The organism is Candidatus Zixiibacteriota bacterium, assembly GCA_036480375.1.
GTDB lineage: Bacteria > Zixibacteria > MSB-5A5 > GN15 > JAAZOE01 > JAZGGI01.
On sequence record JAZGGI010000034.1, the window covers coordinates 57,672 to 115,342 of the forward strand.

At 44.3% G+C, this 57,671-nt stretch carries 36 protein-coding genes (2 of these 36 cut by a window edge); 10 read left to right on the forward strand and 26 right to left on the reverse strand.

From position 1 onward, the window contains the following. Positions 1–1,733: the 5' portion of an Ig-like domain-containing protein gene (locus tag V3V99_11025; GenBank protein MEE9443183.1), read on the reverse strand. Its footprint begins 424 nt before the window's first position; 1,733 of the gene's 2,157 nt are visible here — the first part of the coding sequence; it begins with the start codon at positions 1,731–1,733; its stop codon lies beyond the left edge, outside the window. Between the two features lie 64 nt (positions 1,734–1,797). Next, positions 1,798–1,926, reverse strand: a complete 129-nt coding sequence (locus V3V99_11030) for a hypothetical protein (GenBank protein MEE9443184.1) — start codon at positions 1,924–1,926, stop codon at positions 1,798–1,800. A gap of 182 nt (positions 1,927–2,108) precedes the next feature. Between V3V99_11030 and V3V99_11035 the strand changes: the two genes are divergently transcribed. After that, positions 2,109–2,744: a leucine zipper domain-containing protein gene (locus V3V99_11035; GenBank protein ID MEE9443185.1), complete on the forward strand. Its 636-nt coding sequence runs from the start codon at positions 2,109–2,111 to the stop codon at positions 2,742–2,744. Between the two features lie 505 nt (positions 2,745–3,249). Here V3V99_11035 and V3V99_11040 read toward each other — a convergent pair. From V3V99_11040 to V3V99_11060, 5 genes are all read right to left on the reverse strand, one after another. Then, on the reverse strand, positions 3,250–3,423 hold the full coding sequence (locus tag V3V99_11040) for a hypothetical protein (GenBank protein ID MEE9443186.1): 174 nt from the start codon (positions 3,421–3,423) through the stop codon (positions 3,250–3,252). 154 nt (positions 3,424–3,577) lie between these two features. Beyond that, the gene (locus V3V99_11045; protein MEE9443187.1) at positions 3,578–5,473 is read right to left on the reverse strand and encodes a S9 family peptidase; all 1,896 of its coding nucleotides are present in this window, start codon (positions 5,471–5,473) and stop codon (positions 3,578–3,580) included. A gap of 148 nt (positions 5,474–5,621) precedes the next feature. Then, positions 5,622–13,922: a PKD domain-containing protein gene (locus tag V3V99_11050; GenBank protein ID MEE9443188.1), complete on the reverse strand. Its 8,301-nt coding sequence runs from the start codon at positions 13,920–13,922 to the stop codon at positions 5,622–5,624. A 12-nt stretch (positions 13,923–13,934) separates the two neighbouring features. Beyond that, positions 13,935–16,499, reverse strand: a complete 2,565-nt coding sequence (locus V3V99_11055; GenBank protein MEE9443189.1) for a hypothetical protein — start codon at positions 16,497–16,499, stop codon at positions 13,935–13,937. 555 nt (positions 16,500–17,054) lie between these two features. After that, positions 17,055–19,319, reverse strand: coding sequence for an inorganic phosphate transporter (locus V3V99_11060; protein MEE9443190.1), 2,265 nt, complete (start codon positions 19,317–19,319; stop codon positions 17,055–17,057). Positions 19,320–19,715: 396 nt separating this feature from the next. Here V3V99_11060 and V3V99_11065 point away from each other — a divergent pair, with 396 nt between their 5' ends. From V3V99_11065 to V3V99_11105, 9 genes are all read left to right on the forward strand, one after another. Continuing rightward, the gene (locus tag V3V99_11065) at positions 19,716–20,843 is read left to right on the forward strand and encodes a putative porin (GenBank protein MEE9443191.1); all 1,128 of its coding nucleotides are present in this window, start codon (positions 19,716–19,718) and stop codon (positions 20,841–20,843) included. A gap of 534 nt (positions 20,844–21,377) precedes the next feature. Continuing rightward, a complete protein-coding gene (locus V3V99_11070) occupies positions 21,378–22,637 on the forward strand; it encodes an FAD-dependent oxidoreductase (GenBank protein ID MEE9443192.1) in 1,260 nt (419 codons plus the stop codon). 6 nt (positions 22,638–22,643) lie between these two features. Next, a complete protein-coding gene (locus V3V99_11075) occupies positions 22,644–24,905 on the forward strand; it encodes an FAD-dependent oxidoreductase (protein MEE9443193.1) in 2,262 nt (753 codons plus the stop codon). 61 nt (positions 24,906–24,966) lie between these two features. Next, positions 24,967–26,292: a quinone-interacting membrane-bound oxidoreductase complex subunit QmoC gene (gene qmoC / locus V3V99_11080; GenBank protein ID MEE9443194.1), complete on the forward strand. Its 1,326-nt coding sequence runs from the start codon at positions 24,967–24,969 to the stop codon at positions 26,290–26,292. After that, positions 26,289–26,663: a hypothetical protein gene (locus tag V3V99_11085; GenBank protein ID MEE9443195.1), complete on the forward strand. Its 375-nt coding sequence runs from the start codon at positions 26,289–26,291 to the stop codon at positions 26,661–26,663. Before qmoC ends, V3V99_11085 begins: the two co-directional genes overlap by 4 nt. Before the next feature lie 31 nt (positions 26,664–26,694). After that, positions 26,695–27,432, forward strand: a complete 738-nt coding sequence (locus tag V3V99_11090) for a 4Fe-4S dicluster domain-containing protein (GenBank protein MEE9443196.1) — start codon at positions 26,695–26,697, stop codon at positions 27,430–27,432. 22 nt (positions 27,433–27,454) lie between these two features. Continuing rightward, the gene (nrfD, locus tag V3V99_11095) at positions 27,455–28,669 is read left to right on the forward strand and encodes an NrfD/PsrC family molybdoenzyme membrane anchor subunit (GenBank protein ID MEE9443197.1); all 1,215 of its coding nucleotides are present in this window, start codon (positions 27,455–27,457) and stop codon (positions 28,667–28,669) included. Between the two features lie 100 nt (positions 28,670–28,769). After that, positions 28,770–30,215: an ATP-binding protein gene (locus V3V99_11100; protein ID MEE9443198.1), complete on the forward strand. Its 1,446-nt coding sequence runs from the start codon at positions 28,770–28,772 to the stop codon at positions 30,213–30,215. After that, on the forward strand, positions 30,187–30,639 hold the full coding sequence (locus V3V99_11105) for a response regulator (GenBank protein MEE9443199.1): 453 nt from the start codon (positions 30,187–30,189) through the stop codon (positions 30,637–30,639). The genes V3V99_11100 and V3V99_11105 overlap by 29 nt, the downstream gene beginning before the upstream one ends. Positions 30,640–30,761: 122 nt before the next feature. Here V3V99_11105 and V3V99_11110 read toward each other — a convergent pair whose 3' ends face one another. From V3V99_11110 to V3V99_11200, 19 genes are all read right to left on the reverse strand, one after another. Further along, positions 30,762–31,217: a hypothetical protein gene (locus tag V3V99_11110; GenBank protein MEE9443200.1), complete on the reverse strand. Its 456-nt coding sequence runs from the start codon at positions 31,215–31,217 to the stop codon at positions 30,762–30,764. A gap of 220 nt (positions 31,218–31,437) precedes the next feature. After that, positions 31,438–34,341, reverse strand: a complete 2,904-nt coding sequence (locus V3V99_11115) for an ankyrin repeat domain-containing protein (protein MEE9443201.1) — start codon at positions 34,339–34,341, stop codon at positions 31,438–31,440. A 558-nt stretch (positions 34,342–34,899) separates the two neighbouring features. Further along, a complete protein-coding gene (locus V3V99_11120) occupies positions 34,900–35,556 on the reverse strand; it encodes a hypothetical protein (protein ID MEE9443202.1) in 657 nt (218 codons plus the stop codon). Next, the gene (locus V3V99_11125; GenBank protein MEE9443203.1) at positions 35,553–36,455 is read right to left on the reverse strand and encodes a nucleotidyltransferase; all 903 of its coding nucleotides are present in this window, start codon (positions 36,453–36,455) and stop codon (positions 35,553–35,555) included. Before V3V99_11125 ends, V3V99_11120 begins: the two co-directional genes overlap by 4 nt. A 26-nt stretch (positions 36,456–36,481) precedes the next feature. Continuing rightward, positions 36,482–37,465 (reverse strand): hypothetical protein, encoded by a 984-nt coding sequence (locus V3V99_11130; protein ID MEE9443204.1) that lies wholly within the window; start codon positions 37,463–37,465, stop codon positions 36,482–36,484. Positions 37,466–37,842: 377 nt separating this feature from the next. Further along, positions 37,843–39,270 (reverse strand): tetratricopeptide repeat protein, encoded by a 1,428-nt coding sequence (locus V3V99_11135; protein ID MEE9443205.1) that lies wholly within the window; start codon positions 39,268–39,270, stop codon positions 37,843–37,845. A gap of 444 nt (positions 39,271–39,714) precedes the next feature. Then, a complete protein-coding gene (locus tag V3V99_11140; GenBank protein ID MEE9443206.1) occupies positions 39,715–40,413 on the reverse strand; it encodes a hypothetical protein in 699 nt (232 codons plus the stop codon). A gap of 60 nt (positions 40,414–40,473) precedes the next feature. After that, positions 40,474–41,424: a hypothetical protein gene (locus V3V99_11145; GenBank protein ID MEE9443207.1), complete on the reverse strand. Its 951-nt coding sequence runs from the start codon at positions 41,422–41,424 to the stop codon at positions 40,474–40,476. A 27-nt stretch (positions 41,425–41,451) separates the two neighbouring features. Next, entirely contained in the window at positions 41,452–43,020 is a 1,569-nt protein-coding gene (locus tag V3V99_11150) for an APC family permease (GenBank protein MEE9443208.1), read from the reverse strand. 50 nt (positions 43,021–43,070) lie between these two features. After that, the gene (locus V3V99_11155) at positions 43,071–45,566 is read right to left on the reverse strand and encodes a protein kinase (GenBank protein ID MEE9443209.1); all 2,496 of its coding nucleotides are present in this window, start codon (positions 45,564–45,566) and stop codon (positions 43,071–43,073) included. A 192-nt stretch (positions 45,567–45,758) separates the two neighbouring features. Beyond that, positions 45,759–47,354, reverse strand: coding sequence for a radical SAM protein (locus V3V99_11160; protein MEE9443210.1), 1,596 nt, complete (start codon positions 47,352–47,354; stop codon positions 45,759–45,761). A 250-nt stretch (positions 47,355–47,604) separates the two neighbouring features. Further along, the gene (locus tag V3V99_11165; protein MEE9443211.1) at positions 47,605–47,958 is read right to left on the reverse strand and encodes a hypothetical protein; all 354 of its coding nucleotides are present in this window, start codon (positions 47,956–47,958) and stop codon (positions 47,605–47,607) included. Further along, the gene (locus V3V99_11170; protein ID MEE9443212.1) at positions 47,955–48,857 is read right to left on the reverse strand and encodes a class I SAM-dependent methyltransferase; all 903 of its coding nucleotides are present in this window, start codon (positions 48,855–48,857) and stop codon (positions 47,955–47,957) included. Before V3V99_11170 ends, V3V99_11165 begins: the two co-directional genes overlap by 4 nt. A 5-nt stretch (positions 48,858–48,862) precedes the next feature. Then, positions 48,863–49,123, reverse strand: coding sequence for a hypothetical protein (locus V3V99_11175; GenBank protein MEE9443213.1), 261 nt, complete (start codon positions 49,121–49,123; stop codon positions 48,863–48,865). Continuing rightward, positions 49,113–49,352 (reverse strand): hypothetical protein, encoded by a 240-nt coding sequence (locus V3V99_11180; GenBank protein ID MEE9443214.1) that lies wholly within the window; start codon positions 49,350–49,352, stop codon positions 49,113–49,115. The genes V3V99_11175 and V3V99_11180 overlap by 11 nt, the downstream gene beginning before the upstream one ends. Positions 49,353–49,996: 644 nt before the next feature. After that, entirely contained in the window at positions 49,997–53,137 is a 3,141-nt protein-coding gene (locus V3V99_11185) for a type I restriction endonuclease subunit R (protein ID MEE9443215.1), read from the reverse strand. Beyond that, positions 53,134–55,248 carry a DUF262 domain-containing protein gene (locus tag V3V99_11190; protein ID MEE9443216.1) on the reverse strand — a complete coding sequence of 705 codons (2,115 nt, stop codon included), beginning with the start codon at positions 55,246–55,248 and terminating at the stop codon, positions 53,134–53,136. The genes V3V99_11185 and V3V99_11190 overlap by 4 nt, the downstream gene beginning before the upstream one ends. Further along, entirely contained in the window at positions 55,245–56,555 is a 1,311-nt protein-coding gene (locus V3V99_11195; GenBank protein MEE9443217.1) for a restriction endonuclease subunit S, read from the reverse strand. The genes V3V99_11190 and V3V99_11195 overlap by 4 nt, the downstream gene beginning before the upstream one ends. Beyond that, positions 56,552–57,671, reverse strand: partial view of a class I SAM-dependent DNA methyltransferase gene (locus tag V3V99_11200; GenBank protein MEE9443218.1) — the 3' portion only. It continues 434 nt past the right edge of the window; only the last 1,120 of its 1,554 coding nucleotides appear in the window; its start codon lies beyond the right edge, outside the window — the gene reads right to left on this strand; its stop codon occupies positions 56,552–56,554. Before V3V99_11200 ends, V3V99_11195 begins: the two co-directional genes overlap by 4 nt.

Consider the following 57,671-nt stretch of genomic DNA (forward strand, 5'->3'; position numbering starts at 1 on the left):
GAGGGTATTTGAGATTGCCCTCCAATACATTCTTCGAGAAATATTGGATTCATTATATTCTCCGGTGTGACGACACCCCAGAGCCATCCTTCAGATTTTACACTACTAACCCCAAAGTAATATTCAAACCATGGCGACATTTGAGATACTTGGCCCTCTTCCCCCTCCGGTAAATTACCCATATTTCTTGACATAAGTAGAACCGGTATTCCCGCTTCCAACGCCAGCATCGTTGGTTCAAGAAATTCTATTTTATCATAATCCTGTACCCCATACCCGTCATCACAGTATAGAATCAATGACTTATAAGATAACACCTTGGTCATAGAAGGTATTCTTGGAGTGACAATATCACGAATAGCAGGACTTTTAAAATGAGTATTAAAATAATAATCAGATGCGGTATCGAATTCATTAATTCCTGCTCCATGAATCAGACTGTTTAATCCAGCCTTAACTGTATCCAAACTCTTTGGGTGGTACCTCCCGTCGGTTATCATATACCCCGTTTCATCCAATACCGCGATTTCATTTTCATATTTGGGTTCAAAGACATAAATCGCGACTGCCATAGGAATCGTGTCAATCATGTGTTGATCGTCTCTTGCCCTGATCCAGAATATAAATCGGTATCCAAATGTAGTATCTGATTCAATCTCTGAAAATACATCATAGATAATCTCACTTGTATCTCTCACCCAAACATCAGTAGTATCAAATGCGAAGTTATCCCCCTTTGAGCGTTTAATCGGCTGATTTATACCATTTACGGGATCCTGTAATTCCGATAAATTTACTGTCGGGAATATATAATTGCCTTCCGTTACAGTATATATTGGAGGAGGAACATTAGTTTCATAAGGTCCATATAAACGCCATTCGAATTCCATATTGGGATTATTTGCTCCCCAATCAAGCGAATCGGAACCGAACCACATAAAATAGATACCAGGCAATTGTGATTCCGGTCCTGGAGAATTGATATATTTAATCCAACCATACAAAAATGTCTGCGGCGCGTGATTCTCATCAAGAATATAGACGAAAATCATTTCGGACCAGCCTTGGTTGCCGGAGCTATCAACGGCAACCGCCTGGATATTATGCCGACTGCCCGGCGTAACACCACCGGCATCCCAAAAGCTCTCCCATGGAGCGATTGAATCATTTGAGTTTATTACTCCATCAAGATAGAAGATTACTTCAGCCACCTCAAAATTATCCCAGGCGTCTGCCTTTATTGTCACTGAATCGGTAACCGAACCTTCATCATAAGGATAGGTAATAACCGCCGTTGGATTGACATTATCAATTTCGGCACAGGTAGTAAAACTCCAGGTGGGAGAACTGACCTCATGATCGTGATTGTCTTTGGCAACCACACCCCAGAAATAAGTGGTTAAATATTCCAGAGAATCCGGAGTATAATTCGTCGATGTAATATTGCTATCTATATGCGGCGGAATGCTATCCAAGCCTAAATATATATCACAGACCAGACTATCCCCGTCCGGATCAGTGCACGTCCATTTCAATTGCGGAATAAGCGATTGATCAATCGCGCCGTCAGCCGGAGATCCTCCGGATGAATCTATTTCAGGTATTACCGGAGGCCGATTTACAGGCGGAACACTTTCCGGATCAGCAGATTTACTGCACTGCAATAGATTGATTAATGCGAGTGCGGAAATTAACACAACATACTTTAAACTTGAATGAAAATACTTAGACATAATAGATAATCCCCAATTTATATTTTTCTAATCTTTTATAATATAGAGAATAATCTCTCCATTTTCAAGCATTATTTATCCAACCGGTGACCCGTCTTACGGCGTCAGCCGGTTGATTAGTTTCCACATGGAGCAGACGCAAATTCCCAACAAATTCCCCGCTATTTCTGATATCGTCTGCCTTTAGTGACATGAAAGATTTCTATAAAAGTAACAATTGCCGGGTAGCAGCGCGATTTCCGCGCCCGCGCGGATATATTAACTATATTTTTTTGCGGGCGTGGAAACTGTAAAGTATCAGGAGATGTTTAACAGTTTGTATCATGACATGCGTTACAGATTTGGTTATTCTCTTTTCTATAAGGAGGAGAGAAGATGCCTTGGAGAACGACAAGTGTTATGGATGAGCGGATCAAATTCGTGATTGAAGCATCTAAAGATGAATCTACGATGAGCCAATTGTGCCGTGATTTTGGAATCAGCCGTCCGACTGGTTATCGTTGGTTGTCTCGATATCGAGAATTCGGTAGCGTTTTATCTTTGTTTGATCGTTCCCGTCGTCCTCATCATAGTCCGACTCGTACCAGTCAGAAGATTGAGGGCCACGTTTTGGTATTGCGTCGGTGGTATGGTTGGGGTGCGAGGAAGTTGCGGGAGTTGTTATTGCGTGAGGGAATCGAAGTTAAGGTTTCCACCATCAACCGGATATTGAAACGTAACGGTTTAATTGAGCAGAAGAAGCGCTGTTATTCGGCCACCGGTCGATTTGAGCGATCCAATCCGAACGAGTTATGGCAGATGGATTTCAAGGGTGAATTCACGATGTCTCAGGGTAAATGTTTTCCCTTAACGCTGGTTGACGATCATAGTCGTTTTGCTCTTGGGGTCTTTGCTCTGCCCAGCATTCATGGCGACGGGTGTGCAACGCTCGTTGCAGCGTTCATTTGGCTCCTATGGTCTCCCAGAGGCGATACTTATGGACCACGGTTCTCCTTGGTGGAGTACGACTAATGCCTACGGATTGACGACTTTGTCGGTTTGGCTGATTAAACATGGGATTCGCCTTCTGATGAGCGGTCTTCGGCATCCCCAGACGCAGGGCAAGGTTGAGCGCTTTCACCGGACGCTCAAGGATGATGTTTTGCACCATGGACGTCCCGAGACACTTACCGGCTGGCAATCTGCTTTTGATCGATTCCGTAACCGGTATAATCATATCCGACCGCATGAGAGTCTGGATATGGCCGTGCCGGCTGATCGATATATGGCTAGTTCTCGTCGTTATCAACCACGCCCTCCCGAGTGGCATTACCCCGAGGGAGCGAACTTGAAAAAATTGAGTTCACATGGTTGCCTGCCTTATGGCGGACGCTATTACTTTGTCTGTGAGGCTTTGAAATGTGAGTGGGTGCGTAAGAAACTCTGCCCGGTCGGCTCCTTATAAGCTACCGCCATATGTATATCAGGGAAATTAACCTTGACACAAAGACAACTAAACCATTGGTTACACCTGTGTCTAAAATGACACACCTGTAAAGGATGTCATGATACAATGTGTAACACATGTCATGGTACCGTACATCGCGACGAGCGCTACGGGAAAATAGATTTTTACCAATTCCTCACTGGCAACCATTTCTGTGCGGGATGTGAAAAATACCTGGTTGGGGTGATCAGGTGTTTTGATCATTTAAAATCCTTCAATGTCAATGGTACATACTTATTATTGATAATAATTCGATGAGTAATTTCCATCCACTAAAACCTTTTGGCACTGCCTCTGGACATCCGTCATGCACAAAAATATTAATTTAGGTTCAGCCTATCAATCCGGGCTCTCATAATTATTGTAAATTCTTCAAATTCTTATCAAGAAAACCTAAGATCGCTTCCCAGCCTTCTATATTATTGGCTCTTTTGGAAAAGCCGTGCCCCTCATCTTCAAATACTATGTATTCCACCAAAACTCCATTTTTCTTTACTGCTTCAACAATTTCGTCAGATTCAACCTGAAGAACTCGCGGGTCATTGGCGCCCTGTAAAATAATGAGTGGTTTCTTTATTTTTTCGGCATGAAAGAGCGGCGATATACTGCGGAGATAATCTTCTTGGGTTTCCGGATTTCCAAGTTCTTTATATAATGCCTCCTTAAAATCTTCCCACCATGCGGGAATACTTTTAAGAGTCCTTACCCAATTGGAGACGCCAAAGATATCCACCCCGACATCAAATTCATCTGGCCTGAACGCCATGGCGGCCAGGACCATATACCCGCCATAACTGCCGCCGAGAATTCCAACCCGGCTGGTATCGACGAATCCGGTTGAGGCAAAATATTCTTTGGCCATGACACAATCATCTAAATCTCCTTTGCCATGATTCAAATCGTCGAGCTTATAAAATGTTTTGCCATATCCTCTGCTTCCGCGATTATTTATGGCCAAAACGACATAACCATGATTTACCAAATATTGCGTTGTCGAATTATATCCGACCCGGGATTGTCCGCCCGGACCACCGTGGACCCAAACCAACGCCGGGGCCATTTCGCCAGGTTTGAGATGGGGCTTATATAATATTCCCGGTATTTCCAAACCATCAAATGATTTAAACCTGACCACCTCCGCATCGACGAGGTCCTGGGGGTCAATTTCAGGATTCATAGAATTTGTCAGGCGATTATACTCTCCTGTTTCAAGATTATATATATAAAGATCACTCGGGGACCGGGAACCACTCATATAAAAAGTCATGTACTTCTCGCTTCTCGAAAATCCCACGGATGTTATATCGGCATCCGGTAAATCCGGCGGATTAATAAGTTCCCCTGTTTCTGTATTGAGTATTTCTATTTCTGTTTTGGCATCATTGTTAACTCCGATAACTCTGTATTTGCCTTTATAAGAAAAATAGGAATACATAATATCCCAATCCGCAGTTTTTACAGCATCGGAAATCCCGCTTGAAATATCATATCTCGCCAAATACTTAAATTCGCTATTTTCGTCTGTTAGATAATAGAGATATTTCGAATCGACGCTAAATCCTCTCGGAGCAAAATCTATTTCACCCTCATGCGGAGTAATATGTTTCATCTCACCGGCTATATTATCATAAAGATATATATCCGCATCATGCATCGTCCTGGATTTGGAAAATACAATATATCGCTTATCATTGGAAATATCGCCAAATGTATAACCCCGGTCATTCTGATAAATCATTTGACTCGTCATTGTTCCCAGTTCCATCTCATAGATATCCATAAACCGGGGGTCGCGCCGATTGCATTCATAAAAGAATGATTTCAAATCATGGCTCCAACCCGCAAAAGTAGCCCGCGCTTCCGGCTCATCAATCAAATCAATGACGCTGCCATCTTCGTTTCGTACGTATAGATGGTAAACTTCATTTCCACCCTGATCGCTGTCAAAGATTATACGATTATCAAAGGGAAAAAATGAAACCGCGTATATCGAGTTTGAATCCGAATGTGTGAGGGCTTGAGCATCGCCTCCTGTCATGGGGACAGTATAAGCATTATAGACTCCGGATATATTACTGGTAAAGAGTATTTTTGTTTCATCATGCGACAATGATGCGCCAAATAGTGAAGTAGTATTGAGAAATTGCTCAATCGTATATTTCTTAACCTCATGATAATTATTCTGACTACATCCTGACGCTAAAAACGCGCAAATCACAGCCACGCAAACCATAGAATTTTTAAGATATTTCATAAATACCCCTTTTGAGAAAATAAGGATAACTGAAAAATAAGAAAGAGAGATTGGTGAAATAAATCAATATATTTTTGGCGTGGCGTGTATAAAAAAAACTCCCCTCATGGCAATCCATGAGGGGAGTAAAGATAGTATATCTAATTATCTATTTGAAGCGGACTTCGTTGGAAGTCTGAATAACTGGTTGATTATTCGAAGTTTTCATTTCAATAGAAGCCGCGCCGCCGCCGGATGGGGTAGCGCCTTCTATCGCGCGAATCCGATAACGGAATTCCAACTTCTGTGACGGATCAATTCGGTCTATTGAAATTAGCAGCTTCTGACCTTCGACTGTAACCGAAACATTGTTTCCGTTCAGAGTTGCGCTGTTGTCTAAATACTCCGCGCCGTCGGGAATGATATCGGTTAGGATCGTATTTTCGGCCGCAATCGCGCCGGTGTTCTCAATTGTTAAAATGACTTCCCAGGTATCATCGAGACCGGTTTCTAACACCGCTTGAGATGCTTCAAAAACGGTATCAAATGTAATCGGATTTAAGGTCATGGAAGTCGTCTTTTCCCAGCCGCCGGCGGGGATAGCGCTCGGAGCCATGAAGCCTCCAATTCTGGTTTTGATAATTACTTCCGTGCGCCGGTTGGGCTGCAGCAATTCGGAAGTATGCACGTTTTCGATAATTGGACGAGTGGCCGCGAAGCTCTCGAAAGAAAGTCGGTCGCGATCAACATTACGATTTACCGCCAGCCAATCCACTACCGCTTTAGCGCGGGCCTCACCCAATTCCCAGTTGGACGGGAATTCGGGCGTGTTGATCTTGCGGTAATCGCAGTGACCCTCGACTTTGATATCGGCATCAGCGTATTTCATTATCGAGTCGGCTGCAGCTTCGAGCTGAGGAATAGCCGGTTCCAGTAAATCCGCTTTACTGGTGATAAACAGCGCCGGGGTCAAAGTAATCTGGACATCCTGAGGCGGAGCCAACAGGAATGGTCCGACGGCAACTTCGACCGGTTCGGATGTTACGGTTTCTACAGCTTGTCCGGTTTTTTCAATATCGCCTTCAAGGAAGACCTTGTTCGTCAAGAACTGGCGCATACCGGGCTCTAAATCTCTAAGAGAATAGAGGATCGATTTTTGCATCCGTTCCTGAGCCGCGGTCACTTCATAGATCAACTGGTTGCCGTCTTCCTGAGGTATCAGCTCCTGCGATTCATTCAGTATCAAATTCATACTCTCGGGGAATGAATCGACGACGCGGACCCTGGTAGGATCAGCCAGACCGTTCGATTTTATATCGATTTCATAATCTATCAGAACGCCAAGGTTATCGACAATTTGCTCCGGATTCAAACTTGCCTTTTTGGTTAACTTAATCGTAGGAACAATCGAAGCCTTCTTCTCGATATTGAGACGCGCGTATTCCGGACAGATTCTGAATAGTATATATGATTCACCGGTTTCATGCACATGAGCGAAGACCGAAGCCTGAGCGTCGTCCGGTATATAGTAACCATCCAAATCTCGCTCATCGAGCATGACAACTCTCTCGCCCGGTCGAACGGTACTGAAATAGAACATTCCTTTTTCGTTAGCCTGCGATTGAGAGCCGTCATCCAGATAAATATCAATCGGGGATGGGATCGAATCCATATCGGCTACGCCGTCTCCATCGCAATCGACAATAACTCGACCGCGAATTGATCCGGAGAGGCTATGGCTGAGGATATAAACCCTGGCAACGGCACGATTGGAAGCGGTTGGAACACCGGCTTGCATTGCCTGAGCTCGAGCGACGTTTTCATGCATACCCGGTTGTGCTGAGGCGCTTACCAAACTTGTATATTCAAGTGTTATGGTTTCGCTGGCCTGCAAATCTCCCAGAGCCCAGATATAAGGATTGTCGCCGGTAGGATCACCTGAACCGGAACCATTAAGTAGAGATGTTCCACCGATATAGAAGATTCCATTAGGCATGGTATCGGTCAGTTGAACATCGGTAAATAGCTGATCAGTGAAATTCTGGACTTGAATCGTGAAACGCATCAGATCGCCGATCATGCCGCTTGGAGTACTTGTAGTTTTGGTGATGACAATCGGAACCGTACTGACAGCGGTAATGACTTCGTTACTCTGATCGCTGCCCAGCGAACTCTGAACGAGAGCCGTATTCGGGATTTTTATATTTTCAGTGATACCCGAGTTAACAGTCACCTGGAACGATACCATTCTCGATTCGAATGGATTTAATGTACCCAGTTGCCATTCGAGGCTATCGGTAGCAGAAGTGTAGACACCGCCGCTGCTGATTGAGCCGTTAACGTAAGTCGTCGAATCCGGAATGGCGTCAAAGATAGTGACATTATTAGCGGCATCGCGGTCATTGGCGACTGTAATGGTATAAGTCAGAACATCTCCCCGTGATGCTAACGTCGCGCTGACAGCTTTGAAGATACCCAGTTCACCGCCGGTAGGTTGGTCAACTTCGGTTTCGACAATATTACTGTAATAAACCTGAGCGCTGGCGCTCTTGGATTCGGTTCCGATATAAGCTATCGCCTGGTTATAAACCATGGTTGGGAAAGTCGTAAACGGTCCATCAAGATTAACCATAAACGATACTGTCTCTTCGGCGCCGGGGCTTACGACCGGTATATACCAGGAGACCATGTCCAGATTTGGATCATAGATACCATTTCCGGAAATACTGTTTATAAGACATCCGGTTGAATCCGGAATAGTATCAGTCACCAAGACATTACTGGCAGGTTCCTGAGAGTTGTTGCGAATCGTCACCGTATAGAGGAGATCATCACCCATACGGGCAAAGCCTTTATCAACAGACTTAGTGACAGAAATTGAAGGAGTCACGATTATTTCGCCGTGGGTCGTATCGGCACCGCATTCGTTATTCACGATAAGCGATACATTATAAGTACCATCGGCGGTATATATATGGCTCGGATTTTGGAGTATCGATACGTTGTCGCCGCTGGTCGGATCGCCAAAGTTCCATTCCCAGGAATAAATAGCCAGACCACTTGTGGACTTATCGGTAAAATTGACCAGTAATGGCGCCGTCCCTTGAGTTGGTGTGGCATCAAAAGCGGCGTTGGGACCGCCGTGAATCGTGATGAAATTAGTTTTTGCGACAATAATCGAATCTTCATCATTGACAGCCGTCATGGTAACGGTATAAGTTCCGTCCAACCGGTATCTATGCTGAACAATCCGCCCCGATGCGGTATTCTGGCCGCCGCTGGCCGGATCGCCGAAATTCCACAACCAAGCGACAATATTACAATCGCCGGTTGCGTCGCCATTGAAATAGACAGTCGTTTCGACGCATCCTTCAGTCGGCTCGGCGAAGAAATCAACGGCGCAGGTATCGATCACATTGATGTATTCTATCTTCGTTTCATTATCATCACCGCAATCATCGGTTACAGTCAGGGATACGGTATAGGTTCCCGGAGCGGTATATATATGCGTCGGGGTTTGATCGCCTGACGTACCGCCATCACCGAAATTCCAGTCCCAGGAATTAATAACCAAATCACTGGTTGAAAGATCAGTGAAATCGACCGTCATGGGTGAGTTGCCCGAAATCGGCGTGGCGCTGAAATCGGCCGTTGGTCCGGCAATGACCGTGACATAATTCACTTTGGTCTCGGTATCATCACCACAGGAGTTGTAAGCCGTCAGGCTGATTGTATAAACACCGGCCGCGGAATAAGTATGCATTGGATTCAGATCCTGCGAGGTCGTACCGTCTCCGAAATTCCATAAATATGAATCGGCATTCTGGGATGCATTGTAGAAATATACAGTCTCGCCGAGGCATCCTTCGGTCACTTCAGTATTGAAATCTGCAATAGGTCCAGGCGTGACGGTAATAAATTCTTCTTTAGTTTCAATATCATCACCGCAGGCATTGGTCACTGTCAGAGTAACCGTATATACTCCTCCGGCCGTATAAGAATGCGAGGGATATTGATCGGTTGAAGTGGCGCCATCACCGAAGTTCCAGGACCAGATCGTCGCGTACTGAGACATATCGATAAAGTAAACTTCCGCGCCAGTACAAACATCTCGGATTTCAGTATCGAAATCGGCCACAGGGTCGGACCATATAGTTATGTATTCGATTTTAGTTTCAGTTCTCGAACCGCAATCATTGGAAACCGTCAAAGCCACAGTATATGTGCCCGGTGTCGTATAGGTATGAGTCGGGTTTTGAGCGATTGAAGTCCCACCGTCGCCAAAATTCCACGACCATGTATCAGCCCTGGTCGATAAATCTGTAAATGAAATCGATGTATTGACACAGGTTTCGGTCTTATCTGATGTGAATTCAGCCAATGGTCCTTCGCCAACGGTAATATATGCTATTTTCGTTTCCGTATCTTCTCCACAGGCATTGGTAACCGTCAGGGACACGGTATAAACTCCCGGACTGGTATAAGTATGCTGTGGATTTGGATTCTGGCCGGATGATGTTCCACCGTCGCCGAAATCCCAGTACCAGGTGTCGGCGTTGGTCGAGCGGTCCATGAAGTAAACATCATCAAGAGTGCATACGTTATTGACTTCAACAGTAAAATCGGCCACCGGAGCGGGAGATACGGTTATGAATTCTTCTTTGATTTCAGTATCATCGCCGCATTCATTGGTGACCAATAATGAGACGTTGTAAGTTCCGGCTATAGAATAGGAATGAGTCGGGTTTTGATCGTTGGAAGTTGTCCCATCACCAAAATTCCAACTCCAGGAATCGGCATCGGTTGACATATCTGTAAAGGTTACTGTGGCACCGGTACAAACCTGATTCTTATCAGATGTGAAGTCAGCTATCGGTATTGGATAAATAGTGATGTATTCAACTTTTTCCATGAAATCTGTACCGCATTCATTGGAAACTGTCAATTTGACAGTATAAGTTCCAGCTACCGTATAAGTGTGTTGAGCGTCATATTGGTTTGACTGTGTACCGTCACCAAAATCCCAGGTTACTGACTTGGCATTTTGTGATACGTTTGTGAAATCAATTGTTTCACCAACGCAATATTCAATCGTTGAAGTACTGAAATCGGCATATGGCGGGGCTGTGACAGTGATGAACTCAGTTTTATATTCACTATCATCGCCACAATAATTGGATACCGTCAATCCGACATCGTATTTGCCCGGAGTCGCGTAAGTATGAACCGGATTCTGAACATTTGAATAATTCCCATCACCGAAATCCCAGTACCAGTCGTCAGCATTAGTTGACTGATCGATAAACGAGACTGGTTCATTCACACACACAGTCGTAATATCTGCAGTAAAGTCTGCGTGAGGCATCGGATGCACACGAATATATTCAACTTTTGTTTCAGTATCATCAGCGCAAGGATTTGATGCGGTTAGAGTAACCGTATATACCCCGGCAGTATTATAATAATGATCTGGCGATTCATCGGATGAAGTCGATCCATCACCGAAATCCCAGTGATAGTCCGTGGCATATGACGAGAGATTTGAGAAATGAACGATTAAACCAACGCAACCTTCACTATAATCGGCTTCGAATTCGGCTTCCGGGAGAGGATCGACATCGATGTAATACATTTTATTTTCGTAATTCGTACCACAATCGTTGGTTACAACCAATGTTACATCATATTCCCCTTGATGATGATAAGTATGCGTTGGATTCTGCAGGGGTGAAGTAGTTCCATCTCCAAAATCCCATTCCCAGGATGTAGCATATTGAGACAAATCTGTGAAAGATACTGTTTCACCTTCACAGATATAATTCTTATCGGATGTAAAATCAGGTATGGGCTTTGGATGAACGGTTATTATATCAATTTTGGTTTCGTGATCATCACCGCACATATTACCGACGTTGAGAGTGACCGTGTAAGTTCCCGGTTTATCATAAGTATGAGTCGCGTCATATGTATTGTCAGAATTTCCATCTCCAAAATCCCAATGTTGTCCGTCAATATGTGTCGATAGGTTGGTGAACTCAACCGTCAGGGGTTCACAGCCTTCGCCGGGATCGTATGAAAATTCCGCAACCGGCAGATGCGCAATATAGATATAATCTACTTTGGTTTCCTTAGAATCACCGCATTCATTAGAGGCTGTCAACGATACGGTATAATAACCCTCAGTGGTATATCTGTGAGTCGGGCTGTATTCGGTTGAAGTCGTTCCGTCGCCGAAATCCCACAAATAGCTATTAGAATACTGAGAATTATTGTTAAATTTAATGTCCGTATTAGCACATGCCTGCTCTTTGTCGGCGGTGAATAATGCCCATGGTCTCCATATGACATGAATAATATTTTCAAGATATTCGTCATCGCTGCCGCAGTCATTTGTTGCTGTCAATCTTACCGAGAAGTCACCCTCTTGTGTATAAGTATGAACCGGGTTTTGCTCGGTTGAGGTATTGCCGTCGCCGAAATCCCAGAGCCAGGATGTGGCGCTGGCTGACTGATCGTAGAAATTTACAGTCATCGGAGCGCAATTGCCACTGGCTTCAATAGTGAAACCGGCTACTGGAATATCGTGGACGATGACATACTCTTGCCTGTAATCGGTATCCTCACCGCAGGCGTTTCTAACGGTCAACCGGACATCGAAATATCCAAAATGATCATAGCGATGTATTGGATTTTGCTCGTTTGATGTTCCACCGTCTCCAAAATCCCATTCCCACGATGTTGCATCAGTAGACATATCTGTAAAGTGAACATCTTCGTGTGCACAAATTTCAGTATCGCTTGCCCGGAAATTGGCCACTGGGGCCTGGCCAACCGTAATATAATTGTCGCGGTATTCACTATCGGATCCGCAATCATTTTCCACTCTGAGAGATACATCAAAATCTCCTACAGAGGTATAGGTATGACTCGGATTTTGGTCAGTGGAGGTAGTGCCATCACCGAAATCCCAGTACCATGAATCGGCGTTGGACGATAAATCGGTAAAATTAACCGTTTCCCCGGCGCATATGTCAGTTTCGTCGGCTGTAAAATCAGGTGTCGGGAGAGCATAAATTATGATATACGCTTCTTTTATTTCTGTATCTTCACCGCACTCGTTGGCTACCGTCAGAGTTACTGTATAGGTTCCGGTTGCGCCATAAGAATGCATCGGGTGTTGATCGGTTGAAGTATGGCCATCTCCAAACTCCCAGTACCAGGAATTTGCGTCGGTTGAAAGATCGATAAACGAAATTGGATACCCGATACAACCTTCGACATTATCTGCCGAGAAATCAGCGATCGGAGCTTTCCCAATCAAAATATCGACTTCACGCTGTTCAGTATCTTCGCCGCATTCATTTGTTACGGTCAATGAAACCATATAAGTTCCTGATGCGGAATAGACATAAGTCGGGTGTTGTTCGATTGACGTATTACCGTCTCCGAAATCCCAGAACCAGCTTGAAGCGTTGATTGATCTATCTGTAAATATAACCGTGCCGTCGGAACATCCTTCGGATACATCATAGATAAAATCAGCAATCGGTCCGGGATGTATAGTGATATATTCGAGTTTCGTCTCGGTATCCCGGCCGCATAGGTTAGTCACTGTAAGGGAAACTGCATATGTTCCGGCAATCGTATAAGTATGTGTCGGATTTTGATCGGTTGACGTCGCGCCATCACCAAAATCCCATTCCCATGTATCGGCGTACATAGATTGGTCGGTAAACGAAATCGTCGCACCCTCGCATCCTTCAGTAATGTCCGATGTAAAATCCGCTATCGGTTCGGTATCGGCAGTAATGATAACTTCGCGAATCTTATAATCTATACCGCATGAATTCATGACTTTCAGTGTTACGATATAGGTTCCTGCCGCCGCATAGGTATGGGTCGGATTCTGGTCATTAGATTCGGTACCATCGCCAAAATCCCAACGCCAATATATTGAGTAGGATGATTTGTCGGTAAAATCCACCGTAGCGGGAAGGCAACCCGGCCGAATACTAAAATCAAAATCAGCCGTCGGCATTGTTCTGATTATGACATAATTAGTATATGTGTTAGTCGATTTACCACCGCATCCGGTAACCGTTAAAGATACGGTATAAAATCCGGGTGAATCATAAAAGTGAGTCGGATATTCCTCATCGGAAGTATTACCGTCACCGAAATCCCACTCCCATGTATCGATATACCCATATGAATAATCAACGAAATTTACAGTTAATGTATCACAACCACTCCGAGGACAGGCGCAAAAATGTGCCTGCGGAGGAGGACACAAACTATCATGCAAATCAGCCGGCTTGGTATGTATTTCGTTTATTGCGGGACCACCACAAATCAATTCGCAATCATTGCCCGCCGTTGCCGGCAGAGTCCCAAAACTCAGTAAAATCATTGTCAGCAGGAACGCTAACGCTACGTGCCTGCCACTGCTCATATAATCTTTGATAATCATAACGGCACGCTCCTACATTTTACCCGTGAAACGAACAAAGACGCCCTGGGCGGTGTAATTCCGATCCGTCCGGAGGTCTAGGTCTACGTCGCTCTCGATTCGTTCATATCCCAAAGAGACCCGGAACCAGCTATGGCTGTCATAGCCGGCCTCCAGTCTCGTAATTGTCTTTTTATCATCAAATCCATCGCTTAAAGGATTGGCGTCAGGAATATCTTTGAGCAGAATCTCCTTGACCGATCCCCGCGCGAAGAAGTTTTCCATGAAAGAAACCGAACCGCTGAAAAGCAGGATGTAGGAAGTTGAAACAATTTCATTGAGAGGCTGAAATTCATTCGACTGCCATCGCCTGATTAATCCGGCGGTCAGTTCATTCAACCGATCTCTATTCCAGTTGACGCGCAGTCCCAAATCCCAGATTTTGCTGAAACTATCCTTGCTGTAATATTTGGCCATGCGGCGATATTCATTTTCGATGTTGAACGACAGATGATGAGTATGGAAATAAGTCAACTGTCCCTGGATAAAGTCATTAGTCACCCGAGTCGTCGAATCGGCATACCATCGTTCCGAATCATGGCGCCCGATTTTACCTATCGCCTTAATCTTGTCCAGCGGAATATATTCGGCGGCGAAGGTCCCGGCCTTGTCGATGCGATTCGCATCGTCCTGCCAGAAACTGACGCTGTTGCCCGGAATAGTATATCTTTTGTATTCGGCTGTTGTCAGTGTTTTGAAATTATCGCCCGGCATGAATTGAATATTAGCGAACAGAGCGTCCTGCCGATCGTCATATAAATCAAGTTCGCGGTCATTTTTGATAGAAACCCGCTGAGTGAGTTTGATAATCGCTCGTTCACTCGGCTGACTCTTTAGAGTCAATGCCAGTTGGTTGGTGTTAGCGTCATGAACGCCGAGCTGGATATTATTGCGGAACAATATCATTTCATAATTGGCCGCATAGTCCAGCTTACCCAGAAAGCCAACTTCTTCAAAAGTACCGGCCAGATCTATTATAGCCCGGTTTTGATAAGTGTCTTCATGACCGGAATTGAGTCGGTCTTCCTTTTCCCGACGCTCTGCTTTAATCGCAAACCTGAATGCGTCAATCCAGTCATTCTTGTATCCGAGCTTATAGATATCCTGATTCAAAATTCCGGGATAAGGATTATTCAAGCCATTTCGTTCCAATCCCCGTAAATTCACGAAAGAGGCCGCGGCAGATTGTTTTTCGGTTATTTTCATTTTGCCGCCAGCGTTTATTCGTCGCTGATTTTTGTTGGGATTGAGGTCTGAGTTTGTAAATGACCTGAATTTATCATCAATTTCCATATAATCAAAATTCAGTTTCAGGTTACTAATAGCTTCCGATTGGGCGCCTGCCCTTACTGCTGTATATTTGTCATCAATATTGGGGTTTTCACTGCTGGCGATTTCGAAATAACCGGTTGAATGATCCTTAACCTTAAAAGTACCGTCGGCAGAAAGCAAATTCTCCGGTTCATCCTCGCCCATCCCGGAAGCCAGGTCGTCTATGAAACGATGCAGATATGACCCGCTGATTTGGATGTCATCGGTCGGCATGACTCGAGCTCGACCTCCGCCCAGCTCATCGTTGTTTTCCCGCTGATAATCGTAAGTAATCACGATATAAACCGGGTCGGATGATGGCGTTTCGCTGGCGACCGGCTGATGGAGTAAAATTCGGCCGCGGAGATAATCAGCAGTGTAGTCAATGTCGCGCCTGAGAATTTGGGTAGAAAGCACGGTTGTTTCGTCAAATCGGTCCCTGACCTGAATTTTGACTTCTTCGCTCCCTCGCGTAATCGGCGCGTTCGATAAGTCAAATGGCCCGGTCGTCCCGTTGGCCCGGATACCAACCGAAGTTCCCTCTCGGAACGCCTTACCTTCCAGTTTTCCGCCCACAGCCTCGACTCCGAAGCGATCCGTATGCAAATCGGCATAAGCGCCAAAAAGAGACCTTTGATGCAGGCTAAATTTTGTGCCTTTGAAACTGGGCCGAAGCGAGCCGCCCTCAACAACTCCGTATTTCTCCGATTCCAGACGCATCAAGAGCTCGAGGCGAGCCGGCTCCTGGGGTTGGGTCAATAGTCGGGTATCGAGATTTTCCAGCTCCCATTGACGATGAGGGTCATATAATCCCTGTCCCGTGAATCGCCAACCGTCCCAGATAGGTTCGGTGGATTTAACCGACATCCTTAAGCGAAATATGCTGGGATCATAAGTGTAATATTCATCACCTATTCTGGAATCAACGATTGCCACGCCATTTACAAGGAAATTTTTGGTTGTATTGCCGTTGGCAAAAAGCGACAATCGGTAATTTGAAGAAAAATCTTCTTTTAAAGTTAGATTTGCGCCCTCAAAAGCGGATTTGTTTCCGCTGATACTGAGGCCGTGCAAGGTTATTTCACCAAAACCAAGCAATAGCAAATCCTGCTTCCCCTGGGACTGATCATGCCATTTGATTACTTTACCTACCGAGGGACTTGTCCCCAAAAAGATAAAGATAATGGCAATAAGTCCATATCGCAGAATATTAGCATATGGAGTCATAGAAGCCTGCCTTGTGTTTGTATTTATTATTTTCATGTTACCAATTCAATCAGTTTGCCACATTTCCCGAAGCTGCTACAGCGTTGTAATTTCCGGTAAGGCTGAGGGGAAATTCAGTATGTCATCCAATTGATTAACAGCCCCCACCATATTTGGCGAGTAGTAAAAAGATAAAATTTCCACCGATGCCCAAAATCCTGAGCAGGTATCATCCCACGATTGCTATTACTTCGCCCAGAATATTTATAGTCATTTTCAAGATACCTAAATTCTGATTTTTGTCAACAGTTTTGGACATAAATATCCACTAATTACGCTTTAACCTGTTGCAATACACAAGGGTGTAATTTAGGGGCGTGGAAAAATGTTCAAATTCTGAGCAAATCGAGATTGAACATATCCCCATTTATTTGAAAAATCCTTTCAGATTTGACAAAGCTCGAAGCCGGGAGTAGGCGAAACCGGTCTGGGTCTGACGATTGTTAAGTAATTAGCTCGCACAGAGGCAGCATGATCGTCAATAGTATTCTGTCAGGGAGATTTATAAAACCAATACTAATCCAGATCAAATTCGGTTAATTGATCAACCTGGCCGAAAGATTCGTTGTATATTTCAAGAAGTTTCAGGTTTTGCTTGGTCAGCATCATCGCGTTACCGATTATGGAATAATACAATATATTCAATCGGGTTTTAGATTCACCGTTGCGGATACGTTCCAGTTGAACTTCATGGAAGCGTTGAGCAAGCTGTCTTAATTCTTTGGCCTTTGCCTCAATCTTATCTGTTTTTTCCAGCTGCCGGCGGCTTATAATCAGCTCAACTTCCGACAGGATATCAATTAGAATTGCTTTTACCTGTCGGAGCTCCTCAACCTGGACATCGAGCAAACCCTTATGGTGATTATTAATATGGTCATGCGAGCGCATGACAATATCTCGATGCCCGTCAACCAGTTTCTGCAGTCTGCGGATGGTCTGCCCATATTTATATGAAACCTGCATATCTTCTTTTTGCATCAATCGCATCGCTTTAAAAATATTGGCGGTAATGATTTTCGACCATCGCTGAAGTTTGTTTGATTTATTTTTTTCCTCACCCAGAATATGTTTATTCTGCAAAAAGAGTCCTTCCAGCGCTTTATCGAGTGAATCACGAAGAATTCGGATGAGATGACTCATATGTTCGAAAGTCGTGTAAATCGTATCTGAGAGATCGGTTACTTTTTTCAGATTAAAGATATCATCCCCCGCCAGCGATTCTCTTCGTTTGATATGGACTTTACGATTTTTCCGGATAATCAGGGCACCAATAATCAGCAAAGCAAATATGCCTATTGCTTCCCCATAGAAAATAATCACCGTAAAGCATGCCGATATCGTAAAGGCCAAAAGGGCCGTAGTAAACCAACCGCCGATAACAGTAAGCATGCCGGTTACGCGATAAACGGCACTTTCTCTGCCCCAGGCCCTGTCGGCAAAAGAAGCTCCCATCGCAACCATAAACGTAACATAAGTAGTCGAGAGCGGAAGCTTTTGAGAAGTGGCGTATGATATAACAGCGCTGGCGACCATCAGGTTGACAGATGCCCGCAAAAGGTCAAATTTGGGTCGATTTTCCTGATCGGTTTCTGTATCGTAATTTTGGGGAGAAAATCGATTTGTAAACCATGATTGAATTCGACCGGGAGTGTATTTTTCTATCACATCAAAGAAGCTTCTTATAGAAGTTACAATAAACCGAGACATAAATGAGGAATCAAATCTTTCTTCTCCTTCGTCTTGCTGGCCCAGGCTAATCTCAGTTTCAGTTACCGTTCTTGCCTTCCTTGAAATCCATAACGTGACAACCATTACGAAACCTGCGACAAGAAGCAAATACGTTTCAGTCGGAACTTTCTTGCCCAACGCATCCATTGTCACGGTAAGAGGCGCATCGGATGATGTCGCGGCCTGATAGGCGTGAAAACCGGCCATGGGAACGCCAATAAAGTTAACAAGATCGTTAGCCGCGAATGCCATAGCCAAAGCAAAAGTGCCCATCAAAACAATTGGTTTAAAAATATTTATCTTCATCATGAGCAATACTTGTAATATCAAAGCCAGAATCGGAATGATTATTATAAAGATTTGAAACGTATGTGAAATAATCCATTGGGCATTTTCCGGCGAAATTATTGACGAGCCTTTGGCGCCTTTTACTAATATAAAATAAGTAATCATCGACAGAGCAATACTGCCCCAAATGGCCCCGTATCGCCTAATTCTCTTCATATAATCAAAAGTGAAAAGTAAACGACTCAAAAACTGAGCAATCGTACCACAGATAAAGGCAACCGCGACCGAAAATAAAATTCCAAAGATTATGGCAGCGGCTTTACTCGTATTAATGTAATCAATAACTGTTGAAATATCGTTTCCGGCATTTAAAATCTTGATGACCGATGCGGCAACAGCCGCGCCCAAAAGTTCGAATACGATAGAAACAGTGGTTGACGTCGGAAGGCCATAGGTATTGAATAGATCAAGCAGGAGAATATTGGTTAATATTACCGCCAAAAATATGAATGTCAATTCCGGCATGGTAAATAAATGAGGATGGAAAATACCCTTACGAGCCACTTCCATCATGCCGCCCGAAAAAGTTACTCCCGCAAGGATACCGAGGCTGGCGATAATCATAATAATATGACGGGGGGCAACGCGGGAACCGATAGATGAATTCAGGAAATTGGCGGCGTCGTTGCTTACGCCGACGACCAGGTTAAAAACGGTAAAGCATCCCAGCAGGATAACTATTCCAAGGAAAAATTCTATGCCCATAATTCTATGCTTTTGAGGTTAATTTCTTAGCCCTGTAATTCAAATTGCTATGTAAAGTTAACAATCTGCTATCTCAATAGCCATTAAAAGGTTTGAATTGGCGCAATAATATAGGTTAATTTTAAAAAACACAAGAGTAATCTTCAGATAAGTGAATTAAGAAATAATCCGTGATATTTTTTCAATGCGAGCAATAACAAGCGTTTCGAATTCGTATTCCGCACGTCTCGAAGCACAACAAGGCTCGATCCACAACAGACTACACCGCAACAACTTATAAAGTTCACCGAATATTGATTTGTTCTTGACATTTTCTCGACATTCGTGTTACTTCGTCGTTCAAACTATTACACATTATATTGCTTAGAGGAAAACGAATAGGAAGGATATAAAAGAATGATTAATTCGGGTAGGTCTGCGGTTCTCATGGCGGCTGCATTATATCTGGCTTGTTTTTCCGCGCCGACTCAGGCGGGAAACTGGTATGACAATGTTAAGATTAAAGGTGATTTGCGTTACCGCCACGAAATGATAAAAGAAGAAGACAGCAACGCTCGCAACAGACATCGCATTCGAGCCAGGGTTGGTATTAATGCCAAGGCTAATGAAATGTTTGATATTGGTATTCAATTGGCGACCGGTTCCTCAGATCCGGTTTCGACTAATCAGAGTTTGGACGGAGCATTTTCAACAAAAGATATGCGGCTCGATTTGGCTTATTTTGATTTTCATCATGAAAAAGCCCCGGCCTTGAAAATAACAGCCGGTAAATTTAAAAATCCATTTTATAAACCGGGGAGCTCTGAGCTCATCTGGGACTCGGACTGGAATCCTGAAGGTGGCGTGGTTAAGATACATAAGACCGCCGAAATGTACGAAATAAATTTGATAGGCGCTGGGCTGTGGATTGAGGAGCGGTCATCTTCAGATGATTCTTATCTGGCAGCCGGTCAGGGCATGGCCAAATTTAACTTCAATGAAAAGAAATCGAGTGTCGCTTTTGGGGTTGGCTTTTTTAACTATGCCAGCACCCGGGGATTTGAATTGTTTTTTGACCCAAAAGATTCCAAAGGTAACTCGCATGTTGACAAAGACGATGGCGGTGAGACTATCAACGTTTATGCCAACGATTATGAGCTGCTTGAGTTATCCGTAGAAGCAACGCATAATTTTGAATCAACCCGCGTCACTATCATGAGCGACTACGTTACAAACACAGCCGCTGACAGCCTTGACACCGGATGGTTAGTTGGATTACGCATTGGCAAGGCCAAAAAGGCCGGCTCCTGGGCGTTTCGATATATCTACCGCGAGGTGAAGAAAGACGCCGTCCTGGGGATATTTACCGATTCCGATTTTCGAGACGGCGGCACGGATGCCAATGGTCATGAAATCGGAGGAACCTGCCAGTTAGCCACAAACACCGCTTTCAATATCACTTATTTTATCAACGAAATCGGCCTTGAGGAAACTAAAACCAAAGATTTCAAAAAACTGCAGGTTGATCTGCAATTAAAATTTTAGGATGAAGAAAACCTTCATAGTCACTCATTCAATTCATAACTGATTCATATGAGTGATTATTTGGAATTATAAATCATATATTTCGATGCGAGTAGAAACAAATAGTGGATTAATGAATATATTTTACTTGACAATAAGGACAATATTGCCAAATTTATAGTGGGTTCGGGAGGAAGATTTTCATCTTTGCGTGTTACATCTCATTCATCGTGGGCACATCTTAATATTAACGAATGATCTGGCGGTTATAATACATCTCGGTGAAATTAGTCAGGTTTGTATTACTCATGGGCCTCTATACGACCCCAATAGTCGGATATTGCTTCTAAAGCCGGATCGTTGGAAGCTCCTATGTCTGAGAATTGCATGGCATAGTAGCCAGGGCTCCAAATATCAAAATGTGGGAGACAATCATATCGAATGTAATAATCCGCCAACAGGTATGACCCAATTATCAGATTTCCAAAATGACCGACTCTGATTACAACGGGCATGCATCAAAGGCGACACACTATATAAAAGCAAGAGGGAAGGATGAACAAAGACACGAAGCCAATTCTTGTAATTGGAGGCGGCATTTCGGGAATGACGGCGGCAGTGGAAGCTGCCGAAGTCGGGTATCGCGTTATCCTCGTTGAGAAGGAATCTTATCTCGGCGGCCGGGTAATGCGTATGCACCGCTATTTCCCCAAAATGTGCCCTCCCACCTGCGGTTTCGAAATCAATACCCGCAGGATAAAACAAAACCCCAGAATCTCCGTCCATACACTCACCACCGTCGAAGAAATATCAGGCTCCCCCGGTAAATATAAAATCCTTCTCAGGAAAAAACCAAGCTATGTCGTGGCGAGTTCTCTCATCGATGATTCAATTACAAATCAAATATCTTCCGAACGGAACAATGATTTCAATTATGGCATGGATAAAACAAAAGCTCTCTACATTCCTCATGAAATGGCCTATCCTAAAGAATATGTCATAGATTGGGCGGCATTATCGAATGAAGATGCCCGTAAGCTGAGTGAAATCAGTCCCCCTGGCGCTATTGATATGAATATGACTCATGAGGATATAAAGATTGAAGTGGCGGCAATCATAATCGCCACCGGATGGAAACCCTATGACGCGTCGCGACTGGATAATCTGGGATTTGGTAAATATGAAAACGTAATAACCAATATCATGATGGAGCGACTGGCATCTCAGAGTGGTCCTACGCGAGGGAAAATTGTCCGGCCGTCAGACGGTAAAAAGGTTGAGAATGTCGCCTTCGTCCAATGCGCCGGTTCCAGAGATGTCAATCATCTCCCCTACTGCTCGGCGGTCTGCTGTATGGCGGCCATGAAACAGGCCCGTTATATCCGGGAGAAAAACGATAAGGCTAAAGTCACGATTTTTTATATTGATATCAGGGCAATTGGGCGGCACGAAATATTCTATCAGGAAACTCTCGAAGATAAAGGGATTTCATTTATCAAGGGTAAAGTCGCTAATATCGAGGAAGAACCCGGAACTAAGAACATGATTCTTGATGTCGAGGATACGATAGCTCGAGAAAATATGCACCCTTCATTTGATATGGTCGTCCTCTCAACCGGTATCGTTCCCAATACGGAAAATATTAAGATTAATTCAGTCTTGAAAACGGATGAATACGGTTTCGTCGATGAATCCTCCAATGGTAACGCTATTTACGCGGCCGGTTGCGTTAAACAACCGTGCGACGTTTCCCGGGCAACAAAAGATTCAACCGCGGCCGCATTGAAAGCAATTCAATGCCTCAAAAAAGGATAAGCTCTCATGGAAAATAAAATTGGGGTGTTTATTTGCACCGGCTATGGAATCGCCGAAGCTCTCGATATCGAAGCATTATGCAAAGTAGCCGAGGAAGAGTATAAGGTTTCGATTTGCCGTGCGATAGATTCATGCGAAAAAGCGGGATTGGATGAGGTCAATGAAGTTATTAAAACTGAAAATCTGGATAAGATACTAATCGCAGGCATATCTCCCCGCCTTTATACGCACGAAATGTTTCCCGAAAACGTGATCGTCGAAAAAGTGGCTCTTCGCGAGCATGTCGTCTGGTGTCAACCCGCGAATGAGGAAGATACCCAGATGCTCGCTGAAGATTTATTGCGCATGTATATCACCAAATTGCAAAAAATGGAAATACTCGAACCGTTTCAGCCTGAAGAAACTATTGATAAGAGCATTCTCGTTATCGGCGGAGGTATTACCGGAATGACGGCCGCCCTTGAAATGTCAAAGGCCGATTATGCGGTTCATCTCGTTGAAAAAGGCGATAAACTGGGCGGTTGGCTGGGCAGGCAACATAAATCAATTCCAACCAAACCTCCTTTTCGCGATCTGGAAGAAACAAATATTGATTTCCTGATTGACGAAATTGAGAGAATCGAAAATATCCAAATTTATACCCAGGCTATCACCGCTGAAATAACGGGTGCGCCCGGTTTATTCGATGTTAAATTGAAATCATCTAATAACGGAAACGGGGACTCAATAGCGACTTTTCGAGTCGGCGCCATTATACAGGCGACAGGATGGTCTCCGGCAGATAATAGAGACTCTTTACCCTATGGGAATTTAGACGATGTCATCCTGAATGTGGATTTGGAGGAAATGGTCAAATCTTCCGGCAGGATTGTCCGACCGTCGGACGGAAAAGATGCCAAAACTATCGCCTTTATTCAATGTTCGGGCAGGGATAAGGACCAACATTCATATTGCTCTTCAATATGCTGTCTCACCTCGCTCAAGCAAGCCCTATACCTTCGGGAACGAGAGGACACTAAAGCATATATATTCTATGAATTTATCAGAACTCCCGGCCAGTATGAGGATTTTTATCGCCGAGTTCAGGAAGACCCTGGCATATTTTTTACCCGGGGCGAGGTTACCGATATATCTCGCACTGAAAACGGTCGATTAGTTTTGACGGCCAGAAATACTATGCCGGAAAATCAAATGCAGGTTGAGGTTGATTTAGTCGTCCTGGCCGCGGGGATGAAACCGAATTCCGCCGACGGCGAAGCTATTCGTGCTCTTGAGGGCGCAAAGCTTACGGTCGTAGAAGGTGAATCAGAAGGCCAACGCCAAAAAGCAACTGAAACAGTCGAAGAACTCAAGCATCATGAGGGAACGGAAATTCTCAATCTCAACTATCGCCAGGGTCCTGATTTGCCCACCCTCCAATACGGATTTCCGGATTCGCATTTTATATGTTTCCCCTATGAAAGCAGGCGTACCGGTATCTATCCGGCCGGATGCGTCCGGTCGCCGATGGACGGTCTTGGGAGCCGAGCCGACGCCACCGGCGCGGCCCTGAAAGCTATCCAATGCGTTGAGATGATCTCACGAGGCGAAGCGGTGCATCCTCGAGCCGGTGATAAATCCTATCCTGATTTCTTCCTGCAGAAGTGCACTCAGTGTAAAAGATGTACCGAAGAATGTCCATTCGGTGTTCTCAACGAAGACGAAAAAGGAACGCCACTGCTCTGGGCCACGCGCTGCCGTAGATGTGGAATTTGCCTCGGGGCCTGCCCTGAAAGAATTGTCTCTTTCAAGGACTATTCGGTCAATATCATAGCCTCAATGATTAAAGCTGTCAATGTTCCTGATGAAGATGAGGAAAAGCCTCGCATCCTGGCATTGCTCTGTGAGAATGATGCTTTCCCCGCGATGGATTTAATGGGTCAACATCGAATTCAGTATAATCCTCATGTTCGAGTGATTCCTGTCAGATGTCTCGGATCGGTAAATACTGTCTGGATTACCGAGGCAATTTCAGCCGGATTTGATGGCACGCTTTTAATCGGATGCAAATATGGCGATGATTATCAGTGCCATTTTTGTACGGGAAGCGAATTATGCGTTTCACGCGGCGAAAACATCAGAGAGAAACTGGAACAGATGGCTATGGAAAATGAACGCGTCGAGCTGCATCAATTACAGATTTCCGAATATGATAAATTGGCCGAGATATTTAATGATTTCGCGGAAGTAATTGAAAAATACGGAATGAATCCATTCAAGGGCATGTAAGATGTAAAGATAAATTTGTTTTGAATTAATCGAGGATTACTTGAGGTTGGAGGTGCTTAGAATGAAGCTCGATGAAAATACAACGCAAGATCAAAGAGATAATCAGGGAAAGAATGATATTCAAACCTCATGTACTATTCCCGAAGCGATATCGCCGGTTGAGATTGAATCGGATCTGGATTTTATTATTTCAATAAGCAAGCGGGCCGGTGAAACTTTTGTCAAGTGCTTTCAATGCGGAACCTGTTCAGCCGTTTGCAAAAATTCGCCGGATACTGAACCGTTTCCCAGAAAAGAGATGGCCTGGGCCAATTGGGGTATGAAAGACGCGTTATTGAGCGATCCTGATATCTGGTTATGCTATAACTGTAATGATTGCTCGGTTCGCTGCCCGCGCGACGCGCGACCCAGCGATGTTCTGGGAGCGATTCGCCAGGAAACGATTACTCAATTTGCTTTTCCTCGCTTTCTTGCACGCTGGATGAGCCAACCTGGCTGTATACCCCTGTTACTCGGCATTCCGGCTTTGCTTCTTTCCCTGGCGCTCTTTTTAAAAAGCCCGATTGAAAATAAACTCGGCCTGATGCCGAAATTAGATGAATCAATTGTGTTTTCCTACTCAAGCGTTTTTCCCCATTGGCTTTTAAACAGCTTCTTTATTTTCTTCAGTATTCTGGCGTTACTTGCTGTAGCGCTGGGTGTCACGAAATACTGGCAGGCTCTAAAATCATCACGATGGGCAATCCATAATTCCGCCGGTAATAAATTGTCTGCAAGCATTATTACGGTATTAAAAAATATCATCACGCATGACAATTTTACTTCCTGTCAGGACAATAAATCAAGATACCTGTCGCATATTTTGATTTTTTTCGGATTTATCGCTCTCTGCGCCGTAACATTTTGGATAATCACATCCGGGATCAATCCCCTGATTCACGGAGAATTTGTTTATCCTTTCAACTTTTGGAGTCCCTGGAAAATACTGGCCAACCTGGGCGGTCTGGCGTTAATCGCCGGATGTCTCCTTATGATTCAGCAACGGGCCAAAAACAATGGTAAGGCGGGCGCGGGAAGTTATTTTGACTGGGCTCTCATTACAACATTATTAATTGTTGTATTAACCGGATTTATGACTGAGGTCCTGCATTATGTTCGGCTGGAACCGCATCGTCATTTAGCCTATTTCATCCACCTGATGTTCGTATTTGCATTATTAATCTATCTGCCGTATTCGAAGCTGGCGCATATTTTCTATCGCACAACGGCGATGATTTACTCTGAATATTCCGGCCGCAATGCGGCCGCATCGTCAATTCCGGAAAAACAAAATTCTGAGCATCAGGATATGGCAACAGAGTCTCAGAAGGATGGTGATACTCAATGAGCATAAATAATATTCTTGACAACAAGGCGACCCTGATAAAAATCGTTATCCCGTTGATCATTATTCTTATCCCCTTTGTATACAGTCTTGTTTCGTTTGTCGTGGCCAAAGCGACCGAGCCGGTTCCTCCATTACTGGAGCGGCCCGATCCGCAATACGAAAAATGCGTCAAAGACACCGATTATATGCGTTATCATCACTGGGAACTTTTGCGAGCCGTCCGGGAGGAAGTCGTTCGATATGGGAAAAGGGGCGAAATCGGATTAAACGGATGCCGTGAATGTCATACCAGTCGAGAGCGATTTTGCGATAAATGTCATAACGCCGTTAGCCTAACGCCCAATTGCTTCGGGTGTCATAATTATCCATAAACTGAAGTAATGCTTTGAAAGCGGGTTGATAATGGATAGAAGAGATTTTTTGAAAATAACCGGAGGGACATTTTTGGTCGGGACGTCATGCGCCTATGCCTTTCGGTTTTTGGCGACCTCTGTTGCCGGCGCTGATGTCGAAACCGGTCAGGCCGTAAAAAAATGGGGCATGGTCATTGATATTAATAAATGTCGTTCCGATTGTACCGCATGCGTTAATGCCTGCCGACAGGAAAATAACGTCTCGTTTCACGCCGATAAACGCTGGGATATTCATTGGATTAGAAAAGTAAATGTCGAAACTGAGATCGGAACAAAAACGATTGATAAACCGGTAGTCCTTCTTTGTAATCATTGCGAGAAACCTCCCTGCGCCCAGGTCTGCCCTGTTCGGGCAACGTATAAACGCGATGACGGCATCGTTATTGTCGATCATCATCGTTGTATCGGGTGCCGTTATTGCATGATTGCCTGCCCCTATAACGCCCGGTTCTTCAATTTTAAGGATAGCGAGGAATGGCCCAATCAGGAACATCCCAAAAGGTCGCACGGGGTCGCCGAAGCGTGCACCTTGTGCGCTCATCGGCTGGATACCGGAAGAATGCCGGCCTGCGTCGAGGCGTGCGCTAACACAGGCGCGGGGGCCATTATCGTCGGCGATTTAAACGATCCCGGAAGCGAAATTTCCAGAATTACTACGACCAGGACAGTCAAGAGACTTCGGGAGGATTTGGGAACTGAGCCAAAAGTTTATTATATCGGTTTATGAATCATAACAGGCGAGGACTGATATGGAGATAAAATTTGAACATATAGAAGGGAATTCAACTAATTACCGAATTTCAATGATGATTCTGGCGGCCATGGCAATCGTGGGGATGATCGCGACATGGTATGTCATTGAAAAAGGAATTTGGGTAACCGGAATGACTAATCGAGTTCCCTGGGGGCTGCAAATTGTCATGGCCGTATATTATATTGGATTATCCGCGGGTTCACTGGTCATATCCGGCCTCTACGGCGTTTTTGGAAAACAGGAATACAAACCTTTCGCTCGTATCGCCGTTTATGTCGCCATGCTCTTTCTTATTGCCGGTCTTTTATCAATTCTCACCGACCAGGGTCGAATGGATCGAGTCTTTGTCGAGCCGTTCGTTTATTTTAACCTGCAATCGATGTTCTCTATCAATCCGATTTTGTATATCGGGCATATTTTGATTTGCGTTATTTATCTCTGGGCCCTGTTTGCTGAAATGAAAAAACTAACGACCATTGTCGCTACGATCGCTTTTGGCTGGGCTTTCTGCGTTCATAGCGGCACCGGGGCTATTTTCGGGTTCGGCGCGCGGGTGCTCTATGAATCGCCTCTCCTGCCGGCCAGTTTTGTCGCCGCCGCGATGGCTTCTGGAACGGCCTTGATGATTCTTCTAATCGTCGGGTTATTTAAGCTTACCAAACGGCATGTGGATGATGGATTGATATTATGGTTGGGCCGTTTTCTGGCAATATGCATTTTGGTCGTGGTTTATTTTCTATTTGTTGAAAACGCGTATCGAGCTTATGTAGTAGAATTGCGGGATGCCGCTGTGTATTATCTGTTCGGCGGTTTTCACAGCGTACTATTTTGGGTTGGATTGATTTTTTTCGGATGCGTGATTCCCATGATTATTCTTTTCAATCGAAAACTGGGAAAATCGGTTAAATGGGTTGTCATCGCGTCGTTTCTTGTCATTTTCGGAGTCCTGTGTGAACGATACGTAATTGTCCTGCCCGGCTTGACTCATCCTCCGGATTTATTTCCCGGAATGCATATAACCCAATCGGTCATTGAAGAAGGAATTGCATCCTATAGAGTCAGTATACTTGAAATACTTCAGGCGTTAGGGGTGCTGGGCGTAATCGGCTTTTTATTCGGCTGGGGGCTGAAATATCTGAAACTCCTGCCTACCGAGGCGAGATTATTACAGCCGGCTGCCCCTACCGCTTCGCCGGAGAGTGAATCATAAAACCCGGGATGTGGGATCACAGCTAATCCCGACAAAGGTTCACGTTATTATGTTGAAACGAATAAAAAATTTTTGGATCCTAAGCGCCGCAGTCAATATTATGATATTGTTATTTCTCATCGCACTTTTATATGCGAGTGATTTTTTCGCTCAAAGTGATAGCCAAACTGCATCTGATGGCGTTAACGGTCTTCTCGCGATTATAATAATAACCACTATTTGTTTGTGCGTCGGTGTCAATTATGTCCTAGCTAATCATTTCATCAAAAAACCTATCAGAAGTCTTGCCAACGGCATGAACAAACTGGCCGATAAAAAATTCAGTTTTCGTCTCGATGAGGATAGTATCGAACAATACGGTTCATTAACTTCATCATTTAATGACATGGCTGAACTGCTCTCATCTTACCTGACCGAGCTTGAAAAAAGCAGGGATTATCTGCGCGGCATATTGGAAAGCTCGGCCGACATCATAATTACCGTAAATCCTTCAGGCAAAATTCGAACCATCAATATGGGCGTAACAAATGTATTAGGTTATCGCCGTCGAGACGTTATCGGAAAATCAATTGACGTTTTACTGGCCAATCCCAATGACCGGCAGATTGCCGCCGAACGGCTCCGACATTCGGATAACGTCGTTAACTATGAAACCCAGTTTCTGACCAAGGATGGAAAATATCGGGATATCTTATTCACTCTTTCTCAACTGCGCAACTCATATGGAGCCATCATCGGAACGATCGCCTTTTGTAAAGACATTACTCATGAAAAACGCCTTCAGGAACAACTGATGCAATCACAGCGGTTCGCTGCCATCGGCCAGGTCTTCACCGGAATACAGCATTCCATGAAAAATATGCTGAATGCCTGCCAGGGCGGAGCCTACATGGTCAGGATCGGACTGGCCAAAGACAACAAGAAAATGCTGGAAGAAGGCTGGGAGATGGTCCAGGAAGGAATTACGCGACTGACCGATATGTCACGGGATATGCTCAAGTATGTCAAGGAATGGAAACCTCGGTTTGAATCAACGGACCTCAAGAAAATCTTATCTGATATCTTAAACGTTATCAGGCAAACGGCCAAAGACAAAGGTATTGAAATAAAGCTCGATTTCCCCGAGCGTCTGCCTTCTGTTATATGCGACTCGCGGATGATCCATTCCTGTGTCATGGATATTGTATCTAACGCGATCGACGCCTGTACGTGGAAGAATTATACAGAGAATGAATTACCTGAAATCAATGTCAGCGCCTATTTGAATAACAATGATGAAGATTTAATCATCGAAGTTCAGGACAACGGCTGCGGTATGACTCCCGATGTTAAAGAAAGTATTTTCAATCCTTTTTTCAGTACCAAGAGTAAAGCCGGTACCGGGTTGGGATTGTCAATAACTTCAAAAATGATAAACGTTCACGGCGGGAAAATTAATGTTGACACAAAACCCAATAAAGGCACGATTTTCCGTATCGTTTTGCCGCTGGATACAACCGTTAGAAACAAGGAGATCAATGATGGCCAAAAAAGTATTAGTAGTTGATGACGATGTGAACACCGTGAAGTTTCTTTCGGTCGCCCTGGAAGAAAACGGATATGAGCCTATTCAGGCTTATAACGGTAAGGAAGGACTGGAGAAAGTATTGAATGAAAAACCGGATCTGGTTCTTCTTGACGTCATGATGCCCAAGAAAACCGGATTTGTGCTGTTTAAACAGCTCCGCCGCGATGATAATTTTAAGGATTTGCCCGTAATCATGCTGACCGGAGTAGCTGAGGTTTTGGAAGGTCTCGATTCTCAAAGCGGTGACACGGAAGAGCGGCCTTACGATACCCTCCGCGAAAAAATGCGACAGGCAATAAAAGAAATGAGAGACGAGGGCCTGGTCAAGCCCAATATGTTTATCGATAAACCGATCGATCCGGAACTGGTTATAGAAAAGGTCCGCGAATTGATTGGCAGCTAAGCGAAAATAATTATTGTTGCTTCGAAAAAACCATTAATACGAGTGCAACAAATTTTCTCGATGCCAAATATTGAAATTTTTAAGGCATCCAATTGATTTGTCTGAATAACATAACCACCTAATTACATACTTCCGGGAGGACTGGGATGAATCGTTCTCCAATCGCTGCTTTTTAATACCTTGGCGGCCTTCTCATAATCGGCTGGATTAACCCAGATAACATATCCGAAGCGACCGGTTCCATCCACCGCGCCATTGGACGCGTGGATATTGATACCGGCATTCGATAATTTAAGATGAAAATCATAGAGAGCTCCAACCTTATCCTCTCCCTGAATCAAAAATGCTTTTTTTGGTCCGATTAGAGGGATGTTCGCATCGCCGGCCGCTTTTTTGAGTTGCTCTGGATCAGCCGGGATAAAATCAATCTGGCTTTGACCTTCAGCGACAGGGAATGCGGTTAGAGCAAGCAGGTTTACTTTTCTCTCGCTTAAGAATTCCAGAAGTTTTCGTGCCTCTCCCGGCTTATCGGCAGCCAGTGAGTAGTAATATTCGACTTCTTTTACGCTTGAAGCCATACTGAACCCCTTTGTTTTTATTATTCATTTTAATATTCAATTTTCCAGAACGTATTTGCTGCCCGTTCTTTGATCTCAATATAAGTTACGTATCTAAGGTTCCAATGTTGGATATCACAGTCCACCCTCCAAACAAAGCAATAGCCCAGGAAGATTAATTCGAATAAAAACCGCCCCAAAGGGCGACTTTATCAAAACTGATTTTCGCTTTAAAGACTTTTCATTTTATTTTATTAAACCAAATTGTATTTGAACCTCCGAGAAACTCGGATATAAAAGCATCGATATCGCCATCACCGTCCAAATCACCCAGAGCCGCTCCGCTATTGCCCTGCAGTCCGCCTAATCTAAGACCGGAATCAAGCAAATTGCCCTTACCATCATTAATCCAAATTGAACTGGGAAAATCAAAATTCGTCACAAACGCATCCGGATTTCCGTCACCATTTAAGTCCGCTAATGATATTCGTCCGCTTTTGGTCACGTTTAATTCCTGATTTGATTTTTCATATACCCCGGTTCCATCATTCAACCAGACGATCGTTGGATAAACGCCGTCACGGTCATTTCCCGATGCCATTATGGCATCCGGATCACCGTCGCCATCCAGATCGCGGAGACAACCAAATCCTCCAATCAGCATACTACTATCAGAGTGCCGCCAATAATCCGTGAAATTCCCTTTTCCATCATTGAGCATGGTCTTAAATCCGACTCCAACCTCACGAATGAAAAGGTCTACATCACCGTCATTATCAATATCTCCCCAACTGGAGCCGTCCGGGTAAGAACTCTCCGATTTGGTAAAATTGGCCGAACCATCGTTTAGATATATGCCATTCGGCTCCTGGTAGTAGATCACCATGGCATCCAGGTCACCATCGCCATCAATATCGTTAAGCGATACTCCATTGCCGTTCAATACTGAATCACCAAGATTTTGGCCCGTATCATAAAATTCGGCCTTTCCATTATTCAAATATATTTTACTTGGCCTTTTGTATTCTACTCCCGATTGACCATATCCGGCACATGTAATAAAAATATCCAAATCACCGTCATCATCTAGATCTCCAAGCGCTGCACCATGGCCCTGTTGAGTCAACTTTTGTTCGGTCGCGCTAAAATTGCCAGCCCCGTCATTGAGCCAAACCTTGGAATCATTAAATCTCATATTGGCGCAAACCGCATCGAGATCGTTGTCTCCATCAAGATCGCCTATAACGACTTGATAAGTATCAACCGATTCAAAAGCCTGCTCGCTCTTTTCAAATTCGGGAATTGAATAAATTGAACCGGCTAATCTGTCATGTCCAATGACGGCTTTTTTGATATCCTCAATTACCTGAGTTGAAAACCACTTATAGTCATCGCCTTCCTGATAGAAGATGTATTTTTGATCATGGCTGATAAACGTACGCGACATGGGAGCGCCTCTCAACCATCCCCGAAGGCGAAAAGCTCCGGTCCAGTCGCCATTATCCTTTTTGAAACCGACATATAATCTCATGCCTCGACGTTCCATGAGAGGACGATTGGTACCGAATATTAAATAACTCTCATCGGGCGCAATCGAGGGCATTAACTCATGAAATCCCGTATTGATACCCGCCCCAAGATTTTTAGGCTGAGTGTATTTATCGTCAATAAATTCGGAAACATAGATATCACTGGCGCCGAATCCATCTTCATACCCTTCGCCAATGAAATAAAGGTTGCCATTATTACTAATGGTTGGCGCGCGCTGATGATTGTCGTTATTTATAATCGCGTCCATTCGCTGAGGTTTGCCCCACGTATCACCGGACTTTTCAACATAAAAAAGATCGGAATTATCATTCGGCGCGGCGCCTTCCTCAACGGGAATATGCGAGTGAAAATATATCCGCTTGCCGTCGGGAGAGAAACTCGGAGCGCCATCGGCATAATCGAGAGCAGGATCTGTAAAAGGCGCAATGGCCGGACGGCTCCAAATACCATCTTCCTGCATTTTCATATACCACATCGCCTGTATCGGCATCGCCTGATGACACCAGAACATTTCATTTCCGTCCGGAGAAAACATTATTTTTCCATGTGGCGCGTATGGTGTCAGTAATCCATTCGGGACAAATGTTTGAGGTTTTCGACCCGGCTGGGTTTGTCCCAAATATTCACCGGTAAAACCTGAGGTCAAATCGTCGTACGGCCCGGCGTTTTTCGCCAGTAACATTTCTACTATATTCTGATGGCCCCAAATATTCGCGTAATACAGTGCTGTTTTGCCGTTTATGCATTTGGCTTCGATATCAACGCCTTTGTCAAGGAGTAATTCCACAATTTCATTGAATCCCCGCGCTGCGGCATAATGCAGCATTGTCATCCCAAGGTTGTTGGTCTGAGTAAAATTAATTCCCTTTTCAATCATCTTATGCGCAATGTCTTCATCGCGATACGCCAGGGCGTAATACAATAACGATATCCCCTGGCTGGTTGTATCCTCGACGCTCGCCCCATCCGAAAGTAAGATCTCGGCGATATCATTGTAGTCATTCCAGAGCGCCAAAAAAAGAGACGTTTGGTTATTTCCCGTTTTGGCATTCACATTGGCGCCCAAATCCAATATCCGTTCAATCAAAACCGCTTGGTTTCCAATTACGGCATAATGTAATGCGGTCATGCCGCCGTTTGACGCCAGGAGGATCGATGCCTTGTGAGCCAGTAGAAAATTGGCCGCTTCATATTTTCTAAATGAGATCGCAAAAAGCAAAGGCGTCATGTTGTTGACATCCTGAGCGTCAATATTCACTCCGTGGGATAACAGAATCCCTATTATCAATGTATCACCCGATACGGCCGCGTTATGAATGGGGAGGCTGTTTTCATTATCACCAATGCTGGCATCCGCACCCAAATCAAGCAATTCTTTTACGATTTCAGCTTGTCTGCGATAAGCGGCCAGATTCAGAGGCGTCATTCCATTTGCATTCTTTACGTTGAGTTGGTCAGGATTTTGATTGAGTATCAATTTGACCTGCTCAAGGTTTCCCTGTTCAATTTGGCTATAAAGATCATTCGCTGAAACAAATCCAATTTGAATTAGCAATATTAACATGCCGAATATAAACCTATAACATATTTGCATATGTTCCTCCTGCTGAGAGTTTTTAGAAATTAGATTTGATAGAATTTGGCTCTTATTTAAGAGACGAAATTAAGGGAATACTGTCAAGAAATAATTTGAAAAATCCTTAATGTGAGCCGTTAGATAAAATAATTTAGTAAAATTGGCGTCCCCAGGGGGATTTGATACATTTTTGGTTGGAAACCATACCGATTGAGATTGTTATAGTATCTAAGCGGAAAACGGCCTAATCCACTCACACAACCCTAAAAATCGTTAAGGTAAGTGGGGCGGTTAGATTATTTAATGGAGGTGGGGGGAATCGAATTGGGCTGTTTTTGTAACCTTTAGTGGTGCATCAAATTACGGCATAACTCGTTGATTCCCATAAATTTCCAGTTTTTATTTGGCTTTGTTTGTTTGTGTTTGTTTTTACTTGTTTTGACCTCAATTTGGCACAGATTTGGCACAAAATATTCTTGAGGTGGATTCACCTTTGTAATTATAAAGAACCATGAGCATATACCGGATTTGTGTCATACGATATACATTCTCCTCATCTAAATCCCATCACTAATATCACTCTTTGCATTTTTCCAGGCCATCTGTTGCTGTCTGAAAAGTTGCATATGTCTTAGGCTGGCGGTTGGTGAGAATCATATCACCAGTACTCGCCCTGCTCGTCCAGTAGGTTCCTTCTATTCGCCCTGTTGGGTCTCCATCCAAGGTCAAGAGCATGCCGCCATGATGAATTTCGCTGCGATGACGGACTTTGGCCTTTGGGGTGTTCATGAAGACGGCTGCAAGTTCAAAAGATCCGTCTGCGCGTTCGATGAACTTCGTAGCAAGGCAATCAGAACTAGACTCCTCAGTCATGAGTCTGAGATTCAGTTTAGAGTATGTTTGAAACACCGACACAAAACCATAGATAGTCGGAGGTTTCTGACTTGTCTCTGGATTTGTCCAGTTGGAGTGTAATTCTAAAGACCAAGTACCACGAATATCTGGCCTCTTGACCAACCACCCTTTAAAAAAGCCCCAATGCCATGCCCATTTGTCAAATACGATCAGGAGGATTGTCATGGCCACTACGACTGTGCCGAATGGCTTAAAGTAGCTCAATGCTGTTTGAAAATCTATCGGGAAGGAGAGTGTTCCGTATGCCAATAAGCAGATCACCCAAATCACAACAATGATTAGAAGAAGAAAGGCGATCTGAACGCGAGTAAGTATCATGAGGTAAATCCCACATACTGCCAAGCAGCTAGAGCAAAAGCATTGGCCTGTTGGCGAGTCCACTTCTGAGTGGAATGAAAGAGATATTTAATGCCGTTAACTTCGGTCCAGCCTTTACAGGAATCATCTTCTTTGGTGTTCTGATAGATGTGGACAATTACATTCCGAACATCATCAGTGTAGGAAGAACGGCCAAAGTCGTCATTTGGAACATTAAACACTAGGCACTCGATGAAGAAACCTGGAAGATCCTTTGTAGCTGATTCTCCTGTATCTGACATATTAATTGCTAAGCGCTTGAATATGCGAACCAATCGCTTGAAACGACGATTGGTTGCATCGTTTTTACTTACGCCGTTTTCGTAATGCTGCTCAGGCCAATTCTTGATAACCTCACTAGAATCTGATATGAGTTTGACGCCGGCACGAAACCTGTTGATTCCTGAGTACTCGCGATAATCGAAGAACGGAGCTACGTCGGCTTCAACCCTGTAACTGTTCTCTTTGATATCGAAAGCTTTGTTGCAACGTGTGACCGCGGCACTACCAAAGTGGGAAGTAAGAGCTGCCTGCAATTCATTTTTGAAAACAGAATAGTCATACTTAGAGGGTTCAATTCCATAGCCTTCTGCTGTAGCACCTTCTGGGAGGTCATAGTAAAAAGTGTTGTGACATAGTACCGCCACATCAACGTCACTATCCAGTCTTACATTGACTCTGTTTCTGTACGAACCTTGAACAAAGACATTAATGTCGCGATGATTGAGCTGGTCACTCTTGTTGATAGCATCCCGTATTGCCTTAATTGCATTCTCGCACCTCTGCTCTTCAGTCTTTCCAGGACCTTGAGCCCAAGACGTGAAAGTGTCCTCCCATGTAGCCACGAGTGCTGGTTCCATTCCTTTCCTAAGCTCTGCTGCTATGTCTATTTCGTTTCTTCATGCTCTATGTTTATGTTATATTCCAATTCACTGTTTAGTTGACTGATGACCTGGCGACATAACTCGATGAAACGAGATATGTCATCTCCAAGAAGTGGAACCGTTCGGCCTAGTTGCTCATGTTCTTCGGCTTTTGCGGCGTCCAGGTACGCTTGGTCTGCAAGGCTGAGATTATGTCCGGCAACGTGGCGTTTCTCGACGTTTAACGCGAGAATCGTGAGTTCGTCTTCAGAGAGTAAACTGAAGGGATCAAGGGAAAGGTTATTCCAAAGCCCACGAGCTCGAGCGATATTCTGGAACCGGTTTCCAATAGTCCGTTTAGTGAGTAACTCATCGATCCTATCGGGTGTGCGGAGTCTGACCAGATGACGGTAAACAACTTTCTGATAAGCCTCGAATGCTGTCAAGACATCCTCATGCGCATTGCCCATGAGCCTATACGCGAGCTCCTGTTTGCCCTGAGATGACATTTCTTGGGCAAGAGCAATTTGTAGCACTATAAGTTCAGCCTCGCGTTGAAAATGGGTTTTCAGATTAGGTACGCCACAATCGGGGCAATACAAACCAATGGCGTAGACCCCATAGCTGCAACCACAAATGTTACACCGGATATCTCGGAGGAGATCTTCACGCCAAGCGAATGGGCGAGATTTCCTGGGTCGTTGGACTTTCATCGAGAGCTCGAATAGACCACCACCGGCGCGCTTCATCGAGCGATTGAAATCCTTCGCTAGATTATCAAAGTGCTCTCCCACGTCCTGCATAGCAGCCCATTCGATGTACTGCTGGGCTGCCTTAATATCATCTCGAAAGAGAAATTCGTCGTCATCATCATCATACCCACAGTAGGGACAGGTTATGCCGGGAGTACCTGGCTGTCGCCGGATATGTTTAGCGTGCTCCGGTGGTATTGACTGGTCTTCTGGAGGTTCACCTAATTGAAACAGGTTAGGTTCACAATCTGGCACAGGGCACCATCGGTAAATCTTTCCAGATGGACTCCGAGGTATAGGAATGGAAAGTTCCATCTCGTCCCGTGTCCCACCAACACGATGCTTCTCAAGCTTTCTGAATCGAAACGACCTGTTCATTATTTCCTCATGAATTTCCGTCTAATTTATAATAATGAATATACTTAATTCAAAACTTAATTTCAATCGATTTTGATTTTCGGCCATTATTGGATTTTGATTCAAGCCATTTAATTATCTCCTGTTCTTTGAAACGAACAAACCTACCCAACTTCACATGCGGAATATATCCGATATGAGTCCACTGATAAATAGTGGAAAGCTTCACAATTCATGCGCACCTAATAGATGCTGCAACTCTTATGGATGATATCTCATTGACGAATAGACCATATTATCATTTGCAATATCACAAGAAGCAAGACTACCGATACCAATCCAAATGAGATTATTGGACTAGTCACCCTCAATCGTTCAGATCGAGACTCTAAAAGTAACATAACGTGACGGACTGTACTAAACACATAAAGAGTGAGTAGGGTCAAAGTGGTAAGAAACAGGAGTATTTTTATAACGACATGAGCCTTTACCCATTTGTATGCCAGACCAGTATGGAAGCTAGCAACAGCTTCTCTGTACCGGCCTATATGTCCGAGAGCAAAGCTACGGTTTATCCAGATTGTGGGATCATCGCTTCTGAAATCCAAAGCGGTATCGTAACTGGCAACGGCTTCCACGTACCGCCTAAGAGAGTTAAGAGCAACTCCCCTGTTATTCCATACCAAAGGATTATCGCATTTGAAGCTAATAGCAGTATCATAGCTATCAATTGCTTCCTCATGTCGACCAAGTTCACGTAGAGCATCACCCTGGTTACCCCATGCCAGAGGAAAGTCGCGATTGTAGCTAATAGCAGTATCGTAGCTGGCGATAGCTTCTTGGTGACGACCAAGGCAACAAAGGGAGACACCTTGGTTGTTCCATACCAGGGGAAAATCACGTTTGTATTTAATCGAAGTGTCACAGCTGGTAACAGCTTCTTGGTAGCGGCCAAGGTGATGAAGAGCAACACCCCGATTGCTCCAAACTATGTAATCATCGGGATTATAAGTCAGGACAGTGTCGTAGCTGGCAAGAGCTTCCTTGTACCGTCCTAGATGGCGAAGTGCAACTCCTCGGGAGTTCCAGGCTACAAGCAAATCGTGTTTGTAGCTAATGGCGGTATCACAGCTGGCAAGGGATTCCTGAAACCGATCAACATTTCTAAAAACAATGGCCTTGTATGAATGGATCTTAGCAGCTTCTTCCGAGTTACCGATGGTGGTTATCATAGCACGATCCAGAAGAGTGAGGGCGTCGTTGTATTCCATGAGGCCAATAGCTACTAAAGCACTATCAAGTGCGCTATTAGCGCTGTCTGCTGTACACTCAGCTACTGCCGCAGCAAAGATCGTATCCTGAGGATTTAATGGTAATCCAATGATGATATCCGCAAGAAACTCCAGGGTACACTGCATGGAATCTATCTTGAAACTCTGCTGATCGATCTTGACTTGCAACTGTGTCAATTCTTTGTGACCCCCGTCTTTTTTAACAAGCTGCACCGTGAGTGCCAAGCCAGCCACCAGTAATCCAAAATAGGCGATATAGAGCCTGATTTTCCATTTCTTATATTTTTTGATATCTCTGCGGTGTTTTCCGGCCTTTGGCTTCTCAAGGAATCTGAGGCTGACTGTTAGCCCAGCGATCGCGATGGCTAATACGCACATGATGATCACGATGTAGACTTCTGCCCATTCCATTATTTGTCAGTTCCTTGTAGGTCCAGAAATTTCGGGATCAATCCTGCATCAAGTCTCTCTTGCCTACCATTGGATATATCTATTAAGATATGTTCGTCGTCAGACAAAGTGGACATATCGCTTCAAGAATTAGAGAATAATAATCATGTTTCATGATATCCTCCTTTGTTTTTCCTTGTTATTTTTATACAAACAGAACCATTACAAGTTTGTCAAGTTTAAATAGTTCTTCTATTTTCCTTTTGCCAACAATTTACGGAATGGTTGGGGGATTCACTATATATGCTCTAACAACGTTGTTACCAACATATAGATTCTTTTGAAAAAGAGGGGTTGACGTCACAATAGACAGAACTTTCCGGTTTAGTCTGAAATTCAAAATTGCACTATAAAGGCAATGTTTGACTCACCACAATCCAGCAAATTCTGCTAAATGACAATCAGTTAGAGGGATTCAACGTGGTCATACCATGATATATGCTCACCCAACAAATTCCTTAGCTTCCATGACAGTGTTTTTTCAGACGAATCGATAGTGTATTCCATTTCTTCAAGTATCGATCCAAACGCAAATTCATTACCAATTTCTCTGCTGTATATTATCCTGATAGACCTAAAACCCTCTTTTAGGGCTTTCCACCATCTCCAATTTATAGAACACAACCTCGTAATATAGCCTATGTCAATCCCTTCATTTGTATCGTCAATTATTTTGTGTTCGTTTAGAAGGGCACAGATATCTACAACATCTTTAAGCTTCATTTCATGTATCTGGATTTTTGACAAAAATAGGTCACTTACAGAGATTGTTGGGTAATCAATAGTGATTCTATTCCTCAGATCAAGATTTTGACAGAAGGACAATTTATCGAAGATCAAATCGACATTTACAGAATTGTCTTGTATCACAAACGATCTTCTTCTCCCCCCACTAATCATTCTGAATCTCGTATCTTCTTGAAATCCAATCGAACATAATACGCGACATGCCTTTTCCGATTGAGTTGATAAACCCAATAAATCTATATCGTGTATTGTCCTATTGAAACGATCAAAATATTCCTTGCTTCCGGGACAATGAAGGAATACAGCTAAACCTCCAATGGCTCTTATGGTTAGACCGTTGTTTTCAGCCTCTTTCATTATGCGGTTAAACATCTGGATTAAATGAGAATTCACGAGTGACTTAAATCTCCATCAGGGCTATGTGGTAAGCCATTGATAACCTTCCAAATTGCCATCTTGAATATGAATAAGGAAACCTGTCAGTGTCCCCGAGGAATAATCCGAACCAGGATTAAAGCAAACCGTTCGGCCTATTTTATCAATCCCAGCCGATTCATGAACGTGACCATGCAACCCAATCATAGGCTGATATTTCTCAAGAGCCTTGCGGACCGCCGTGCTGCCCACATGATCACGTCTAACGCTTCTATCAAAAAGTAATTTGTCAGAACTCGGGACTTCGGCTATATCCAATTTTGAGGTATTTGGTGGGCAGTGTATATTGCATATTGAATTCTTTGGATTTTTTACTTTTTGGAACAGATTATCCAGCAATATTTGTAGATCCTCCTCGCGTTTCTCTCGCGGTGTCTTGAATGGAGTAATGTTTGAATCCCCAACTGTCAAAACATCATACTTATTGACGGTAATAACACTATTATACGCCCACATGATATCATCATCAATATGGCTTGCTATCGCGGCGTCAATTTCCTTGGGATCGTCATTTCCTGGGCTAAATACTATTTTTACTTTTTTTGTGTCAACCTTATCTCGTGCGAGTTTAAGCCAAAACTTCAACCTTTCGATGGCCAAATTATTTCGAGTAGTACAGCATAATTCATGGTCATTTTGAACCTTCTCATTTAGATCCTTATCACATCTGAAAATATATCTACCGTTATTTTCAAAGTTCCGGCTCAGTTGGTCAACCTCAGCAGGATTGACATCATTTTCTACTAATCCCCTTTCATCCCAGACTTCAATATAAGTACCCCCCGTTACTATTCGGGTAAGTGATTTTCCACAGAGATCCCCACTTATAATAATGAGATCAACCTCGTGGAATTTGGGAACATTCAATATACGCCTATAAGCAAGGGTTGAGCCATGAATATCGCAGGCAAAGAATAGTCGAAATCTTCCCATTGTTACACTCAATCGCGATTAGTTAGTTTATGCTGGTGGAATTTCGGAGTAAACTTTATCAATTATTATCCCTTTTTTTCGATTCTTTAGATATTGCACATAATAAATGAGAAGTCCCATGGCCATAATTACTGCTGTTGTAATCGAAACGGCAAGGGTCATTTGACGAATCGTAAAGAAAAGGACAAACCAGCCTATACCAAACGTAAGAACGCCCGATACGCTATATATCGGAACGCCGAACATCCTTGTCTTTATTGGACAACTCTCATAAAGCTCCGGTTTACGATACGGCAAAAGCATTGCACTAATCCCATAAAGCCAAAAGACAAAAAACGCTGCAAAGAGTAACGTACCCAGTACGACCTCCACATTCATGACATTAAAAAGAACGCCTAAAATGGCTATGATTATTGTCACATGGGTACTCCATGTGGGAGCACCGGCTTTATTCACATTAGCCATCTTCTCAGGAATCGCTCTATCCATAGCCAGTGCGAAAATCAGCCTTGATGGAGAGAAGAAATAAGGAATTATCGTACTTAAAAGCCAAAAGGAAATTCCTAGCGCAAGCAATATCCCAAACCAATGTGAAGGCATCAGAGAAGCGAGGTAGAACGGTATTGAGGGGGCAATTGGAGTCATTATTTCTCCCAACAATTGGCTATGATTTTGATATAAAAAATCATATGCTCCCAAAAATCCCTCCATCGGTATAAGTATTGAATAGGCTACCAGTATGTAGAATAAACCAAGAGCCACCCATGCAATCATATATCCGGTGAATACCTTCCTTCCCACCTGCCCAATTTCTCCACTGGCATAACTTATCACTTCAATTCCGCCAAAAGACCACAATACGACAAGCAGAGCGCTAATGGTTTGACTCCACGAAAATCCGGGGGAATTCCACCCATTCTGTGCGGCCAGATTGAGAATATTATTGAATGTACCCTGGCCCCAAGTATTATCGAAAAGGCGCTCGGCTGAAGACGATGATGTGAAGAGAAAATATACGACTGTGATGAGTGTACAGCCCAAAGTAATGACAAACAATAGCCTCATCATATTTCTGAACAAATGGACTCCTGCTAAGATTGTCGCCCAAATTATTATCAGGAATGCTATACTTATCACCAACTGCCATGTTGTAGTCTGCATTACCGATCCAATACTCTTGAGAAAGGTAGAAGCCGAAACTTCCCCAAAATTGGCAATAATTCCTCCGATTACTCCAACGGCAACATATGAAATTACACCTGCCGCAAGACTATAGGCGACATAGAGTAGGAAACCCGCAAGATAGCCCAAAGCAGGGTCAATAACTCTGCTAATTAATACATATAAACTACCTGATCTCGGGATCATAACAGAGCTGCATGCCGCGAGGAATATTATCGGCAGAAATATTATCATCCCTATAAGAAAACTGAGCGGTATGCTGGCACCTGGATACGTAGAGGCGGTGGAAACAGAATAATAGATTATACCTGAACCAGCAGGTGCCGAAATAGCAAGCAATGATATATCAGTCCAAGAAAAGGTTTTTACTAAGCCGCTAGTGCCTTTTGCGAAGATTTGATCTGTCTTATTCATTCCTTCCTCACGTTCTAAAGCCAAGAGCTTTGGGATTTTTTTATCTTTAATTATTTACATGTTTTGAATTCTTTTAGCATTTTGATTGCATTTTCATACCTATCCAAGGGATTAAAGGACAGTGCCTTCCTTATGAGTTCAACAAGTTTTACATGTTTATTGCCTAGTTCTTTTTGAAGTTGATTACATGAGTTATTCAATATTTTGGATACTTCATTAGCCTTACCGACATTAAAACCTTTTGAACTTGACAGTTTCTTCATTATTTTTTCATAATTGTTTATTTTTCCAGAGTTATTTACTGGGTGCCTCAGCATGATCAATTCATAAAAAATCAAGCCAAGAGAAAACACATCGCTGCGCTGACTTATTGGTATAGCAGTTATGTAAAACTCGGGTGCTTTGTAATATGGATCTCTAACCTTATCGTCAAGAGTATTTATGGGTTGGGCCAAAAATCTTGCTAATCCGTAGTCGACTACTATGGGACGCTCACTTTCGTCTTCAATCATAATGTTGGCAGGTTTTAAATCCGAATGAATTAATACGCTATTTTTCTTTTTGCGAGAATGTAGATACTGCACGCCTTTAAGAATCTCCTCCATATAAACGAGCATCTTTGATAGCTTTAGCTTAGTCACTTTCGCCTTTATATCAGCAATCACTTTCTTTAGGTCTAAGCCCTTAACGTAATCCATAACTACATAATACCTTGAGTTGTACGGAAATATTTCTATATATTTTATAACATTCTCATTTTCAAATTCATTAAAGGGAATTTCCAATTCCATGAGCGATGGTACTTCGTCTTGTACTTTGATAGCCACCTTCCTTATTTCTTTTTTCTCTTCGTAATTAGCCAAATACAGGTTCCCTGACTTCCCTCCGCCCAGCCTGGATTCTATATTATATTTGCCTATTGCCTCCTTAATCATACTTAACTTTTTGATATTCACGATACATTCGAGAAATAATAAAAATAGGTTACGCATCTTTTCTTCATTTATTGGCGGATTTTTCTCGAATCTAAGTGCAAATTCCCTACAAATGTCATCTCTCCAAGACTTTCCTAACTCAGCAATTCTCAAGTTCCCGGAAAAACAGACTATTACAAAGCCGCTTTTATTAATGTCAATAAACCAGTGTTTCTTTGCCCCACGCTGCACGAGCTTAATTCCGGAATTCATGTATTTCTTGCATTCGTTAATTCTCACAAAACGACGAGAAAACTCACTTTTAATAACACTAATGAACTTATCTGTTATATCACCAGCACCATTCGTGAAATTCACAAAATTATCTTCGATTTGCGAGGCTAACTTCTTGGCCAGTTCTGAAATACGTTTATCCCCATCAGGTTCTGCCACAACTTCATGGCTAATACTATCATCAATTGTATATCCAACCATCATAATATGAATCTGAAATAAATCTCTCTCTAGCCTTAAAATATCACGCTGAGCCCTGGTTTTTAGGCATACGGGCTTTACTTCCGCATTTGATATTCTCAGTAACCTTTTATCACCTAGAAGTTGTAAATATTCACTAATCACCCTTCCGCTTATAGATTCGAACTTTGATTTATGGACATTTGCAGAAATAGTCAATTTGATTTCTTTTTTGGGATACGGTACCGAAGAAATGGAGCGCAAATCTGTACCCGCCTCATGGGATAATATTTTCGTCAACTCATTTATGTTGGTGGAATCATCCATTGTTATCTCAAAATCACATATTCGTTCGTTGGGTGGTTTAATGATCACAGACAGTGCATTACGCTCACTATCAAGTCGTACTGTGACATATATTCGAACTGAGTTATCAAAGGTGATATGAGATTGCTTGAAAATTACTTCTAATAGTCCTTTCAGAATGGTGATATATGTTTTTTCGTTTTTGCCGCGGCATATTTTCACCTCGTCATCATTTATATGGACTTCTTTCTCTAATGAATTACTATCTCTAGGTTTATAATAATTTTCTTTCCAACATTGTTCGATCGAAAGTAAGGGACCCTTATAATGTAATTTCTTGTTCTTGCCTATATATGTTTTTTCAAAGCACTCAGCAATCTTGAGTAACTTCAGCTCTTTTGCCCGCTTCCACAATATTCTATTTATATTGGAATAATCGCATGGTATCTGTCTCGCTAATTTCCGGATTTGATTTTCTATTCCCTGCATAATCCCAATAGCTGAAGCTTCTGAATATTCAGGATTGGCGCAATCAATACCGTTGATTGTGCTCATATTCAAATAGAGTGTCTCTTCATCCTTTATTAATTTAATTAGATCGTGAGCGGCTTCAGTCTTATTAGGCATTTTGAATCGAAAATTGTACAATGTTGATAATTCCTTCCTCAGGAAGGGTGACAGCACTAGTTCATATTTATTCGCCTCTACCTTAACGTTTTCATGGTAAAGGAAATTCGCAAAAAAATTGTTCTTCTCCAATCCTATCGCGTCACCCATGTAGGATGGCATAGGCAACAGCCAGTCTTTGCAAGATTTATCCCAATAAATAACGCTCGAATGGTATAACTTCATTCAAAGTCTCCCCAGCTTGCCCTTGCACAGACACAACTCTATTTATAGGCCATTATCGTCGACAGTGAATATATAACAATCATTTATAAGATTAATGTTCTCGACCATCAGCTATTTGAACCTCCATAGCCCATGAGTTTTCCGATTCAGGATATGGCCTATTAACTATTGCCCAATAGTCATTTACGCCAGCTATTGAATTTCATACCAGATACGCCGTTTACCGGAGGGAAAACTCTCAGCCACCATACTCTCTATTCTGATTGTTGAGCCTTCCCCTGTCTTAATTGATTTAATCATAAAATCTTTTCTAGGCCCTGTCAAGGCATTTTTTATACTGGCTGGGAAGCCCTCTCCGATTTTAGAGCGATGTAAAGCGGAGATGCTAAGTTGGATTGATTTATATTTTCCGATTAGTATCTTCAAACCTCCGGTGTCGATGTTCCCCGCCCAAGGATAACTCAATGCCAGATCAGTGGTTGAGTCTTGCTGTAAATTTATTACGGAATCATCCCAATATTTTTCCATTGGTGTATTGATCTCGGGATGATAATACCCATATGAAATTGAGCCAATATAGGCCAGATTCTTTTCAACAAAATCTACAGTCTGTAATGCATCGGGCAAGGTCTCAGTCGGCAACCCATACATAATCAAAATCCGATTATGTATGCCAGCTTCAGCGGCAAACCTGATGATCTTTTGTGTTGCATCAAGGCTGTAACTTTTGTTTATAGTCTTTAGAATTCTGTTGCATCCGGATTCCAAACCCCAATTGATACATATACATCCGCTCTTTGCCATTTGCTCAATAAGTTTTTTACTAAAGGCTTTTTCGAATTTGGCAAAAATTATCCATTCTATATTAAGATTTGCGACCAGTAGGGCTTTACTAAGCTTGTCCGCATAGTTTGGCGAAATGATAGCATCTGAGAAATGGATTGTTTTCGCACCAAATGAATCAGTCAATACTCTTATGTCTTTAATTACTTTCTCGATATTTCTCACCTTATATTTGGGCTCAAGTAACGGATAGGAACAAAAAGTACATTTCCCCCAATAACAACCCCTTGAAGCCTGAATAGGGAATGTTGCTACCGTATCATATTTGTTTAGATCTTTCTGATTAAATATTGGAGTTGGCAAATTATCCATATTTAATTCACAATGTTTGACACATGTTGCCGGCGAGCCATCTCTATTTAAAACGTGATTCGGGACTTCACTAATAGGTAGTTCCCCTCCCAATGCCAAAACCAACCTGTAAAGGGATTCTTCTCCCTCGAATACTATTAGGCTGTCAATAAACGGGAACATTCCAAGTTTTGGGGCTAGCTTTTCTCTCACGTGACTGCACCAAGGTCCTCCGATTACTATGTGAATCTGAGGGATTCTTTCTTTTATTAAATTAGCCAACGTAAAAGCTGGGACTACCTGGTTGGCGGCAATAATCGATATTCCAAGAACTGAAGGTTCTCGACTTATGACGGTGGAAAGGATATTTTCTTCAAAGTAACTATAGTATGGATTCGCGGAAGCATCGGTAGAGGCGGCATGTAGATCATCAGATGAAAACGTACAATCACTAAGAGAAATATCAGAATATAGAAGGTCATGATAACCCAGCTGGCTGCTATCTATTTCCGCCTCCCGGGGAGAAAGGCTGCAGTATTCTCTATTGAATATACTAAAATTAATTAGTAGTTTGCGATAGAAGGGCTTTGATATTATCTCATGCTCTACTTCATGCTTAAATTGTTGTTTTCTTAAACCGACAACAGCGGCCATTCTTTTGGCCAATTCAATATCTTTACCCTCGACAAATTTCCCTTTGTTCAGAATTTTCCATCTTTTCTGAAGATTATGATAAATGATGTTAATCTGTTCGGATTTATAGAAGTGATTCCAAAATTCGACATTGGCGTCTATTTGACTAACCTCAATCCCTCTCTCAGACAAATAGGCAGCCAGCATTGCCGTGCTTAGATAAGGTGCCTCCGGAAGCCAAACCGGAGGAAAAACCAGCAAGACATTGAAATTATGACTTATCTTCATCATCTGCATATTCCAACTTGATATGACAGATTCCGTCAATTATAGCCTTTTCTACGTTGTAATGACGGCCGTCTTCTTTTTCGAACAAACCCTGAATTATCCCCATATGACCATCACAAATTAAAGTACATCCATTCCGCGCATAAGAGCAATTAATACAGCTGATATCTATTGCTTTAGATGTCATCTCAGAAATTCTATGAGAAGTAAGTTCGCCAAATATTTTATCCAGACTTAATTGTGCATTTAGTGGAAGCCAGATTGTATCAGTCTTATCTAAAAGTAGCTTCCGCTTAGCAAACTCTGCCCAAAAATCTTTTGATGATAGTGCCTTCATTTTTTTTGCGCGATCATTATAGTCTGAGAGCCCAAGTATTTAAACGGGTATAACCCGGATAGAAAATTATTCAATAGCGAAGCTAAAATATTTTCCGCAGGCAAGGGTTTTACTCCTATAACCTTAATTATCCGAAACTTGTGAGACACAAGGGTCTTAATAATTTGTCGAGTAGAAAAGCACATACGCATTGAAAATAAGCCAAAAGTTCGTTGATGAAAAATGGGAATTGTTGGTCTTTCTTTTGAAAACATTCTTTTTCCAACCTCGATTACACTCATGGATGGATACGAAATTATAACAACTCCATTTCTCCTAAGCACTCGTGATATTTCCCCGACTGCTCGGTTGGGATCAGGTACATGTTCTAAAACGAAGCTGCACAATATTGATCCGAATACTTCATTTTTAAACGGTAGATCCCCTGCGTCGCCATTCATTTGCAGACCAATAATTTCTTCATCTGATGGAATTTGTTGTGAGTTTTTAATGCATAGATCTAAGGATAAAATCTCTGATTTGCCATTAAAGTAATTTCCAGGGCCGGATCCCAAATCCAAGATAGGGTCTTGGATAAGGAATTTATTCACTAGAGGCGATAGGTATTTTCCGAATATTGCATAGGTATCAATAAAAGGGCTGTTGCTTCCAAACAAGCGTGAAAAGTATAAATTTAGGTGATTTACCGCCTTCCTCTCCCCAGAAGACCCAGCCCAGCATTGCTGCATAGGATCAATTATGAGAGGTTGGCTATCAACCACCTGTAAATATGCCCCGATATCTGATGGTCTTAGCGCACACTTGAATATACCATTATTGTCAAAGACTAAGCCATAGCCCCAAAAATCTTTATCATAAATAATGTGAATAGAATGCTTGCCGATATTGGAATCAGTCATAATCCCTAAGAAAACTCAAGAAATCCTTTATGATGACATTCTGAAATCATTTTCAAGATGTCATCTCTGAATTGAATTGGATCTTTAGGTTTGTATTTATCTTGCAGAAAATCAAAAATTTCAGAGATTTTGCGTCCACCAGCGCAAAGAAAGATTATGTCAATAGATAAAAGATCATCCAATGCAAGAAACAGATCACGGTTCTTAGAATATAGAGAAACCGCTACGTCCGGATTGAGATATGGAGTCCTATCGTCATTCATCATCCTTCCTGCTACCTTTTCCTATTTTTGTAGAAGAAGAGCTTATGCTTGTCTCAATCTCATCAAATGGGAATGGTCCTCTAATAAACCTATAAACGGGACCGCCGCCTTTGGCTACGATAAGATCATCGTAGTTGTTATACCCCTTACGATTAGTTCTTCCACCGAAAATACGATAACTTGGTCTGACCTGCCCACTATTCTCCTGGGATCTATGCACATTTTTTGCCATCGTACACCCCTATAATTTATTTACGAAATTCTATTTTCTTTGGGCAGTATAATTGACTATGCATAAGCAAGCTACTAAATAAAATATATGCTTCAACCGCCCATTGTCAAGCGATAACTGGGCCAAAGGTGATCTTCTACGTTCCTTGGAACTGATTTCTATTTCCATATATCGGCAGACACAATTTCAAACTTTATTGACACAATTTCGGATTTTATTATGCAATTGTCAAGGACGTATGTAAACAAAATAACTCAATGACGTAATCCCTTTTTATTCAATAAATTAGATGCATATAATCTCTTTGCAAAATTGTCTATCTACCTCGCTAATTAAGCATTAGATGACATTCTCCCACAATGTATCCTCGTTGATGAATTTGGCTTTTATTTCCATCATTTTTGGTCCATACGATCATTGAACAGGCCTCATAGCTCTTTAGGCTATCGGGTGCCGGTTCCAAAAGCAATTAAACCTCAGCCAATCCTGACAAAAATGGCTGGAGGACTAACTTAGAATGTGGTACAATAACTGGGGGCAGGTCAACTTTTCTAAGCTCTCCGCGGTACTATTCAGTCATTATTTCATGCCGTCTCCTGGTTGGCGCGAACATCCATTCGCCGAAAACGCTATATTATTTAGCCTCATGCTGCCGCATACACACTTCGCCCAGCTCCATAGTAGGCGTCATAGACGTGCTGGAATATGGCTGTAGTTTTTTGATCAAATAGCTCTGGAGTGTAAACACTCGGCAATCCCTCGTCTAGAAGTTTCTCAATGGTCACCCGCACTTCTGCGCGGGCCTGCTGGCGTTTACGCCAATCGAGTACCAGCTTGCCTTCCTTGAGAGTGATCAGCAGCTCCTGGGCCGTGGCTTTGACCTTTTCCCGGTCCGCCTCGCTCATTTCAATGTTGGGCTTGGTCAGGAGATCGAAAAGCACCAACTCCTCTTCAGTAAGCTGTTCGCCCACGGCCCGGAGTTCTTCTTTATCCAGACTCTTGGCAAAGGCCACCAGTTGTTGGAAGAACTCCTCGGCATTGAGGCTGCCCGCGTTGTAGGCGTCAATCATCGCCTGGAAACGCTCCAGATAATCAATACGCGTGCGGTTGAGTCGAACCATTACCATCAGCTTTATCGATATCTTTCCTTTGAGCCTCTCGTTTAAAGTACGTTTACGGCTTGTCTTGAATCTCTCGGCCAGTGCCTCAAAGTCTATGTTACTGAGATCAATTAAATGGTCATCGCTTTCGGGTGGACCTGTCTCGCGAATGACATAGCCTTCGGTAGCGATGGAACGATCGAGCAATCCCTCCACCTGCTGCATAACTTTTGAGATGTCCGCCACCGGGGTCAGCGCGCGGATTTTCTCGGTGATGACATGTATGGGTGTCACCTCGGCGGCAAATTCCCGTGCGGCGGGATCAGGTAGCACCGCCTTATACAGCCTCCTCACCGTGTTGGCCAGGTCGAGAAAGCGGCGCTTAATCTCCTCGGAAGCTACCAGCGCTTCCACTGCATCATCGAGCAGGCCGATGCGGACGAATCCCTCGGCATTCCGGATGGCCGTAAGGTCCACCTCCTGTCCCAAACACAGGGCTTGGGTTTCCTCCAGTGCCTGCCGCAATGCCGCTACCAGAGCCTTCTTATCCTCCACCGGCTTATTACCACCGCCACCCGCACCGTAAATAGCCAGCGCCCGCTCCAGATTGCGGAAGACACCAGTGTAGTCCACGATCAGACCGTTTACCTTGTCGGCATAAACGCGGTTGGCCCGAGCGATGGTTTGCATCAGCGTATGGTTGCGCATTGGCTTATCAAGGTAAAGCGTCGAGCATATTGGCACATCAAAACCGGTCATCCACATGGCGCATACGAAAACCAGTCGGAAAGGATCGTCCGGGTTCTTGAACTTGGTTTCCAGGTCCTCTTCGACCATGCGTTTGCGATGTGGGCGGATGTCCAAACCTTTTTCGGCCATGTCCGCGATTTCGTTCTGCCCCTGAGATACCACGACCGCCATATCGGTTTCTGCCATATAGGCGATTAGGTTTTCAATCTCCCGCCGGTTGTCTTCGCTCGCCTCGGTCAGTTCCGTCTGTAACGCTTCGATTTTTGCCGCCCAGTGTTTTTTCACCTTGTCAAACATGCGGATAGCAGTGGCCTTGTCGATACAGATTATCATGGCCTTGCCATGAATGCCCCGCCCTGTGAAATGCCCAACCAAGTCTTCTGCAACCGCCTCCAAACGTTCATCGCGGGTAATTAGATGGTACTCGCGGGCAAACTCCCGCTCCAGCTTTTTCTCCTTCGACTCGTCAAGTTCGGCCTCTTCCAGCAGGCGCTCCATGTCCTCGTTAAGGTCCTCATTGACCAATTGCAGTTCGGGGATACGGTTCTCGTAATAAAGCGGCACTGTCGAGCCGTCGGCCACAGACTGCTGGAAATCATACACGCTGATATAATCGCCGAAGACTTGACGGGTTTTTTCCTCGCCCACAATCAGTGGCGTTCCGGTGAAGGCCAGGAAGGCGGCATTAGGCAAAGCCGTGCGCATGTTCAGAGCCAGCATGTCATATTGGCTGCGATGAGCCTCATCGGTAACTACAATAATGTCATCACGATTGGAAGCCTCCTCCTGCTCCCGAAACTTGTGAATCAGGGTGAAGATATAGCGGTGATCCTCGCCAAGCAATTGTCGGAGATGGGAACAGCTTTCTGCCTGGGCGCGGCCTTCCGTCACTACCCCGGACGAGACGAAGTTTTTGTATATCTGTCCGTCCAGCTCTTTACGGTCTGTGACGATCACGAAGGTCCAGTTACCCGGAATCTTTCGCAACACCTTCTGTGCAAAGAAAATCATCGAAACGCTTTTGCCACTACCCTGGGTATGCCAGAAAACCCCCAGTTTACCTTCCCGCTGGCGGATTTCGGTCAAAGCCTCCAGCGCATTGTTGACCCCCAAATATTGATGATTTTTAGCCGTCAACTTGATCAATCCGCCCGAGGCTTCCTGAAACAGTGTGAAGTTTTCCACTAAATCCAACAACCGCGATGGCTTACAAATACCACGTAGCATGGTCTCAAGTGACACGCGGCCGGCCTCGTCCTCGCTTCCCACCTTCTTCCACTCGTTGAAATGTTCCCATCCGGCCGTAACGCTGCCTACTCGACTTTGGCTTCCGTTGGAAAGGATAATTAGGGCATTAGGCCAAAAAAGCTGAGGTATGGTGTCTTTGTAGTCGCGCAGATTGCCAGCAAAGGCTGTCTCCAGACGACGGTGAACGGCCTTGAGTTCGATCAGGATCAGCGGCAGGCCGTTGACAAAACCCACCAAGTCGGCGCGGCGGGTGTGCATCTCGCCGGTAACCCAGAACTGGGAGCAGAGCAGAAAGTCGTTGTTCTCCGGGTTATCGAAGTCAATTAAACGCAGCACCTCCACTGTCTCGCCGCCCCCTTCAGGGTCGGGAATGGGAACGCGCACGCCATCTTTAAGCAAATGGTAAATCTCGCGGTTTGCGGCTGCCATACTCAGGCGCGAGCGGTCGCGGGTCAGTTCTTCAATAGCTTGGCCAATCGCCTCAGGCGACGCTTCGGGATTGAGCCTTTGCAGGGCCGGGAGGAGCCCGGAGATGAGGATGACTTCAGCCCGCGTCTCGCGGCCCATTGTGCTCGCTCCAGAGTCGAACTCGTGATACGCATTGACCGTCTCCCATCCCAACTTCGCCAGCAATTCAATGGCTGGTTGCTCGACTAAGGCGTCTTCGGTATAACCAGTGGGCGTCAATGTTCGCTCCCATTCCCCATTTGACGGTCAAAGGACTGGCGCACCAATGCTATAATATATGGTAGCTCCTCAACCGAGGTGAAACCGACTTCCACATCACCATTACCCCAGCGACTGACATTGGTAACATCCCGACAGAGGCCGCGAGGATCGTTAATATCAGCAAAATGCATATTTAGCGCCAACCTCAATCGCTTTGCCTGTGGTATTACATCGACAAAGTTGGTTTCGGCCTTGTAGGCCACATAGAGTTTTAGAAACTCCTCGCTTACTGCTGGATCGAGTGCCAAAACCTCTTTACGAAATGCCGCAAAAAGTTCTTGTCCCAAGCCACTGAGGAGATGAGGATGATCATCGATTGAATAGCCTGTTGTTGATTCTACCTTGGGCCGATAGGCGGTCAGGATATCGGCATCCAGTTTTGGGGCACGCCATACTTCTACTACCGAATCCTTCAATCGTTGGGCGCGCGCTTTGATCGTTTCTTCATTCCAATTCTCAAGCTGACCAAGATCCTGGTTTAGTTTAAGCGGGCTTTCCTTAAAGCCACCCTGCATATTGCGTTTCTCGCCAAAAGTCCGGTCACCATATTCCGAATTGTATCCGGTCAGAGTCAGGTTGCCGAGGGTATGGAGCCAGGTATCTCGGATACGTTCCCATTCCGTGCCCAGAGCTTCTTTCCACTCTTTGGAAAGCTTTTCATTCTGAGGCAGGATATGCTCAATGGTATATTCGGCCACCTCAACGCGCTCCTTACGGCCATAGTTTTCCAGCCGCCTCAGCCAGTAACTGCAACTCCTGAAATTGTAGAGATTACGCACCGGCAATTCCCGTTTGAACTCCTCATCATTCGGGAAACGCCGATAGGAAGGAAGCAGAAGCAAATGGGCCTGAACGCTTTCCAGATAGCGGTCTTTTTTCAGAGCCTTTGTAAAGGTAGCGAAGGTCTTGTTGAGCGAATTAGTGGGGATGGCGCAGACGGCCCGGCGGAAGACATAAGATTCAATGAATCGCACCGTCGACACAAAATCATTCTTCGATAATATGTCCTTCGTATAATCGTGATAAAGTTCCAATAGGAAGGGATACGCCACATCCACCTTGAGCTCACGCAGGTCGCGAAAGGCGAGCTTGAGGTTTTGATCAGTCTCGGCTCCCAAAGCCATGGCACAAAAATAACGCGCAAAGTCTCGAATGTCGAAAACTAATGACTCCACCCCTGCCTCCGCTATAATAGGGGAGCGGGCATGAGCCTTAAAGGCATCGTATACGGCGTCCAATTTTGGAATATCGCCGGTCTTAACCGTCAAATAATGTCGCATGAAGCTGTCGAAGTGGGTGCCGTAGGCCTCCTGCCCGAAGTCCAGTTCCATAGGCCGCCAGAAATTCTCATAAAGGCGAATCTGCAAGTCCGGCTCCAGGCCCATCAAAATGAAGTTGCGGATTAAATCAGCCTGGGTTAGTTCCCGCCCGGTGGAGTTCATACTTTCAAAGATTAATTGCGAATTGTCCTGATCCCGGTTTAGCGCAATGTCCACAACCACCAGCTTGGCAATCCCATTGCATAGTGCGGTAAGATCACCCGCACATCCAGCAATCCATGTTTCAAAGAGTTTATAGTTCTCCGCGATACGCCGAGAATAATCTTTGGGTTGTTCGTTTCCGGTTACAACGGCAAGAAGCGAATCTTTGTCAGTCTGGGATAGAATTAGTTTATAATGACGCTCGTCTTTTTCTTCCGGGTTGATGAGATAGTAATTGCGTAACTTCCGGGGTGAGAAGCCCTCAACCGGTTCCCGGTCTTCATCCGGCAGATTATCCAGAGCCTTCGCCACTGCGGCTATCAGCAGCGCCATCGTGGTCAGGCGTTGTTGGCCATCAATAACCAGAAGCGGCGACTGGTACGTCACCTGATACAGTCCCTTTTCTATATAGACGATGGAGCCGACAAAATGAGCAGACACCTTTTCGTTACTGCCGGTGCGCAGGATATCGTCCCAGAGCTGCCTGCACTCACGCTCGGTCCAAGAATATGTGCGCTGGTAAATGGGAATAACAAACTGAGGTGACTTCTTTATAAAGTCTAAAAATCTTGCTTCGGTAGCTTTCATATTTCGACCTCCTCGGGAAAGGCAATATCTAACTCCAAAACATCTATCTCGCCGGATATGAGCTTGGGCAACAGCAGATCGCGGGTGCGGCGGAGGGTAGTGTTTTTTCGGCCAAAAGTAGCGATCTCTGAAAACAATGGAACACACAGGTCACAAAAGCGTTCCTGCAAATCCGCCGGTGGCACGCAACGATTTACCTTCTCAAGGTAATCTGACCATTTGAAATTAGAAATTCCAGTAGACTGTACTTGGTATTGCTCTATCTCACCAGATACATAAGCATCCAAGAAAGATAAGTAAAGAAGCTCGGACGCATATTGCTGTGAATCTGGCCGAATCCGTTTACAAAAACTAGCGCATATTACAGAGTCACCATTAAAGGCTGCGAACAGTTCAGATGATATTAATAAGGATCTACCTAACGGTTGGTCTTTACTACCACCAGACACTTCAAAAATAATATCACCCGGCATGAGACAACGTGATTTCAAGTTCGATGTTGTATGATACCTGAAAGGGACCTTTGAACAATTGCAGAAACGCGCATCTGGAATATCTGTGCCACGAATTACCCATGCAGGCACGGTGTGCCTCTCATCTGCGACATCCTTCCCCCATCCACCGCCAATATGCTCCGCTATGAGTGAGCCGAGCGCCTTCACCTCCCACCCTTCTGGAATCCGGCCGAGGGGAGAATCGGTGAAGCGGGCGTGCTGGTGGCCGGGGAAGCGGAACTTGACGAACCACTCGCGGTAGAGGTTCTGCGCCATCTCCTCCAGAATCTTGATCCGCTGCAGGTTGTTCTCAATCAGGTCGTCGTAGGCCGAGAGTATCGCCGCGATCTTCCGTTGGGTGGATAAGGAGGGGACGCGGATGTCAACTTCGGAAAGGCGCCCTCGTGCCAATTCTGTTTGACCCGTTGCTCCTTCACCCAGAGTCTCAATATACTTTTCGGCATCGAATAAAGCATAGCCAAAGTACCTGCCATCTAGTTGTTCAAGATCGGGTCTTACGATTGTGACGTGAGAGTCAACAATCGTGCTATTGACTGGTTTGAGGATTTGGGCCACCCGTCCCAAAGTTCCAACACCTGTAGAGTTAACGAGTCCATCCCATTGACATACGAACTTCTCGGGCTTAACCGATGTTTTCTCACTGTCAGAAAATCGAATCCTGCTGAAATCAACGCGCTGCTCCCGAATGCATCGCTGATTAATCACGACATAACCGTTCTCGTCGTACTTTGGTGAGATTCCACGAGATATAAACGTTGTAACCTCGGATAGGGGCTTTTTACTTGCCATCATTCCTTCTCCAACAACTTGACCACGTTCTCCGCGATCCGCTCTTCCAGTTCCCGCGCCTCGACATTGAGGACCTCCAGTTCCTCGTTCAGTTCCCCCAGCCGCTCATTAAAGTCAAAGTCGTCCTCGGTGCGGTCGGCTACGCCCACATAGCGGCCGGGATTGAGGCTCCAACCCTGGGATTCGATCTCGTTCAGCGTTGCCACCTTGCAAAGTCCTGCCACATCGGCATACTTGGGTTTCTTGCCGAAGTTTTCGGTCAGCAGTTCGAAGCTGCCGTGCAAATTCTCCGGTTCCTCGCCTCGGTAGAACCGGGCGATGTTGGCCAAAAACTCAATCTGTGCCGGGGTCCAGTCGCGGTGAGCGCGGTCGATCTGGCGGTAGAGGTGGCGGGCGTCGATAAAGAGAACCTTATCGGCGCGGTCGGTCTTGCGCTTGCTATTGTCGAAAAACCATAGGGTACAGGGCAGGGTCACGGTGTAGAAGAAGTTGGAACCGACGGCCACCATCACATCCACGGCGTGAGCTTCGATGAGCTGTTTGCGGATGTCCAGTTCCGAGCCGCGGGCGTCGGAGGCGGAGTTGGCCATGACGAATCCGCCCCGGCCGGTGTCGCTCAGAGCACTGTGGAAAAGTTGAATCCAAATGTAGTTGGCGTTGTCGGTGCGTGGCAGGCCGAAGGGAAAGCGCGGGTCGTCCTTGAGCCGGTCCTTGTCAACCCGATTTACATTAAAAGGCGGATTGGCCATTACGAAATCGAACTTGCCAGTGGAGCGATGCAAATCTTCATAGTAAGAGTTGCCCTGACGGATGTCGCCAGCAAGTCCATGCACGGCGAGGTTCATCTTGTTCAGCCTGACAGTTTCAGCAACCCTTTCCTGTCCGTATATGCTCAGTTCGGCGCCAGGATTCTTTTTGCGTTCCTCAACAAATCGGGCGCTCTGTACGAACATGCCGCCTGAGCCGCAGGCCGGGTCGAAGATGCGCCCATGGAATGGTTCGATAATACCAACAATAAGCTGGACGATGGCGGTAGGGGTGAAGAACTCGCCGCCCTTCTGGCCCTCACTCATGGCGAAGTGGCCAAGGAAGTATTCGTATATCTTGCCGAAAGCGTCT

Bases quoted from the DNA above. Each gene is read 5' to 3' on its own strand.
- V3V99_11045 (MEE9443187.1), bottom strand. From the start codon at position 5,473: ATGAAATATCTTAAAAATTCTATGGTTTGCGTGGCTGTGATTTGCGCG.
- V3V99_11195 (MEE9443217.1), bottom strand. From the start codon at position 56,555: ATGATGGCAAGTAAAAAGCCCCTATCCGAGGTTACAACGTTTATATCT.
- V3V99_11155 (MEE9443209.1), bottom strand. From the start codon at position 45,566: ATGAAGTTATACCATTCGAGCGTTATTTATTGGGATAAATCTTGCAAA.
- V3V99_11125 (MEE9443203.1), bottom strand. From the start codon at position 36,455: ATGGAACCAGCACTCGTGGCTACATGGGAGGACACTTTCACGTCTTGG.
- V3V99_11120 (MEE9443202.1), bottom strand. From the start codon at position 35,556: ATGATACTTACTCGCGTTCAGATCGCCTTTCTTCTTCTAATCATTGTT.
- V3V99_11170 (MEE9443212.1), bottom strand. From the start codon at position 48,857: ATGACTGATTCCAATATCGGCAAGCATTCTATTCACATTATTTATGAT.
- V3V99_11085 (MEE9443195.1), top strand. From the start codon at position 26,289: ATGAGCATAAATAATATTCTTGACAACAAGGCGACCCTGATAAAAATC.
- V3V99_11180 (MEE9443214.1), bottom strand. From the start codon at position 49,352: ATGGCAAAAAATGTGCATAGATCCCAGGAGAATAGTGGGCAGGTCAGA.
- V3V99_11070 (MEE9443192.1), top strand. From the start codon at position 21,378: ATGAACAAAGACACGAAGCCAATTCTTGTAATTGGAGGCGGCATTTCG.
- V3V99_11115 (MEE9443201.1), bottom strand. From the start codon at position 34,341: ATGCAAATATGTTATAGGTTTATATTCGGCATGTTAATATTGCTAATT.
- V3V99_11165 (MEE9443211.1), bottom strand. From the start codon at position 47,958: ATGAAGGCACTATCATCAAAAGATTTTTGGGCAGAGTTTGCTAAGCGG.
- V3V99_11140 (MEE9443206.1), bottom strand. From the start codon at position 40,413: ATGAAAGAGGCTGAAAACAACGGTCTAACCATAAGAGCCATTGGAGGT.
- V3V99_11055 (MEE9443189.1), bottom strand. From the start codon at position 16,499: ATGACTCCATATGCTAATATTCTGCGATATGGACTTATTGCCATTATC.
- V3V99_11040 (MEE9443186.1), bottom strand. From the start codon at position 3,423: ATGATCAAAACACCTGATCACCCCAACCAGGTATTTTTCACATCCCGC.
- V3V99_11105 (MEE9443199.1), top strand. From the start codon at position 30,187: ATGATGGCCAAAAAAGTATTAGTAGTTGATGACGATGTGAACACCGTG.
- V3V99_11190 (MEE9443216.1), bottom strand. From the start codon at position 55,248: ATGAAAGCTACCGAAGCAAGATTTTTAGACTTTATAAAGAAGTCACCT.
- V3V99_11160 (MEE9443210.1), bottom strand. From the start codon at position 47,354: ATGGCCGCTGTTGTCGGTTTAAGAAAACAACAATTTAAGCATGAAGTA.
- V3V99_11145 (MEE9443207.1), bottom strand. From the start codon at position 41,424: ATGGGAAGATTTCGACTATTCTTTGCCTGCGATATTCATGGCTCAACC.
- V3V99_11030 (MEE9443184.1), bottom strand. From the start codon at position 1,926: ATGTCACTAAAGGCAGACGATATCAGAAATAGCGGGGAATTTGTTGGG.
- nrfD (MEE9443197.1), top strand. From the start codon at position 27,455: ATGGAGATAAAATTTGAACATATAGAAGGGAATTCAACTAATTACCGA.
- qmoC (MEE9443194.1), top strand. From the start codon at position 24,967: ATGAAGCTCGATGAAAATACAACGCAAGATCAAAGAGATAATCAGGGA.
- V3V99_11075 (MEE9443193.1), top strand. From the start codon at position 22,644: ATGGAAAATAAAATTGGGGTGTTTATTTGCACCGGCTATGGAATCGCC.
- V3V99_11050 (MEE9443188.1), bottom strand. From the start codon at position 13,922: ATGATTATCAAAGATTATATGAGCAGTGGCAGGCACGTAGCGTTAGCG.
- V3V99_11110 (MEE9443200.1), bottom strand. From the start codon at position 31,217: ATGGCTTCAAGCGTAAAAGAAGTCGAATATTACTACTCACTGGCTGCC.
- V3V99_11090 (MEE9443196.1), top strand. From the start codon at position 26,695: ATGGATAGAAGAGATTTTTTGAAAATAACCGGAGGGACATTTTTGGTC.
- V3V99_11100 (MEE9443198.1), top strand. From the start codon at position 28,770: ATGATATTGTTATTTCTCATCGCACTTTTATATGCGAGTGATTTTTTC.
- V3V99_11150 (MEE9443208.1), bottom strand. From the start codon at position 43,020: ATGAATAAGACAGATCAAATCTTCGCAAAAGGCACTAGCGGCTTAGTA.
- V3V99_11135 (MEE9443205.1), bottom strand. From the start codon at position 39,270: ATGGAATGGGCAGAAGTCTACATCGTGATCATCATGTGCGTATTAGCC.
- V3V99_11060 (MEE9443190.1), bottom strand. From the start codon at position 19,319: ATGGGCATAGAATTTTTCCTTGGAATAGTTATCCTGCTGGGATGCTTT.
- V3V99_11175 (MEE9443213.1), bottom strand. From the start codon at position 49,123: ATGATGAATGACGATAGGACTCCATATCTCAATCCGGACGTAGCGGTT.
- V3V99_11065 (MEE9443191.1), top strand. From the start codon at position 19,716: ATGATTAATTCGGGTAGGTCTGCGGTTCTCATGGCGGCTGCATTATAT.
- V3V99_11035 (MEE9443185.1), top strand. From the start codon at position 2,109: ATGCCTTGGAGAACGACAAGTGTTATGGATGAGCGGATCAAATTCGTG.